This is a genomic window from Neobacillus vireti, from assembly GCF_036962465.1.
Lineage (GTDB): Bacteria > Bacillota > Bacilli > Bacillales > Cytobacillaceae > Neobacillus > Neobacillus vireti_B.
Genome location: NZ_JBALNF010000013.1, coordinates 107,248 through 154,413 on the forward strand (window position 1 = coordinate 107,248; position 47,166 = coordinate 154,413).

Here is a 47,166-nt window from a genome sequence, read left to right on the forward strand (position 1 = left end):
CCAGCCCCGTACTCCCGCAGGAGTCTTCGCCGCCTTCCGCTCCAATCAACGTGCTAAAATCTACAACATCCTTTAACACAGCCAAAAAAATAAAAAAATAACGAACTCTGGCTCGTGAAAGTCAACGTTCGTTATCTTTAACCCCTCTTATGGCAGAGAATATTAATTATTTACCTCAAAATTTAATTTCTTTAATCGATACTGTAAGCTCTGACGGCTTAATCCCAGCAACTTTGCCGTTTTGGAAATATTAAACTCATTTTTCTTGAGTACATGCTCAATATAGGTTTTTTCAAATAACTCCAGTTGCTCTTTTAATGGAACCGTAACGTCCCCCGTTTCTTTCATAAACGTATCAACTGTTGAAAGGGGCATCATTCGTTCTTTCATCTGCATTTTATTTCGATACTGGTATGGCAAATGGCGGTACATGATAAAGTCTTCACCATCCATCATGATATTCATGGCTGCTTCAATAATATGCTCGAGTTCCCGCACATTTCCATGCCAATCATAATCGTAGAACGATTGTTTGACCTCTTCCGATAAACCTTTTACTTGCATTTGAAATCGTTCATTATATTTTTCTATAAAATGCTCGACTAATAACGGAATATCTTCTTTACGATCTTTTAAAGGTGGAACAAAAATCGTTACTACGCCAAGCCGATAATATAAATCCTTTCGCATCCGATTATTTGCAACTGCATCAATCGGATCCTCATTCATATTAGCTATGACCCGGACATCTACAGGTGTGTCCTTTGTATCACCGATCCTTCTAATCATTTTTTCCTGAAGGACTCGGAGCAGTTTTGCTTGAAGGTTCATATTTAAGGAGTTAATTTCATCAAGAAGCAATGTTCCGCCGTTCGCTTGTTCGAATAACCCTGGGGTATCCATAGCCCCTGTGAATGCCCCGCGTTTTGTGCCGAACAGAAGACTCTCAATTAAGTTATCCGGCAAAGCCGCACAATTCTGCGAAATAAACGGCCCCGATAAGCGATCACTGGCATTGTGAATACTTTGGGCGAAAAGTTCTTTACCCGTGCCGGTGTCTCCAACAATCAATACATAGGATGAGGTTCTTGTCGCACGTCTAGCCGATTCTATTACTTCTTTTATAGCAGGACTGGTCCCGATAATATGATCAAAGGTGTATTTAGTAGTCCCTTTTCTCATGTTGCCCTTTATTAAGCGTTCGAGCTTCGTTACATCATTAGCAATTTCCACTGCTCCCTGTAGTTCTTGATTAGAAAAGATCGGAATTGTGTTGTTAATTGTGGTAATTTCTCGTCCTTTATTATTAAAATAGGTCTGCTTTACGTTACTCGTTTCTTTTCCCTCTTGGAGTGCTTTTACTAGTGTACTAGATTGGTCATCTTTAAATATAAACACGTCCAGAAGGTTTTTATCGATAACATCCTGAAGATCCATTGATTCCATTTGCATCATTTTTTTATTATAAATAATGGTTTTACCAGTCTCATCGACTGCATGGACTCCAACATCGATCTCGTCCAATATCCTCTTATACATCCTCGTTAAATAGATCAAATCATTCTTTGATTTTTCCATTTTTTCTAATCCCCTTGTTCTTCCTATATGTATCTATTAAAGCAAAGAAAACATCTTAACGCAAAATAATTTTGCTGTTTTATTGAAAAAATTAAATTTTGCGCAAAAATAATTGGCTCTTACTACCATAAAAAAGCTATTTAACTGCAAAATTCAAGTTGGCACGGAACTTGCAATATACTTTTACGAACAACAAAAGGGGGAAAAACAATGTATCCATACTCACATGAACCTTTCACTAATTTTACGGAAGAAAAAAATATACAGGCTTTTAAAGAAGCACTTGCCTTTGTCGAAAGCGAACTTGGAAAACACTACCCAGTTATCATTGACGGCGAATCTATCACAACTGAAGAAAAAATTCAATCAATCAATCCCGCCAATAAAGAAGAGGTTATTGGCAGTGTTTCAATGGCAAGTCAAGAACTAGCTGAAAAAGCGATGCAAGCAGCATTAGCAGCGTTTGAAACTTGGAAAACATGGAGCCCAGAACATCGTGCCAATATCCTTTTCCGTGCGGCTGCAATGCTTCGCCGCCGTAAACATGAATTCTCTAGCTATCTAGTAAAAGAAGCAGGGAAGCCATGGAAGGAAGCAGACGCAGATACTGCTGAAGCTATTGATTTTATCGAGTATTATGCCAGACAAATGTTAAGCATTAAAGAAGGTGTAGCTGTAAAAAGCCGGGCAGGAGAATATAATCAATTCAATTACATCCCGCTTGGTGTGGGAATCATCATTTCACCATTTAACTTCCCGCTTGCAATTATGGCAGGTACAACGGTTGCAGCAATTGTCTCTGGAAACACGGTTCTTTTAAAACCGGCTAATTCCACACCAATCGTGGCTGCAAAATTTGTAGAACTGATGCATGAAGCTGGACTGCCAAAAGGAGTTCTGAATTTTGTACCTGGCAGCGGTGCTCAAATTGGTGATTACTTAGTAGATCATCCGAAAACTCGATTTGTATCGTTTACAGGTTCGCGCGAAGTAGGCTGCCGTATATATGAACGTGCTGCAAAAGTAAATCCAGGACAAATTTGGTTAAAACGTGTGATTGCCGAGATGGGTGGTAAAGACACCGTTGTGGTCGATAATGAAGCGGATTTGGATCTTGCTGCAGCTTCAATCGTCTACTCAGCATTTGGGTACTCAGGTCAAAAATGTTCAGCTGGATCCCGTGCTGTTGTTCACCAGGATGTGTATGATGTTGTCCTTGAAAAGGCGGTTGCGCTAACAAAAACACTTACGATTGGTAATCCAGAATTACAAGAAACTTACATGGGACCAGTTATTGACGAAAGATCATTCAAAAAGATCATGAGCTATATTGAAATTGGAAAAGAAGAAGGCAGATTAATGACAGGCGGCGAAGGGGATGACTCCAAGGGTTATTTTATTCAACCAACCATACTCGCTGACTTGGACGAGGATGCCCGCCTTATGAAGGAAGAGATTTTCGGACCAGTGGTAACTTTCTGTAAGGCGCGTGACTTTGATCATATGATGAAAATTGCCAACAACACTGATTATGGTTTAACAGGAGCGCTTATTTCAAATAACCGCGGGCACATTGAAAGGGCAAGACAAGAATTCCACGTAGGTAATCTCTATTTTAATCGTACATGTACGGGTGCTATTGTAGGCTATCAGCCATTTGGCGGATTCAATATGTCTGGAACCGATTCAAAAGCCGGCGGACCGGATTACTTGTTGCTTCACATGCAGGCAAAAACCACTTCAGAAATGCTCTAAATTGATAAAGCGAGGGCATCTCTTGATGCTCTCTACGAATAAAGGGGGAAACGAACATGACAGTTACAACTAAAACGACAGAAATTATTGAACAAACAAATAAATATGGGGCAAATAACTATCATCCACTGCCAATCGTGATTGCAAAAGCAGAAGGTGTTTGGGTGGAAAGTCCAGAAGGCAATCGCTATATGGATATGCTTAGTGCTTATTCAGCTGTGAATCAAGGGCACCGCCATCCGAAAATTATTCAGGCGTTGAAAGATCAAGCAGATAAAGTTACGCTGACATCTCGTGCCTTTCATAATGACCAGCTTGGTCCATGGTATGAAAAAATTTGTAAACTAACAAATAAAGATATGGCACTTCCAATGAATACAGGTGCGGAAGCAGTTGAAACCGCTCTTAAAGCAGCACGCCGCTGGGGTTATGATGTAAAAGGTATTGCTGAAAACCAAGCTGAAATCATTGCCTGCATAGGGAATTTCCATGGCAGGACTATGGGAGCTGTGTCGCTATCATCAGATCCAGAGTACAAACGTGGATTTGGTCCAATGCTTCCAGGTATTAAATTAGTTCCATATGGTGATTTAGAGGCATTAAAGGAAGCCATCACACCGAATACAGCGGCATTTTTAATCGAGCCTATACAGGGGGAAGCGGGAATCCTATTACCTCCTGAAGGATTCTTAAAACAAGCTTCTGAATTGTGTAAAGAAAATAATGTATTATTTATAGCTGACGAGATTCAAGTTGGTTTAGCTCGTACGGGAAAAATGTTTGCCTGTGACTGGGAAGATGTTGAGCCAGATATGCTGATTTTAGGAAAAGCCCTCGGAGGCGGAGTATTCCCAATCTCATGTGTTGTTGCAAACTCTGACGTTTTGGGTGTATTTAATCCAGGTTCTCACGGTTCCACATTTGGAGGAAACCCGCTTGCTTGCGCCGTTTCACTTGCTGCCTTAGAGGTTATTGAGGACGAACATCTAACAGAACGTTCACTTGATTTAGGAAAGTATTTCCTTGACCAATTAAAAGCGATTAGCAATCCAATCATTAAAGAAATCCGTGGAAAAGGCTTGTTTATTGGAGTGGAATTAACCGAAGAAGCAAGACCCTATTGCGAACAATTAAAAGAAGCAGGGTTATTATGTAAAGAAACCCATGATACTGTTATTCGCTTTGCACCGCCACTCATTATTACGAAAGAAGAAATTGATTGGGCTATTGAAAAAATTCAAACGGTTTTATCCTAAAAATATAACTCTAGTATAATAAGGGGTGGCATAGATGCCTGCGAATCAATTGGTTGATGAAATGTCAAAGGAACAACAGAAGGAACAAGAGTCGTTAAATTTATTTTATTCTACACAAACAGTGATCCGAAAAGCATTAAATAAGTTAGGGTATACAAACGAAATGTATGAGCTTTTAAAGGATCCGCTTCGTTTATTGACGGTTCGAATTCCTGTCAGAATGGATGATGGTACGGTTAAAGTTTTTACAGGCTACCGTTCACAGCATAATGATGCTGTAGGACCAACAAAGGGCGGCGTCCGCTTTCATCCAGAGGTGGATGAAGAAGAGGTTAAGGCATTATCGATTTGGATGAGTCTAAAGTGCGGTATTACCGATCTTCCATATGGCGGTGGTAAAGGTGGAATTATTTGCGATCCAAGGCAAATGTCTTTTAGAGAGCTAGAGAGACTCAGCCGTGGATATGTACGGGCGGTCAGCCAAATTGTTGGGCCTTCGAAAGATATTCCTGCACCGGACGTCTATACTAATTCGCAAATCATGGCATGGATGATGGATGAATACAGCCGTTTACGCGAGTTTGATTCACCAGGCTTTATTACCGGAAAACCCTTAGTCCTTGGAGGTTCAAAAGGCCGTGAAACAGCCACAGCAGCTGGCGTAACGATCTGTATCGAAGAAGCTTTAAAGAAAAAAGGTAAGGAATTAAAAGGTGCTCGTGTGGTCATTCAAGGCTTTGGGAATGCTGGTAGTTACCTAGCTAAATTTATGCATGATGCAGGTGCAAAGGTGATAGCTGTTTCTGACGTATATGGCGGTATTTACGATCCAAATGGTCTTGACATTGATTACTTGCTTGATAGAAGAGACAGCTTTGGGACATTCTCGCAATTATTTACCGAAACCATTACCAATCAAGAACTGTTGGAGATAGATTGTGACATTCTTGTTCCTGCGGCTATTTCCAACCAGATTACAGCGCAAAATGCTGCCAATATTAAGGCTTCGATAGTGGTGGAAGCTGCTAATGGGCCAACCACACTAGAGGCAACTACAATCTTAACGGAACGCGGCGTCTTGCTAGTTCCCGATATATTGGCAAGTGCGGGAGGTGTAACCGTTTCTTATTTTGAATGGGTTCAGAACAATCAAGGCTATTACTGGTCTGAGGAAGAAGTAGCTGAAAAACTAGTAAAGGTAATGACTAAATCCTTCGAAACGATCTATGAAACGGCCAAGGCACATCAAGTAGATATGCGCTTAGCAGCCTATATGGTGGGAATTAGAAAAGTAGCAGAGGCGTCCAGCTTCCGTGGCTGGGTATAGAAAAATATTTCGTTTGTCAATACGAAATTTAAAATATGAGGAGTGAACAACTTGCCAAGGATTGAAGAAACTGTTTACAGTCCATGTTCTGGTACCGTTGAAAAAGTATTAACTGAAAAAGACAGCCATGTATATGAATGGGAGAAATTGTTTTTAATTAGAGCTCACAACGGTAAAATTGAAGAAATTTCGATTGGCATTAGCGGACATATCACTTCGTTAAATGTGAAGGACGGCCAAAAAGTGGATGCTGAAACTGCCTTGGCAGTAATAAAGGATGATTTAATTATTACGGGTAGTGATTGATCGAGGAATCCTCTTTCCATTGGCTGGAAAGAGGATTTTTGCATATAATATGCAAAATTTTTATCAAAAATGCCAAAAAAATTGGCAGATCAGGTCAAAAAATGTTCACATATTAGCGTTTTTATATTTGGCACAAAAATTGCAATATAATGATTGGAAAAGTGAAAAAATTAAAAAGATTTTGTCGTTGAAAAGGATGGGGCGGCTAAGATCTTTATCAACAGAAAGTGAATTTCTGTTGAATGTTTCCTTTTCTAGATGGAATGGGATGGAGAATATTGTAAGCGTATTCTCGGTTAGATAAAAGGGGGAAACTTAATGAATTTACAAGAAAACAAGACCACACATGAATTAAAACGAACGATGAAGTCGAGGCATTTGTTCATGATTTCTTTAGGAGGCGTTATTGGTTCAGGACTTTTCTTGGGTTCTGGCTATACGATTAGTCAGGCCGGTCCAATGGGTGCGATTCTTTCCTACGTTGTCGGCGGCTTTATTATGTTCTTAACGATGCTTTGCTTAGGGGAATTATCGGTCGCAATGCCGGTTTCCGGCTCATTTCAAACCTATACCACAAAGTTTATTGGCCCTGGCACAGGATTTGCACTAGGCTGGCTGTATTGGCTAGGCTGGTCCGTAACTGTTGCATTGGAATTACTTTCTGCCGGTCAGCTCATGCAGAGATGGTTCCCTGATTCACCTGTTTGGATATGGTGTGCCATTTTTGCCATCATTCTCTTTTCCCTTAACGCACTTTCCGCCCGTGCATTTGGCGAAACTGAATTTTGGTTTTCGAGTATTAAAATTTTCGCAATCTTAGCATTCATTGTTCTGGGCGGTGCTGCTATGTTTGGATTGATTAGCCTGAAGGGTGGACAATCCGCGCCATTTTTCTCCAATTTCACGGCCCATGGATTGTTACCACATGGATTTACCGCCCTTTTAATTACGATGATAACCGTTAACTTTTCGTTTCAAGGAACGGAACTTATTGGGATTGCTGCAGGAGAAAGCGAAGAGCCCGAGAAAACGATTCCGAGATCGATTAAACAAACCGTTTGGCGTACATTGTTTTTCTTTGTCCTAGCCATCTTTGTTTTAGCAAGCTTAATCCCTATGAAACAAGCAGGGGTTGTCGAAAGCCCATTTGTCGTCGTATTTGACAGTATCGGTATTCCATATGCAGCCGACATTATGAACTTTGTTATCTTAACTGCGCTACTTTCAGTTGCTAACTCTGGCCTTTATGCGGCAACAAGGATGTTGTATGCGATGTCAAAAGAAAAGATGGCAAGTGATAGGCTGGCTAAAGTCAATAAACAAGGGGTTCCCTTTAACGCGCTTGTTTTAACCATTGGAATTGCACTATTATCATTATTATCAGGCTTTTTCGCCGAAGAAACTGTTTTTGTTTGGCTGTTATCGGTGGCTGGACTGGGTGCCCAGGTTGGCTGGATTTCGATTACGGCTTCACAAATAGCCTTCCGCAGGAAATTTATTCGTGAAGGTGGAAACGTTCAGGATTTAAAGTTTAGGACACCACTGTTCCCGATCTTGCCAATAATAGGGTTAACCTTAAATTGTCTGGTTTTGGCAAGTTTAGCGTTTGATTCTGAACAGCGTTTAGCCCTATATTTAGGCGTTCCTTTTGTCGTAGCATGTTATATAATCTACCATTTTAAAATCAAAAAGAACCGCGAATTGGAACGGGGAGCTGTACAGGAATTAAATCTAAATGAAAATAAAAAAATGATTATTTAAATTAAAACAAAAGCGTTTGGAGCCCTCCAAACGCTTTTGTTTTGGCATAAAGTAACGGAAATAAAGAATACTATGATGGAGGTGATATTTATGAAAGATTGGAATGAACAGTCAGCCCCCAATAATAATTTAGCTCCGAAGACGTTAAAAACAGGTGAATTTGTCGGGAAAGAACCAGATCATGAATTTTCCGAGGAATTATCTGATGGCGGCGAGCGCGATCAATTCATACAAAGACAGAAAAAGAATTTAAAAATGAAATAACGATTGGACAAGTGGCGAACATATCGTCACTTTTATTTTTTAGGCTGTGTCAGAGACATTGTTGAATTTTAACATAATAATTGGAGTGGAAGGCGGCGAGGACTCCTGCACGCACGCCGAGAGCAAAGCCGCTAGGTGCAGGAAATCCTTTAGATTATCACAGCCATATAAAAAAACGGTAAAACCTACTTTACAATGAAGCAAAAAAGCTATAGAATTTCTATGTACCTAAAAATTCTAGGTAGGTGAAAAAATGTTTAATCGTGAATTAGTAAAGGGCAGCACTTCCCTAATCCTTCTTCAATTATTAAATGAGCGCGATATGTATGGCTATGAATTAGTAAAAGAGTTAGAACAACGCAGTGACAATGGCCTAAGCGTAAAGGAAGGCACTTTATATCCTGCGCTTCATAAACTTGAAAAACAAGAATACATTGAATGCTACTGGGTGGAACAGGAAAAGGGACCAGCACGTAAGTACTATCGGATTACCGATGGGGGAAGAGACCTGTTAAGCGAAAAAACGCGTGAATGGCAGGATTTCGTTAAAGTAATGAACAAGGTAATAGGGAGATCAAAACATGGAACGGCCGAAGAGTGATTTTCTCAGACAATTAGATAAAGGACTTGGCAGCCATCAAGATAGGCAGAGTATTCTCTTAGAATATGAGGCCCATATTGATGAAATTCTGCTGGAAACTTCCGATTGTTCAACAGAAGAGCAAGTGATGGACCGACTTGTTTCAAGGCTTGGAAGCCCTTCGGAAATTGCCGCAATGTGGCAGGAAGAGTTGTCTGTTACTCCAAGTAATATGAAGTGGCTTTTTATCTTACTAAACATTGTCTTTTTTGGCGGCGGAAGTATAATAACACTCGCCCATAATCTTTATGAATGGAGTTGGTTAACGGCTCTTTGGGGTCATTTAACATCCATTCCAACTTTAATTGCCTTTTTATACCTGTTTTTTTGGGCATTGCTCGGTTACGAAATTGGCAAGGGCTTTGGACATGGAGGACGAAGACTTTTAAGAAAAACCTTCTTATTAGCATTGATTCCCAATATCGTACTGATGATTTTGACAGTATTTGAAATTATTCCGCATTCCTGGTTCGCTCCGCTTCTAACAAAAACCTTTATTATTGCTTGTATCATTTTCACGATAATTCTTTATCCGGTAAGCTTGCTCGGATACCGGTGGGGAAGGAATGCTTCGATATAAGCAGTTTTTTTTGCTTATATACCTAGTAAAACTATATATATAGAATTTCTATACTAAGGTGAGGGATAGACAATGGAAATAAACGTAAACAAAAAAGATTGGCTGTTTTTATTTTTATGCTTGCTGCTTGGGGTTTTAGCGGAAGAATCTTTTTTCAGGGGTTTAATTGGAATTTCTTATCTTATCTTTATCATGGCGTTTTATGCGGTGTTTTTTTGGAAATACAGACGTTTTTCCTTTTCCCATCAGCGCTTAGGCTATCTGGTTTTAATCTGTATTTGGTTATTAGCCGCGGGTTATGTATTGAATGAAAACATCCTTTTTTACATTTTGAATATCGTGGGGATACCAACATTGGTTATCTTTCATCTTGTGCTAGTAACCAGCCCAAAACATTTCCGTTGGAACCAGCCGACATTTATTCTTTATATCTTCAAAAAACTTATAGACGCTATAAAATATAATGCGGCCTTTACGGCATCATTTGGAAAATCTGCAAAGAACGGTGTTGACGATCATAAGCTGTTAATTTGGAAAAAGATCTTGATTGGGATTGTCATTTCTTTACCTGTTCTAGCGGTCGTATTGCAGCTGTTGATGACCGCTGATAGCCAGTTTGCGCTGATTGTTGGGGGGATTCCTGATCTGTTTCAAGTGGTAGATGCAGAAGGGGTCATGAGACTAGTTGTTGTTCTTATTTGTATGGGTGCTTTCTTTGGGTTGATGCAGGTGATGGTAAAAAAACAAATGGAAGCTATAAACCAGCAGGATTGGCAGGCATCGGTTAAGCTTGATACGATTATTTCGGTAACCGTTCTGGTCTTAATTAATCTGGTTTATATCCTATTTACGATCGTTCAATTTCGTTATTTCTTCAGCGGCAGCCTGCAAGGGGATTATACTTACGCAGAATATGCGAGAAAAGGTTTTTTTGAACTGCTTTTTGTGACGTTAATCAATTTATCAATCACCATCGCGGTTCTATCGTTTGGGGAAAGCGGGAAAAATGGAATCAGAAGAATGCGGCAGATTTTGCTGACCATTCTTGTTCTTTCGAGCGCGGTTTTGCTCAGCTCCGCTTTCCTACGATTAGGAATGTATGAGGAAGCCTATGGGTTTACCTTCACCAGGGTTTTAGTTCATTCCTTTATGATCTTTCTTGTTGTTATCTTTACCTATACATTGGTCAAGATTTGGGTGGAAAAACTGTCCCTGTTTCACTTTTATTTTATCACGGCATTGATTTACTACACGACTATAAACATAATGGATTTAGATCGAATTGTGGTAAAGGAAAATATCAACCGGTTTGAAGAAACCAGTAAAATTGATGCTTACTATCTCAGTAGTTTATCGTCAACCGGGGTGCTCGGATTAGTAGAACTATATGAACGCGATGAACCCATCCCTAAATTAGAAAAGATTTTACGTGACAAACATATCGAATTCCAAGCGGAGAGTCATACTTGGCAATCTTTTAATCTAAAAAGAAAGCGAGCTTCGGAAAAATTAAACGAACTTCTAATTAAGTAGTTTTTTGTTTCGTGGCATGCATAAAATATGCATGCTTTTTTTATTCACCGGATTTTGAATTGAGAATATTAGGAAAAATAGGTTACAATGTATAAAGGGAAATTAAGGAAAAAGCAAATTTATAAGGGATGGGGGATGAAATGAAACGGTTATTCCGTATAGTAATTAGGATTATGCTAATACTAGTAAGTTTTCTTGTTGTCTTTAATTTACCCTCTTTATTAGGAATCGGGGAAGACAGGGTTCAAATCCATATACATACATTTTGGAGCTATGTTCAATATGATTTTTATAGTCTTATCAGGATACATGATCCAAGATATTGGGAGTTCCTCCATACGGTAGATATAATGAAAAGCTATCGTTATACGATGACCATTTTAATGCTGAGTTTCATAATAGTCATCATTTCAGCCGTGTGCATGGCCATTGTTGTCATGCTTTCACCGCCTAAAATGAGGAACGTGTTAAAAAATATCATCAATTTTTTTGAGGGTGTACCGGATTTACTGATTATTTTTTTATTTATGTTTTTTGTAATAACCCTTTATAAAACAACCGGTTTGAAATTTTTACAACTTTATGGAGTCTTTGGGAATAAACCATATTTTGTGCCGACTATGACAGTCTCGTTTTTGCCCTTATTTTTAATGCTGCAATTTTTAATCAAGATCATTACCGATGAACAAAATGAGCCCTATGTGGAATATGCAAAAGCGAAGGGGATAGGGCAGGTCAGGGTACTGCTGGTACATATCATGAGGAACATTTTTCCGCTTGCCATTGTTCAATTAAGAACCATTGTCTGGGTGTTATTATCCAATATTTATTTAGTAGAAATGATCTTAAATATCAACGGGTTTAATCAACAATTATTAAAAGTAGTTTCTTTAGGTGGGAATATCACGACTCTTGTTATCTTTTTGCTTATGTTAACGAGTCCATTGCTGGTTATTGAGACAGTGGGCTGGTACTTATCGACAAAGATGAAAGGAAAGGAGGAAGCAAATCTATGAAAATGTTTCGAAAAACTATTATTGGCTTCAGCTTTTTGTTCGTCCTATTAATGCTTAGTCTTTTATACCCTTATTATGGTCCAAAGGATTTTAATCATCAGGTAATTGTTACAAACGAGCAGGGTGATGTTGTTGGACGTGCACCGTTTCCTCCTTCAGCAAAACATCTGCTGGGAACTGATCGAAATGGTGAAGATATACATTGGCTATTAGTATACGGGGCAAAGTTTACGCTTATCACAGCATTGGGCGTAGCCTTCATTAGGGTTCTGGTCGGCGGGGTTTTAGGCCTGATTCTCTCATTTTGGGTCCCTTTTTTAAAAAGCTATATACAGGATCTGTTTATAATTTTCCGTTACATTCCATCTGTCCTTTTAGGCTTTATTTTAATGCTGCCGATAGCTGGGGATTTTAATGTTGTTGCGATTTCTTCTATAGTCACCTATCAAATTATCATTCTCGTTTTTATTGGCATCCCTTCGGTAACGCTGTTTGCTTCAGATGTTACGGATGATCTGTTAAAAACGACCTATATACAAAGTTCCTATTTAATGGGGGCAGGCAAACTGCATATCATTAGGCGACAATTATGGCCGCATATCCGTTCGTATGGTATCTTGTTTACCGTTCAGCAGATTATCAGTACACTGCACATTACGATGCAGCTTGGCCTATTTGGGATGTTTTTAGGAGGCCGTAACCGGGCAGGGGTTATGGGGTATGATGAACCGCCAAAGCCAGCGACGTTATCGAATGAATGGGCAGGTTTAATTGGTCAAAACTTCAGTGAATTTATCCGGGCACCATGGGCGATTTTAGCTCCGATCATTAGCTACTTTGTGGTGATCGGGGTCGTAAATATGATTAAAAAGGAATTAGAGGAAAATTTAAATGGACGGGACGTACTGAAAAAGTATCGGAAAAGGAAAAAAGTAAAACAGGTTTCAGTCGAACCTTCATTAGGTAATGACTTTGAATTTGTTGGGCGGAGGAAGGTGGAAGGATAGCTGTTCATTTAGCCTTGCCTTTATGAACAAATGGAAACATAAAAAAGCAGGGTCCCTATTTCGACCCTGCCTGATATATTAATCTCCATTAAACATATCAAAAATTCCCCGTGCAAGACTGCCTTCATCTTTAGCACCGCCGCGTGATGGGGCAGCAGCAAATACTCTGCTTGCCAGCCTGCTAAATGGCAGGGATTGAATCCATACAGAACCTGGTCCTCGTAACGTTGCAAAGAACAAGCCTTCACCGCCGAACAAGGCTGTCTTAACTCCTTTTACAAACTGGATATCATAGTGTACATTACTGGTCATCGCGACTAAACAACCGGTATCTACTTTAAGTGACTGGCCTGGGAGGAGCTCTTTACGAACGATTGTACCTCCAGCGTGAACAAAACACATGCCGTCGCCTTCTAGTTTTTGCATGATGAAGCCTTCACCGCCGAAAAAGCCTACGCCGATTTTTCGTTGAAACTCAATCCCTACTTGAACCCCTTTAGCAGCTGCTAGAAAGGCATCCTTTTGACAAATAATTTTGCCGCCTAGTTCACTTAAATCCATGGGAATAATTTTACCAGGGTAGGGGGATGCAAATGAAACATGCTTTTTACCAACGCCAGTATTAGTAAAGGTTGTCATAAACAGACTCTCGCCTGTAATAATCCGTTTGCCGGCACTAAACAATTTGCCCATTAGACCGCTGCCCGCGCCGCCGGACCCGTCCCCAAATATCGTCTCCATATGTATGTCGTCTTCCATCATCATAAAGCTGCCCGCTTCCGCCACAACTGTCTCTTGCGGATCAAGTTCGACCTCGACAAACTGCATATCATCGCCATATAGCTTAAAATCGATTTGGTGGTTATTCATTCTGATCCCTCCACATGTAAATAAAATAAAAGCCTATTTTAATTATAAGAAATTTAGGAAAAAAGTGCTAATTTTAAATTTAACAAAACAGGGAGCATTATAACCTTTTCGCGCTATTCCCCATGATAAGTCAACACGGAAAAGCTTATGCTCTGCGTGTTTCCTTTATCACAGTCGAAGCGTTCCAGTCTATACGCCGCTAACCGTGCGATTCCGCTTTTCCATAAAAAAAGACGCCTGTATATACAGGCGTCTTTGCGTATTGAGGCGAAAAACCACACTCCACATAGTGTGCTCCAGAAAGGAATGTTTCTCGGCTTACACAACTCAGCTCATCGCTTAATCATTATAACACGATAATAATCGGAAAAACAAGCAAAACTTTTTAGGTAAACTACTTGAATATTACTCTGTATTCCTCTATATTCAAATAATCAGATATACTAAAATAAGACGATAAGAAGGGTTATTATGTTTATTGACAAGAGGTTCCAACATTATTCAGCAGGAAGTTTTCAAAAGGATTTGCTTTCAGGTTTAATTGTTGGTGTGATTGCTATTCCTTTAGGGATGGCGTTTGCCATTGCTTCAGGGGTTAAGCCGGAATATGGAATCTATACGACTATCGTAGCTGGGATTCTAATCTCTCTTCTTGGCGGTTCAAAATACCAAATCGGTGGACCAACTGGAGCGTTTATCCCGATTTTATTTGGAATCGTCATGTCATATGGTTATGAAAATCTTCTTATCGCAGGATTTATGGCGGGGATTATTTTAACACTAATGGGGATATTCCGCTTAGGCTCATTAATAAAATGGATCCCTAGACCCGTAACAATCGGGTTTACAGCAGGAATTGCGGTTACGATTTTCACTGGACAAATTGCTAGTTTTCTAGGATTAACAGGAATCAAAAAGCATGAAGAATTTATTCTCAACCTAAAGGAAATCTTTATTCACTTAGATTCAATGAATCTATTTAGTTTGCTTACGGCAGGGATTTGTTTATTGATGGTATTAGTAACGCCCAAAATCGCGCCAAAAATTCCCGGTCCGTTAATTGGACTATTGGTTTCAACATTTGTGGCTGCATTATTTTATCCTGGTCAAGTAGCAACAATTGGTACAGCATATGGGGAAATTCCTAGTACTTTACCACATATACATGTACCTGAATTAAATCTGGATACAATCACAAAGCTGCTAAAGCCGGCGTTTGTGATTGCGATGCTCGGAGGAATCGAATCCCTCCTCTCTGCTGTTGTAGCAGACGGAATGACCAATAGCCGACATAACAGTAATAAGGAATTGATAGGTCAAGGGATAGCAAACATGATTACCCCGCTTTTTGGCGGTATTCCAGCCACAGGGGCATTAGCACGGACTGCGACAAATATCAAAAATGGAGCAGTTTCCCCGTTCTCTGGAATTATCCATGGCATCGTGGTCCTACTCGTTTTATTATTCGCTGCCCCAAAGGCATCTTATATACCGCTTGCGAGTATGGCACCCATTTTAATGGTGGTTGCTTGGAATATGAGCGAACGAAAGGTATTTGCACACATTGCGAAAACAAGATCAACGGATTCAATTGTGCTTTTGGTTACCTTTTTCCTGACTGTATTTGTGAACTTAACAACGGCCGTTGAAATTGGGTTAGTGATGTCTGCGATCCTGTTTGTAAAACGAATGAGTGATGTAACTACAACGGCGAAGGCGCTGCCTAATCCACAGAATCGACAAGGAAAAGTTGAAACATCCATGGTGACAGATACCCATGATTGCCCGCAAATTAGTATCTTTAATGTAGAAGGCCCATTATTCTTTGGGGCAGCTCAAACATTTGAGAAGACTATTATGGAAACCATTAACTATCGCCCTAAAATCCTTCTCTTGCGGATGAGCAAGGTGCCGCTAATGGATACAACCGGGGAAGCAATCCTAGCAAGTATTGTGAAACATTTTGCTAAAAATGGTATAGTGTTGGTATCAGGATTGAATGCGCAGCCGGAAAGTGTTCTGAAAAAGACAGGTTTATTTGATTTAATCGGGCAGGACCATTTTTTTGAACATACAGGGGATGCCATTCAATATGGATTATCACAGATAAATGAAAATAAATGCCTTGGCTGCAAGCATTTTGCTTTTAGAGAATGTAAACAACTGTCAGCGAAAGAGGTTGTGGAAAATCGGGCAAAATTAACAGCCACCTTTTAGATAAGAGGAAGTGATGACTTGAATTTAGAAATGCAGCAATTTAAAGCGGAATTTTTTAAGGCACTTGCCCATCCATTAAGAATTCGTATCTTGGAGCTGCTGGCAGAAGGGGATAAGAATGTCAATGAAATTCAAACCCTTGTTGGCAGCGAAGGTTCTGCTGTCTCACAACAGCTGACCATACTACGAGCGAAAAATATTGTTTCAGGTACAAAGGAAGGAAATAAGGTCATTTATACTTTGAAGGATCCTATGATTATTGAACTTCTGGCCGTTGCCCGCCAAATTTTTAATAATCATTTGGTAGATACGATTACGATCCTCGATAAGTTTAAGGAAGAGGAAGAAGAAGTTTTGCCACAGCCGAAGATTTAATATCTTCGGCTTTTTATATGGAATTAGACGTAGATTTTTTATAAAAAATACAAAAATTTAAATTATTGGTTTTAAAATTGTAATATCTTAGTTGGATGAATTGGTTAAATTTGTATTACTATGAAGTTGATACCAATATAGTAATATAGGAAGGTGACCCAAAATGTATGACTTGGTTTTACTGCATCCCCCGACGGTCTATGATTTTCGTAAAGAAATGCTGTTTACTGGCCCAATTTCTGATGTGGTTCCATCATCACCCGTGTTTGAAATGTATCCCATCGGTTTAACGAGTATTGGTGATTATCTTGAACGGTTTGGTTTAAAGGTGAAAATTATCAATATTGCTAACCGGATGCTGCTCAATCCAAATTTCGATGTAGAAAAAAAGATCAAAAAAATTAAGACGAAAGCATTCGGTATCGACCTCCATTGGCTCCCGCATGCACATGGAAGTGTCGAGCTGGCAAAAGTCATTAAAAAATTTCATCCGAGAACGCCTGTCTTATTTGGCGGACTTTCAAGTACTTATTTTCACAAAGAACTGATTAAGTATCCATGTATCGATTTTGTTGTCCGCGGTGATACTACAGAAAAATTAGTCCTTATGTTGTTGAATACACTGGAGAAAAAAAGTTCAGAGGATTATGCTGATATTCCAAATCTAACCTGGAAAAAGGGAGATTCCTATTTTTATAATGAAATGAGTTATGTGCCGGATAGTTTAGATGAATTTAATCTGCCTGGATATCGCTATATCATTCGCTCTGTTTTCAAATATTTTAATCTCCTTGATCCCTTGCCATACAAAGGCTGGCTTCAGTATCCAAATACAGCGATCTTAACATCTAAGGGCTGTACCTATAATTGTTTAATATGCGGCGGATCGAAAGATGCTTATGAGTTGAACTGCAATCGAAAAAAACTCGTCATGCGCTCACCAAAGAAAATGCTCGAAGATATTGCCTTAATTCAACGTTTTACCAGAGCACCTATTTTTTTATTAAATGATATTCGGCAGGGTGGGAAGGAATACGTGGATGAGTTTCTCACCGGCTTAGAGCAGATGGAACTTAAGAATGAAATCGTCTTTGAATTATTTAACTATGCTGATGAAGAATTTTTTAAACGTTTAAACAAAGCAATCCCTAAATACAGTATTGAATTGACACTTGAATCAGCCGATGAGGAGATTCGTAAATATAACGGAAAGCTTCCATGTACAAATTCAAAGGTAATCGAAATGCTTCAATTTGCTTTGCAACAAAATTGTGCCAAAATAGATTTGTTCTTTATGACAGGGATCCCTAATCAAGATTATGAAAGTGCGATGCGTAATGTGGACTTTTGTGAAATTATTCACAAAGAATGTGGTGAGGATACAAGACTTTCTTATTTTGTCGCACCTTTATCACCATTTCTTGATCCTGGTAGTCCGGCATTTGAAAATCCCGAAAAATATGGTTATAAAAAGTTTTGCCATACACTTGAGGATTTCCGAAGTGCGATGAAACAGCCTTCCTGGAAACATATGCTCAGTTATGAAACAAATAAAATGACAAGGGAGGATATCGTCCGATCGACCTATGATTCAGCTTTAAAATTAAATGAATTTAAATACAAACACAACATCATTACAAAAGATGTCCATGATGAAGTAGCATTAAAGATACATAAGTCTGTGGAATTTTTAAAGCGTTTGGAGGAACTGGTCCTTCTGCCTGAAGAGGAACAAAAACTTGAAATGGCCAGGATTAAGGAAGAAGTAAATCACATTAATCGTCATAGCATTTGTGGACAGAATGAGTTGAAATGGGAGGTTAAAAAGTTGTTTGCCGACATTCCATCGTTAACCTATATCGGCCTCGAGTTATTGGTGAAGGATAGGGTTAAATGGGTTAAATGCCGCCTTGGTAAAATTGATCGGCAGGTTGTATTGACACCCACTACAAGAAAACAGCAATAAGATAGTAGTAGATAAGAAGCTTAAAGGTAATACAATGGACATCCGTCTAACTATTTTTCTTCAAAATACGACAAAACTTGTTTATTTCGGCTTATAGAAAGGTAGAATGAACAAGATAGAAATAGAGATTTGCAGAACCTTGTAAAACTGTGTCATAAAGCCCTTTCTTGACATATTTTAATAGAAATGATAAATTTTAGACAGCCGTTGAACACGAGATTAGATTTATGTTACAGCTTGTTCAAAGTTTTAACTGATGTTTGGATGAGGAAATGAAAGTAAAGCTATCACGTTGTACTTTGGTGAATTTTACACATGGCTTAATTGTAAGCCAATAGGAGGATTTTTTTACATGAAAAACGGTAAAGTAAAATGGTTTAACTCAGAAAAAGGTTTTGGATTCATTGAAGCAGAAGACGGAAACGACGTATTCGTTCACTATTCTGCCATTCAAACAGAAGGTTTCAAAACTTTAGAAGAAGGTCAAGAAGTTTCTTTCGAAGTTGTTGAAGGAGCTCGTGGACCACAAGCTGCTAACGTAACAAAGAAGTAATTCTACCAAAAACTACAATCTCAACAGCCTGAGACATTTGTCCAGGCTGTTTTTTATTGTTCAAATACAAGTGATTTCCAAGCTCATTACAATTGGTATTTTGCTATAATAGGAGTATTCGAATATGCAAGAGGTGACCTAAATGAAATTTATTCACACTGCTGATTGGCATCTAGGTAAATTAGTACACGGTGTCTATATGACGGAAAATCAACGTGCTGCACTTGAACAATTTGTTTCGATCGTGGAAGAAGAGAAGCCAGATGCGGTTGTCATTGCCGGTGACCTTTATGACAGGTCTGTACCGCCGACGGATGCGGTTGAGTTATTAGATGAAATTCTTTTTAAAATTAATGTTGAGCTAAAAACACCTGTTGTAGCCATTGCTGGAAACCATGACAGTGCAGAGCGTCTCTCCTTCGGCAGTTCATGGTATAAACATAGTCAATTTTACTTGACCGGTAAACTTTCAACGAACTTCAAGCCCTTTCAGGTTAATGGAGTTAATTTTTACCTTGTTCCTTATGCAGAGCCGGGCGTTGTTCGCCAGCTCCTTGATGATGATTCTATTCATTCGCATCAAGAGGCGATGAAGGCTCTGATTGGAAAAATAGAAGAGACCTTGAACCCGAATGAACCAAACGTTTTAGTGGGACATGCCTTTGTTCTGGGCGGCCAAACTTCAGATTCTGAACGGATACTATCTGTTGGCGGTTCAGGCTGTGTTGGAGCAGAATTATTCGCTCCCTTTTCCTATACAGCCCTTGGACATCTCCATAGTCCGGATGCCATCAACCACGAGAACGTGAAGTATTCAGGTTCTCTCTTAAAGTATTCGTTTTCTGAAGCAAAGCAAAGAAAGTCAATATCCATCATTGAAATGGACGAAAAAGGAAATTTCACGCATCGATATCGCTCACTAACACCAAAACATGATATGCGAGAGATTGAAGGACATATTGAAGAATTACTTGACCCTAACTTTTATGGAAATGAGCAAGTGGATGATTATCTAAAAATTACTCTGCTGGATCAAGGGGCCTTGCTCGATCCGATAAATAAATTGCGTCAGGTTTATCCAAATGTTCTTCATTTAGAAAAAAAGATAGAGCTGACAGACAGTAAGAAAAAACAATCCTACATCGCCCTAAAAAGCGAGAAAAAGTCTGAGATTGATCTGTTCGAACAATTTTATACAGACATGACAACCTCTGAATTTACAACGAAAAAAAGAGCCGTAATGACCGAAATCATTGAAAAAGTATTACGAGAGGAGGGGAATAGATGAAACCTTTGAAATTAACGATGCAGGCATTCGGTCCATATGCAGGCAAAGAGGAAATTGATTTTAACCAGCTTGGAAATCGGACCATGTTTGTCATCTCTGGAAAAACTGGCGCAGGAAAAACGACCATTTTTGACGCAATTAGTTACGCCATTTACGGAAAAGCAAGCGGGGAAGACCGAAATGGACCCGAACTCCGCAGCCAATTCGCAACGGATGAGCTGTTAACAGAGGTTTCTCTGGACTTTTCTCTGCGTAACAAAGTCTATTCCATTACCCGTTCACCTCAGCAGCTAAAAAAGAAAGACAGAGGCGATGGCTTTACCACGATTGGCGCGAAAGCGGAATTATATACGTGGGATGCAGAAGGAGAACGAACATTACTCGCATCGAAAACAAGTGATGTCGAGGAAAAAATTAAAGAAATCATGCTGATTGATGCCAATCAATTTCGGCAAATCCTAATGATTCCACAAGGAGAATTCCGCAAGCTATTAACGTCAGACAGTAAGGATAAAGAAGTGATTCTGCAGCGTCTGTTTCACACTCAGCTTTATAAATTAATAGAAGAAAAGCTGAAAGAGGAAGCAAGTGAATTGAAAAAGACAGTGGAAGAAACGGAGAAATCTCGAAATGAAGCCCTGCGCCGAATCCATCCATTTACAAATGATGAGCTCGCTCAAGCACTAGAAACGGACCCAGAAAATCACACCATCATCATGCCGCTTTTACAAGCAGAAATTGTCGGCATGGTCGATAAACTTGAACAATTAGCTAGTCAATTAACAGACAAGGTACAAGCCCAAGACAAATTAAAGGAACAGCTTTACGAAGCAGAGGCAATCCTGAAACAGCTTCAAACAAAAGAGGAGTTAAAAGGGAAAATGACTCGTTTACTCGCTCAAGAAGACGAGTACACAGAGAAAGAGATCCAAGTTCAGCGGGCGCAAAAAGCTGCACTATTAGCGAAACAAGAGGAATTATGCCACCGGTTAAAACGGGAGGCAGACCAGCTTCAGGGAAATATAAATGTGATTACTGCCGAGATTGAAAAACTAAATGGACTTTCTAAGCAATCTGAACAGCAGCTGAAAAGAGAGCAGGAGCGTGAGGGTGAGCGTCAGTCTGTACTCGACGAAGTGAATCGATTGGTAAGTATGAAGGAAGATGTTTACTCTTTTTCGGCATTGCTCAATGAGACAAAACAGAAGGATGCCGAGCTCAGGGAAGCAAAGGAAAAGATAGTCAATCATGAACAGAGACTTCAGCAATTAGATGAACGAATCAGTACGTTAAAGGCCCAAAAAGAAGAAATCGAAAGAGGAAAGTTACTATTTTTAGAAAATGAAAGCAAGTTGGAAAAACTTAACGTTGATCTTGCCAGGCTCGAAAAACTAGAAACATTGCTGGCACGTCATCAAAAGGCAGAACAAAACCTAGTTACCACTACCGGCCGATTCGAAAATACATTGGCTCGTTATCAAGATGCTAAAGCCATTGTCGAAGAGTTGGAGAAAAAATGGATCCATGGTCAGGCAGCCATTCTAGCTGCTAACCTCCGTATTGGTGAAGCATGTCCTGTTTGTGGCTCTTTGGATCATCCAGTACCGGCGATTGAACAAGAAAATGAGATTCCAACGGAAGAAGATTTAAAGTCTGCAAAGGAACAAGCTATAAAATGGGAAAATGAAAAATCAAAAGTAGAAGCGAATTTTTATCAGTATCGTTCGGAAGAAAGTGCACAGAAAGAGGCTGTTCAAGACCTACTTAACGAAATATGCCTGCATCGTCCAGATTTTACTGTTGAAGAGTTGACTAATGTAAAAATGGAGGTGTCAGCGGCTAAAATTCAGCTAGTTCAACTTCAACACAAGCTGCAAGAACAGATGAAGCTCCTTGATCGCCTCAGGTCAGAAATGGAGATAAAAGAGTCAGAAAGAACAGCTTTACAGTCCGAAATTCAGCAGCTGTCAGCATTGGTGAATGATTTAACGGTTCAGTTTACTGAAAAGAAAACCGATCTTACTAGAATGATGAAAGTGATTCCGGAAAATCTTCGTTCAGAAGTGGAATATGAGAGGATGTTTGCATCCTTGCGAAATCGTTATGACAGGTTAGTGAAACAGCTGGAAGAAGCACAGAAAAGCCTCCAAGTAGTGAAGGAAAAGCTCTCTAGTGAAACGGCTAGATTACAAGATGCAATGAAGCATCATGCTGATAAGCAGCAGGAGCTCGAAACGGAGCGCGGGATCTTTGTTGCCAAATTATCAGAACAGGGCTTTGAAAAATATGGGCTTTATGCTGCTGCTAAAAAATCAGAAGGAGAAATTCAGAACCTTCAAGATGAGATCCGCAGTTACCGCGAAGAGTTACGCTCAGTATCTGACCGCTTAAAGGAACTGACTGAGCTCCTTGCTGATGTGAAAACGCCGGATGTTGAGGGAATTAAGCTGGAGTTAGCAAAATTCTCTGCCGAAATTGATAGGCTTACTCAAGAGAGAACCGATTTATATGTTAAAAAGCGGGATAATGAGGAAATTTATCAGCGTGTTGAGCGCCTAAATAACGAGGTAAAGGCGCTGGAGGAACGGTTTAGTATTATTGGTGACCTTTCTGATATTTCAAGAGGACAGAATCATTTACGGATTACATTTGAACGATATGTTCTGGCTGCTTTCTTGGATGATATTTTACACGAAGCCAATGTCCGATTGCGAAAGATGACCTCTGGGCGCTATCTGTTACAGCGGAAGACAGATCGGTCGAAAGGGAACGCCCAGAGCGGTTTGGAATTGCTTGTGTTTGACCAATATACCGGTCAAGAGCGTCATGTTAAAACATTGTCTGGTGGCGAGAGCTTTAAGGCCTCCTTGTCGTTGGCATTGGGACTAGCTGATGTTGTGCAAAATTATGCCGGCGGCGTTTCGCTGGAGACGATGTTTATTGATGAAGGATTTGGTACGCTTGATCCTGAATCACTTGACCAAGCAATTGAAGCCTTAATGGATATTCAAAGCAGCGGCCGTTTGGTTGGAATCATCTCACACGTACCCGAATTAAAAGAGCGAATAGACGTCAGATTAGAAGTTATTGCCGGTCAAACGGGCAGCCGGACGGAGTTTATGTTTACGAATTAATTTGAAAAAGCAGTGGGTGTCCTTTGAAGGGAAATCCACTGCTTTATTGTTGTTGGATTCTAATTATGCCCGCGGATCGGGAAACATGGTTGGAACGGTTAAAATAAAAGGTAATTGTGCCCGCGCATCAGGGAAAATAAGTAGAACGGTTAAAATAAAGAGTAATTATTCCCACGCATCGAGAAAAATAGTAGGAACGGTCAAAATAAAGTTTGATTGTGCCCGCGGATAGGGAAACATGGTTGGAACAGTCAAAATAAAAGGTAATTGTGCCCTATAACTCAGAAAAATAACTTAAACAGTAACAAACGCAACAAACACTAAACTAACTATTTAGTTCCTGTACAAGTGCCCGCCCTGCCTGGCGGCCAGTGAAAAGACACCCCCCGACAAATGTCCCTTCAAGTGAGCGGTAACCGTGGATCCCTCCGCCGCCAAAGCCTGATACCTCGCCGGCAGCATATAATCCAGGCACCGGGCTGCCTGAAGCATCAAGCACTCTTCCCGATAAATCTGTTTGCAGTCCGCCCAGCGTTTTGCGACTGACAATATTTAAACGGACAGCAATGAGCGGGCCCATTTTTGGATCAAGAATCTTATGCGGTGGTGCTACACGAATTAGTTTATCCCCTAAATAATTTCGAGCCCCGCGCATAGCAGTAATTTGCAGATCTTTTGTAAATTTATGATCGATTTCCCTGTCACGTGCTTCAATTTGCCGTCTTACTACATCAATATGGAGGAGCTGATCACCTGTCAGCTTATTCATCCCCGTTACCAATTCTTCCAGCGTTTTCGCTATTACAAAATCCTCCCCCTTATCCATGAAGGCTTTAACTGGTGCAGTGGGACCTGGAAGGACGCGGGCCAGTACCTTTTTAATGCTCTTTTCTGTCAAATCTGGGTTCTGTTCCGACCCGGAAAGGGCAAACTCTTTTTCAATAATTTTCTGAGTTAAAATAAACCACGAATAATCGTACCCTGATTTCATGATCGCTTCAAGGGTTCCCAACGTATCAAAGCCTGGGAAATTTGGTGCAGAAAAGCGGTTTCCTTGGGCGTCAAGCCAGAGGGAAGAGGGACCAGGGAGGATCCGAATTCCATGGTTGGGCCATACTGGATTCCAGTTTTTTATGCCTTCTGTATAATGCCACATTCGGTCTCGATTTACAATTCGGCCGCCGGCTTTTTCGGTTATGGCGAGCATCCTGCCATCAACATGTTCTGGCACGCCGGAAATCATATGTTTTGGTGCTTCACCTAACCGGGAAGGCCAATTTTTGCGAATCAGCTCATGGTTTCCGCCGATGCCGCCGCTTGTTACCATAACTGCTTTGGCATAGAACTCAAAATCTCCGATAACCTCCCGGGAGCTCGCTTCCCCACGAGCGGCGGAACTAGCGATTAGAACATCACCCCGGACCCCAGTTACCGTTCCATTATCTTTTATTAATTCATTCACACGGTGGCGGGGGCGATAGTTAACAAGCCCTTTCGCCATTGCTTGACGGACTCGTTCCTCAAACGGCTTAACAATACCGGGACCTGTACCCCAAACGATATGGAAACGGGGAACAGAGTTACCATGACCTTCTGCTGTATAACCCCCACGCTCAGCCCAGCCAACCACCGGAAAGAAACGGACCCCCATTTCATAGAGCCATTTACGTTTTTCACCAGCGGCAAAATCAACATAGGCTTCTGCCCACTTTTTGCCCCAATAATCTTCATCGTCCGCACGGTCAAAGCCGGCCGATCCCAGCCAGTCCTGCCAGGCAAGTTCACGTGAATCCTTTATCCCCAACCTTCTTTGTTCGGGTGTGTCTACTAAAAATAGACCGCCGAATGACCACCATGCCTGGCCGCCAAAAGAGGCTTCCGGTTCTTGATCTAAAAGAAGTACCTTTTTTCCGGCATCAGCTAGTTCCGCAACGGTCACCAAGCCGGCCAGTCCTGCCCCCACTACGATTACATCGTATGGCAATTTCATCCCCCATTTCACCATCTTCTCTTGTTTTCAGAATAGTCAATATTATTATATTATAGCATGTATAGCCCACTAAAGCTGTCACTTTCTTATCTGAACAAAGGGCGTTTTTTCCTCTAATAGAATAAATCTTCCGGTCATACCGAATAATAAATTCAAACATGGTTAGGGGGTTTTTAGATGAAAAAAATGACAATCCTCTTGTGGAGTCTATTCATAACGCTCTGTCCACTCAATACACGTGCCGAAGATCTGCCTAGGTTGTCTTCCGATTGTCTTGAAGAGATGAAAAATCGTGATGTGTTATATAATAAAGCCATCATGAGAGATATCATAACCGAATTAGGATTAGATATTGATTCACAAAACTATTTAGAGGTCTCGGACAAGGATTTAGATGCTGCCCATTTAATTTACGGCGGAAAGGAAGTTGATGAAAATTATCAATCCTTACATACTCAATTTATTGTCGCTTCTCGCGGAAAACCGACCCTTTTTGTGAAACCCTCTGAAGCCTATTTGCTTTATAAGCAGCCCGATAATACAAACGTAGCCGTGCATTTAAAGCTCTCGGACCTTAAGTGGGTGGTTGTAGGGAAGAAAAAGCAGGAAGGAAACATCGTTCATTACAAGCTTTTAAAGTGTGAAAAAGAATACCTAAAGAAAAAACGAGAGTTTTCTAACCAATAAAGTTATTAGCGCTAAAACAAAATTCTCCTTAAAAAATAGTCCGGACGTATGTAAGTAAACGTTAACATGGGTAACATAGGATAAAAACAATGAGGCAAGCCATCGGAGGGAAAAGTATTGTCTGACTTTTGTCCAATTTTATGGCCAGAAGAGCCAACTCCCGAAGCATATAAAAATTGTGGTGAATGTGGCCTGGATCAGCATGGATCAAGGCTAATCTGGGGAGAAGGAAATCCGAATGCACCTATTATGATTCTTCTTGATAATCCGGGGGCACGTGAAGACCGGGAAGGGAACCCATTTGTATGCGGGACAAGACAAACACTTCAAAGTGCCGCACAAGAGGCAGGTCTAACAGAAGAAGATTTGTATGTAACATATGTCTTAAAAAGAAAACCAGTCAGGACTTATGATAAAGAAGAGGTCCGGAAAACATGTATGATGCATCTAAAACAACAGCTCTCGGTCAAAATGCCTGAGTTTATTTTTTGTCTTGGAAATGTAGCGGTTCAGTCCTTTTTTCAAGATTCTGAGGTGAATGTAAAGCAATTGCATGGAAAATTACATAACGTCCATGGTTATCATACTACTGCTAGTTATCATCCTTTAGCAGTAAGACGACGCCCTAATCTATGGCCAATTTTTATCAAGGATTGGAAGTTCTTGGCGGATAACTATAGAAAACTACAATAAAATAGAGTTATTTTCCCGCAATTAACCAATCATAAACCCTTACCTTAAAACCCAAAATAAGATAGTTCACTCATTCAAAGCAAAGGGGTTGTTGGGGTTGAGATGGCATAAAACAATTCTTTCCATGATTCAGCAGAGGCAGGATAAAAGGATCGCATTAGCAGTAGATACGTCAACAAATGAAGCGCCAGTTATTCTTATTAATAACATAGTCAAACTGTTTGAACAATTAAAACCAGACACGTTGTTAGTTCAAGCAGATTTTAAAATTAGAAGTATTTCCCCTGTTCAGAGCGATTCCATTAAATATCATACACATGGGAAATCTTCCTATACATTAGTTTTAGAGTGGGCAAAAGAAGAGAATATTGATACACTATTTTATATTACCGATGTTACCGGCTTTTTTTCAGAAGATATGGAAAAGGTTGATTTTGAATTATTTTGGCTTGTACCTGGCGATTTCCTGCCGCGCGTCCCATTTGGTAAAGCCATTAAAGTCGCCTGAAATAGGGATCCCTCACCATGTGGGGGATTTTTAAGTTAGGAGAGGATACCATATGATTAAAGAACTGGATTTACATCATCAAGAAATACTAACGGACGTCTTTGAACTGCAAAGAGCATCGTACATAATAGAGGCACAATTAATTCGTTTCTTTGATATTCCCCCTTTATTAGAAACGAAGAAGGAACTAAAAGAATGTGGCGAAACCTTTTTGGGCTATTTCGAAGGTGATAGCCTTGCTGGTGCAATTTCTTACACGATTGAGGAGAATGAACTGACCATTTGCCGGATGGTTGTTCACCCGAGCCATTTCCGGAAAGGAATTGCCCAAAAGCTGATAACGAGAGTGGAAGAACAGAATCCGGACATAACCGTTCTATCCGTATCAACTGGAAAGGATAATCTACCAGCTAAAAATTTATATTTAAAAAATGGTTTCAACCATGTATCTGATCTTGAGGTTATACCAGGTTTATTTATTAGCCATTTTAAAAAGGAAAAACACCATCCCGACTGATGGTGTTTTTCCACTATATTCTATTAACCCATTATTATTTGCAAAACCATCCAAATATTTAAGCCAAGGATGATAATGGCAAAGAGGGAAGAAAGGACAGTAGTAATTTTCTTATTGGTTAGTACACCCATTAAATCTTTCTTTTGCGTGAAATAAATCAAGGCAATAATCGGGAAGGGTAATACAATACTTAGAATGACCTGGCTTATAATGAGAGTCTGGGTTGGATCGACTCCGAGTGCTACAATAATGACAGTTGGAAGCATGGTTACCAACCGGCGTATCCATAACGGAATGCTAAAACCTACAAATCCCTGCATAATTACTTGACCCGCCATTGTTCCGACAACTGAACTTGAAAGACCAGAAGCAAGCAATGAGATAAGGAAAACACTAGCAGATGCTGCACCTAACAACGGTGTTAGGGTATGGTAGGCAGTCGTTAAGTCAGCAATATGGCTTTGACCTGTTGTATTAAAAACAGAGGCTGCCATATACATCATCGCCAGATTAACGAAGCCTGCCAATGTCATCGCAATGATAATTTCTTTTGTACTAAATTTTTGAATCTTTATTTTTTCTGTATCATTTCTTGGCACGATTCGGTTCTGGGTTAAGCTTGAATGTAAGTAGATTGCGTGCGGCATAACGGTTGCCCCAATCACCCCAACGGCTAGCATAATACTTTCATTATTACCGAGCCATGGGACCACACTATGGTAAGCAATTTTTGAAAAATCAGGCTGTGAAAGTATGGTTTCCACTAAATAGCATAAACCAATTAGCATAGCGAAAGCAGCGATAAATTTCTCTAACGGCCGGAAACCGAACTTTTCAAGCATTAAGATTAAATAGGTTACTACCCCTGTGATAATAGTGGCATAGATCATTGGAATACCGGCAAGTAAATTTAGTGCTAGTGTTGCCCCTAGAAATTCAGCAAGATCCGTTGCCATCGCGGCAAATTCCGAGACAATCCACATAATCATTGTGAGCCATTTTGGCATTCGATCACGGCATATTTCAGGTAAACTCCTGCCAGTAGCAATGCCAAGCTTGGCTGACATATTCTGCAAAAGCATCGCCATCAGGTTCGCTAAGACAATAACCCAAAGCATTTTATAACCAAAACGGGCGCCACTCTGTATATTAGTTGCAAAGTTTCCCGGATCTACATAAGCAATTGAAGCAATAAAAGCTGGTCCAAGGAAGGGCAATAAGGCCCGTATGCCTTTTACTTTTCCATTTATGGCATCTCTAGCGGCAGAAATGGTTTTTAATTCTGCGGCTCGAGCCTTATCAACTGCAAGGGAATCTGACTGACTCATAAGACACCAACCTTTCTCCATTTGTTTTTCATAGGCGCAAGGTTTGTTCGCTAATCAACAAATGTTGCACTCGTGCAAATTCTTTAGTTTTATTATAATAAATTTCACAATATTTGTGTATATTTTTGCCTATTTTTACAGTGTTTTTTTAAAATAAAAAAACCAGAATGCTCTGGTTTAGTTTGCTGGAGGATTTTTTTGTAAAAAACTGATCAATTCTGACAGGTTTTTTGATAGATGAACAATCCCTGTTTGGTTGAAGAGAATATAGGCAACGGATTTACTAATCTCAAGCTCAGGATACGCTTTTTGGGCAATTTCCTGAGTAGGTAAACTCAAGATGTTTTTTACATGCGCGGTGACCTTTTGATTTTTTTCAATCGGAATTTGTTCTTCATTTTCTCCTATGACTAATAGAGAATAAGTCCGTTCGTCTTGAGCAAGTAAATTCGGATAAGGAAAAGCTTGTGCAGACTGTGTTACGATTGCTATTTTGTGCTGTGAATGGGCTTGTTTTGGTTCGCTTGCCTTTGTGTCCTTGCTTTGACAGCCAGCTAATAGGATGAAAGAAGTAAGCATTGTTATCATTAATTTTTTCAATTGTCTTCGTCCTTTGTTGTTTAAATGTAGTATCCTCAACATAGCATATCCTCCTTACCAATGGACATGAATAATGTGGAGGATTCGTGAAAGAAGAGGCATTTTGTTTAAAAAAGTTCGCTTGTACAAATGCCTATTTAAGGCTACAGTAGAATGGTAGAACGATTAAGAAGGTGTTAATCTTGGAAAAACGTTATTTTACGATTGGGATGGCCGGCCATATTGATCACGGGAAAACGTCCTTAACAAAAGCATTAACTAATGTGGATACGGACCGGTTAAAGGAAGAAAAGGAACGGCAAATCTCCATTGAATTGGGCTTTGCGCCCCTTTATGAAGACCAAGAAATCCAAATTTCTGTTATCGATGTTCCGGGACATGAACGGTTTATCCGTCAAATGATAGCAGGCGTAGCCGGGATTGATTTAGTCGTCCTAGTGGTGGCAGCAGATGAAGGGGTCATGCCGCAAACGAAGGAGCATCTCGATATTTTAAAATTTTTAGGCGTGAAAAATGGAATCGTAGCCATTTCAAAAATGGATCGAGTGGATGAAGAATTCATTGAACTGGTGAAAGATGATATTTTAGGAGAGCTTACTGGGACCGTGTTTGAGGATGCCCCCTTTGTTCTGGTTGATAGTTTATCCAAAAAAGGAATCCCTGAAATCAAAGAATTAATTATTGATACGTTAAAGGGTCTAGAGATGCGTGATGCGAAAGGAGCCTTTCGTCTGCCGATTGATCAGGTTTTTACAGTAAAAGGGCAAGGAACGGTTGTGCGCGGAACGGTATATGAGGGTACGGTCGAAGAGGGACAAGTTTTAAAAATAATGCCAAAAGGTCTTGAAGTAAGAGCAAGGCAAGTTCAGGTCCACCATCATCCTGCAAAAAAGGCCTATGCAGGTCAAAGGGCAGCGATTAACTTATCAAATGTGTCGAGGGAAGAACTACAACGTGGCGATGTTTTAGTGTCATCGGAACATTTCATTGTATCGAAAACAATAGATGTCGCGATTCGAGTTGTTGAGGACCTTGAACATATTGTTAAGCAGCGGATGCCCATAAAGCTTCATATTGGAACAGCGGAGGTAATGGGGAGGATTGTGTTTTTCGATCGAAATGAAATTAAAGAGGAAAATGGAGATATCCTTTGTCAGCTCCGATTGGAAGAGGAGATTTTGACCAAGCGCGGGGATCGTTTCATTTTACGGCGTCCAAGTCCTCAGGAAACCATTGGCGGCGGCTGGGTAATCGACCCGCGAGCGAATAAATATCGGTTTGGGAACCAGACAATCGAAGAGCTGGAAAAGAAGAAAGCAGGCACGCCTAGAGAACGAATTACCGCCGCACTCTTGGACGCGAAAAGCCTTCCCTTAACGGAACTGATTAAGCGGACTGCCCTGGATGATTCAACATTAAGAGAGCATTTGGCTCATCCCGAATTTGTCTTCTATAATGGGAAGGAGTATACACTAAAACTCCTAATCGATTCAATTGAAGAAGACATGTTTGATGTCTTGCAAGAGTTCCATCACAGCCATTCAATGAAGGCGGGAATGAATAAAGCGGAACTTCTACAATCGCTGCAAAAAAGATTTCCTAAATCTCTGCTTGATTTTGTTGTGGAAAATGGAATTACGGGTGGGGCGTTTAAGAGAAAAGAACAATTTGTTTCTCTTGCAGGATTTGTACCATATGTGCCGAAAAGCTGGGCAAAACGGACAGAAAATCTCCTCCTTGATCTTAAAAAGGATGGGCTTAAGGTACGCTATTTAAAAGATTATTTTTCTGCTGCAGGTATTCCCGAATCAATTGAATATGACTTAAGAAAATTCCTTGAAGACCAACATTTACTGGTGCAGCTTGATGACCAATTTGCGTACCATGGGGACGTTTTCAAAGAAGCGGTTGAAAAACTGCAAAAGGGGACCAGTGACGAGTTTGAGGTGGGAGCGGCAAAGGATGTCCTCGACCTATCTAGAAAATACATGATTCCATTTTTAGAAAGATTGGACGCCAAGGGACTCACCAAGCGTGTCGAAAATAAACGTGTTTGGAAAAAATAATCAGAAAAAAGCCTCCTTCCCTAATGGGTTGGAGGCTTTTTTCAGGATAGAAACTCGGTTGGATTTAAGCCAAGCTCCCGGCAAATGTCGGCAACCATTTGCTGTTCATTTTGATCAAAATTGCCGTCCGCATAGCCGATGGCAATACAATAACGGGCCACTAATCGAGCTATTTCAGGTTTTGTCCTCATTTTTCCAAGGGCACGAAAAGCCTCGGCACGACCCATCATTCGGTCATTTTCCATCCGCGATACAAATAGGTTGAATTTTTGAATAACTTTGTTAGTATCAAAAACGCGTAATTCCTCACTTTGATGGACGAATTCAATCATTTTTTGCCGCTCAGCTGGATCTAAATAACCATCTGCCATGGCTACTAACGCACAGGCAGCTGTGACAGCATCAAGAAGGTCCTGACTTTTATATCGATTGAACAATTCTTGAGCCCTTCTTTTTTGATTATTTGCCCATTCCACATAATCTGTTTGGGAAGGGGACCACGCATTACCGCAATGGTTACAAGTAAACTTTAATTGGTTTTTTCCAATAAATCCGCCAAGCAACCCAACCGGTCCAAGGATTAATCCGCCGATGGCGGCCTTGCCTAAACCAAATCCCTTTTTTCCTGTTGTCACACTGGTCGAATGGCAGCGTGGACACATAATTTCATCTCCGCCGTAAGCCGAATGACCGGAAATTGGGGATGCTGCTTGGGTCGATTGCGGATACCCATAGGCTGGCTGCTGTTGCGTCGAGTCGGGCTGAAGATGAACACGCTGTTGGTTTGCATTTAAATTGTTCCGGTTTTGCTGGTAGGGATCATAGTTCGGCTGATTTTGATAATATGGATTTGTGTTAGAAGGTTGAGATCTCAAATCTTGCTGGTAATTTGGCTGCTGAACCTGTGAGTCTTGAGGCGGGTCATCAACCGTAACTCCAAAGTTTCGGCATAAGGCAGCTAATCCACCTTGAAAACCACTGGCAATGGCATTAAATTTCCACTCTCCGTTATGGCGGTAGAGCTCTGCTGCAACAATCGCTGTCTCGACGGTAAAATCTTTTCCTAGGTTAAACCGTAATATTTCCTCATTGGTAAGTTCGTTAAAAATTCGAACATAAGAATCTGAGATTTGTCCAAAATTTTGCCGTTTTACTTGTGCATCATGGATCGTAATCGTAAAGGCAATTCGGTGGATAGTGTCTGGAACCTTCACCAAATCAATTTTAATTTGTTCATCATCACGTACGCCTGAACCTATTCGATTATCACCACTATAAATAATGGAACCATTTCCGCCAGAAGGATTATTGTAAAAAACAAAATCTTGGTCGCTGTTTACTTTCCCCGCAGGGCCTAATAAAAAGGCTGAAGCATCCAAGTCAAAATTAGAGCCAAGCTGGCTAATATTCCAGCCTAATCCAACAACCACATTTTTCAGACCGGGGTATGATTTCGTTAAATCAACTTTTTGCCCCTTGCTAAGAGTAACACCCACAATTTTCACTCCTTCATCATATCTTCTATGTAGATTATACTAGGTAATTCAAAAAGGGAAAAATTTCTAGTCCACCTGATTAGATCGTTTCTTTTGTATATACGAATGACTCATTGAAAAGTTTCAAGCTGAGAAGAGAAAACACACTGTTCACGGTCGAACAGTGTGCTTTCTTTTTAAAGGTTATGATTGATACTTTGATTATTATTTTTCATAAACGGCCACCAGTTTGCCTGACCAAACGTTTTTACCATTACCGGTACAAACAACGGAAGAATCACCAAGGAATACAAGGCCAATCCTATCAAGAGAATTGTCGCGATTTCTACTAATGAAAGGACGCCAGACGGCATCATAGCTGCAAATGTACCTCCTAAGATAACCGCTGCGGAAATTATGACACTGCCCATCTTTTTCATGGAAAGAAGGATTGCTTGTTGGACAGGCATATCACGGTATTCATTGAATCGGTCCATTAAGAAGATGCTGTAGTCAATGCCTAGTGCTACAAGAATTACAAAGGCAAAGAACGGAACAGCCCAGCTTATTCCGGTGTAACCAAGAATGTTGACAAAGATAGACTCTGAAATAGCCATAGCTGTGTAATAGGTAAGGACCAAGGAACCGATTAGATATAGCGGCATGATCAGTGAGCGAAGCAGAATAATGAGAATAATACTAATTCCTGCAAGCATCAATATTACAGTCCGTGCATAATCCGCTTTTGAAATCGTATCAAGGTCATGATGCATACTGGATACACCGCCAACTTCTATTTTAGCATTTTCAAGCTTCGTGTCTTTCACAGATCGTTTTACCGCTTGCTTGATGTCAGTCACGCTGTGAATAGCTTCATTAGAATAAGGGTTTTTATTAAAAATAACATCTATTGTCATGACCTTGCGATCTTGTGACATATAGGTATTTAACACTTTCTGAAAATCCTTGCCATTTAGGACATCTTGTGGGATATAGAAGCCGTTTTGTTTTTGTTTTGAAACATTAGAAAGATAGTCTTGTGCGGAATTAAGGCCGTTTGATACTTGGTTTAAGCCGTCTGCACTTTGGGTCAAACCATTTGATAGTTTCGTAATTTGTCCGTCAATATCTTGAAAACCAGTAAGAAGCTGCTTCTGCCCAGTTGCGAGTTCCTGTAAGCCGCCCGAGAATTTTGGCAAATTGGCGATCGCTGTTCCTTGACCTTTCTCCATTTGGGTAAGACCATCTTCAAGCTGCCCAATACCATTGATCAGCTGGCCCATTCCATCAATCAGAAGAGCTTGACCGGCAATCATTTTCGTTAAGTTTTGATTGGCGGTTGTAATGCCGTTTTGTGCACTGTTTAACCCAGCATTAAGAGTGTTAAGACTTGTAAGTAAAGATACCCTTGGGTCTTTCACATTGGCATCGGTAGCTGTTTTAACTCCAGCAACTGTCATTTTAATAGCTTGATAGCTTTGATTTTGCGCAATGTCGGCATATTGTTTTTCTAAATTAGCAAAGGCTTGGTCGGTATTGACAAGATTTTGATGAATAGCACTTAAGCCGCCGGCTATTTCATCATAATGTCCTTGAAGTGTGGCAAGACCAGAGCTTGCAGATTTATAACCTGCCAATAACTGTTTATAACCTGCTAAAAGCTGTTCTGATTGAAATTTTATTTTTGCTAACCCGTTACGTGCTTCTGTGGCCCCAATGGAACTATCCTTGAGCCCATTTTGTATTCTCGTCAGTCCATCTTGAAGGGAGCCCATTCCTGTCTTAAGTTGATTGGTTCCTGTGATTAGCTGACTAATTCCATTTGTTGCTTCCTGCATTTTGGGCTGATTAGCAGCCATTTGTTTCCCAGCCTCAGAAAGGCCAGAACTGATTTTCTTAATGCCGTCATTTCCTTTGCCCAGTCCATCACCAAGGCTTGCTGCTTGTTTAGAAATATAAAAATCATCGATTGGTGTGCCGGTCGGACGGGTGACCGAACGAACAGTTTCTACATGTTTAACTTTCAATATTTCCTGGCTGATTTTATCTGTCAGAGTAATATATTCAGAAGTATTGAGTTGATCATCATTTTTAATGACGATTTGCGTTGGCATAGATTCACCAGGACCAAAAGAGTCTGCAATTAGATTAAATCCTTTGATCGAAGGATAATCATCGCTTATTTCTTCTAGTGAATTAAACGATAGTTGATCTTGAAAAGTAAATAAAAATGGAACAGAAATAATAACAACAAGGATAAAAGCCAGTAAAGGCCGAGATAAAGCAAATTTACCCATGGTGCCCCAGATTTTACTGTCACTATGTTCAAGCTTGCCTTTTGATGGCCAGTAAAGCTTCTTTCCAAGAACAGCCATAAAAAATGGAACAACCGTTAGTAAGGCAAGTAAAAGGATGGCAACTCCAACAGCTACAGCTGCTGCTGACTTATAAAGCTGGAAGGTGGAGAGGCCAATTGAGGCAAACCCAATCATAACAGCAATTCCACTGAAGAAAACCGTTTTTCCAGCAGTCCGGTAGGTTTCTACAATCGCTTCAATTACATCATCTTTTTTCGCCATTTCTTCTTTAAAACGGCTTAATAGTAAGATACAATAGTCCGTTCCGATTCCAAAAAGGACGGCAACTAAGAAGGTTTGTGTAAAAGTGGATAATGGGAAATTCACATGGTCGACTAATAACCCAACAATGGATTGAGCTGTTAGATAACTGAATCCCACTGTAACCAACGGTATAATGGGAGCAACTACCGACCTAAATACAAGCAGAAGTACCGCTAAAATAAAAACAACGGTAATCCCTTCTGTTTTTTTCAAGCCTTCCTGAGAGTTGGTGACAAGATCTTCGCTGATGACCCAATTCCCGGTATAATAATGATCCAGCTTAACGCTGTTAATGGCTTGATACAGATCCTTTGAAATCTCTTTTGCTTCCCGTCCGTCAGCTGTTACCTTTACCGAAACAAGGATAGTTTTCCCGTCTTTTGAAACGAGCTGATCCTTTAACTCCTTTTGCTTGAAATGAGTAAGGATCTCGGTAATGCCCAGTTGACCTTTTTCTTTTTCAAGGGTATGAACCGCTTTTTCAGCATTCGCAAAGTCTTCCTTTGTCAGTTTCTTATTACTATGAAAGACAAGCGCAGTTTGTAAACTGCTGCCTGCATTTTCACTTGATTGGACATCTTTCAGAATCTTCGATGCAATCGTGGATGAATAGCCATCCGGAACCGATATTTGCCCCTTTTCACGGACGAGTGACTCCATATTAGGCGCTGCCATAAAGAGGGCAGCGATGACTGCGATCCATGCAATCAGAATAAACCACTTTCCTTTAATAATAGCTCTCACAGGCTATTCCTCCATTTCCTTTTTCTTGTTATCTAATATAGATGCTAATTTTTCGTAGGTATTAATAAAATTCTTTATCTCGACTTCGTCAAATTGAGTAATGATTGATGCTACTAACTGTTCAATTTTTTCCTGACAGGTCTGATATAGTATCTTTCCTGCATCCGTTAACGTTAAATAGACGACACGCCTGTCGTCCTGATCCCGGGTTCGCTCAATTAGTCCTCTTTCAGCCATCCGGTTGATAATCGCTGTAATCGCACTTTTATTTACTTCAAAAGCATCAGCCAATTCAGACGATGTGCATTCTTCAGACTGGGAAATATATCTTAATATGTAGTGCTGATCATTGGTTAACTCATCGCCAATCTGCCCCTTGATTAAGGATTCAGCTTTTTTATGAACACGAAAGGAAACAGATACATAGCGATCAATTAACTCTTGAATGGTAGGATTATTCATTCTTAGTTATCACCTCTTAAAAATTAGTTAAACTAGTTAACTATTCACGTGTTTAACTATAATAGAAAAGAAAATGCGCGTCAATTCAATCCTTTAAGGAAAAGTTAAGAAACTAAGATAATAATAGGCTTATTCAAATGAAAACCGTATAGGAAAAGGAGCCAGCACAAATGAAAAAATGGATTTTAATAGCGGTGGCTGCCGTAGTCGTTAGTTTCTCGGGCTATCAATGGTACGCAGTAAAAACAAGTGCCAAGACTACATCATCACAAGAACGAACGGCCGTAGTGAAAAAAGGAACATTAGCTGTCAATATCAGTGGGTCCGGAACTGTTCAAGCAATAACTAGTCAAGATATTATGTCAACCTTTAATAATGATGAAATTGATGAAGTATTGGTTGGGACTGGCGAAAAGGTAAATAAAGGTGATGAGCTGATTACATTTACGGATGGCAGTGACCCAATCACAGCACCTGCAGCCGGGAAAATAACGACATTATCTGTTTCTGCAGGAGATAGTGTTACTTCCGGACAAGTGGTCGCCCATGTAACGGACTACAGCGGCTTGCAAACAGCTGTGCAAATTGATGAACTTGATATTTCTAAAATCCAAAAAGGACAAACGGTCAATTTAAAAGTAAGTTCATTCCCTGAGGAGAAGTATACTGGAAAAGTTACCGATATTTCGAAAGAAGGTACTTCTTCAAATGGAATTTCTACCTTTACCGTTACGATAACGATTGATAAAATCACTAACCTTAAAGTAGGTATGAGCGTGGAGGCGAGCATATTAACAGAAAGTAAACCAAATGTCATATATGTTCCACTTGATGCAGTCCATTCGTCAAATGGTAAAAAATATGTCAATGTTGTTTCATCTGATGATTCCTCAAACATGACCAAGAAAACCGTCACAACCGGGATCGCCAATGAAGATTATGTAGAAATCGCAAAAGGACTTACAGAAGGAGAAACCGTTCAACTGCCAAAATTAGCTAAGGCAAGCACAACGACCTCTACAACACAAACAAATACACTGCAAAGCAGCCTTAGCGGCATGGGGGGAACCGGCGCAATGAGATCAATGTATCGCGGCACTGGTACAGGAAGGAGTGGACAATAATGGCAAAACCGATTATGCAAATTAGTAACCTAAAGAAAGCATACAGACTTGGCGGAGAAATCGTCCATGCATTAAATGATGTATCTATTGAAATTCAAAAAGGAGAATTTTTGGCGATTATTGGTCCATCAGGTTCGGGTAAATCAACATTAATGAATATGATCGGATGTCTGGACAAACCACAGTCGGGAAAATATCTCTTAGATGGTAAGAATATTTTTAAAATGGATGACAATGATTTGGCGACAATCCGAAATCAAAAAATCGGCTTTATTTTCCAAAACTTCAACCTGCTAACAAAATTAACGGCAATTGAAAATGTTGAGCTTCCGTTATTATATGCCGGGGTATCCACAAAAGAACGAAGGGAGAGGGCTATCCAAGCTTTGGATAAAGTGGGATTAAAGGAGAGGGCAGGTCATTTGCCAACACAACTGTCAGGCGGACAGCAGCAGCGGGTTGCTATTGCCAGAGCACTTGCAGGTAATCCATCCATCCTGCTAGCTGATGAACCAACTGGTGCCCTTGACAGTAAAACAAGTAAGGAAATTATGCAGATTATGAAACAACTAAATGAATTGGGCCATACCATTATCCTCATTACTCATGACCTTGACATTGCCAAACAAGCAAAACGAATGGTTAGTATCCAGGATGGTCAATTACAGGAAAATGGGGGTGAGCTCATTGGGCATCTTGCAATCCATTAAAATGGCTCTCAAAAGCATCAAAGGAAATAAACTAAGATCGATCCTTACCATGCTGGGAATGATAATTGGGGTCTCATCTGTCATCGTTTTAGTCTCCATTGCCCAAGGCTCTGCAAAAAATGTAACAAGTCAAATCAATCAATTAGGGACCAATCTATTAACGATTAATACGTTTAGTACTGATGTGGCTCTAACAGAGGACAAAATTAGCGAGATTAGTAAATTAGATGGTGTAAAAGCGGTATCACCCGTTGTAACTGGACGAGTCAACGTAAAAAAAGACCGGACAACTTCACAGGTGACCATGACAGGAACGAATGCTGCCTATTCAGAAGTGCGTGATACCAAAGTAAGTGCAGGACGTTTTATTACTGATTTGGATATTGAATATCGGCAAAAGGTTGCCGTCATTGGTTCATCTACGGCGACAACTTTCTTTGGAACAGAAGACCCTGTTGGTCAATATCTGCAAATTGAAGGAACATCATATAAAGTCGTCGGTGTTCTAGTTTCGAAAGGCAGCTCAATGGGCCAGGGCGGGGACAATACCGTAATCGTTCCACTTAGCACGGGCCAGCGTTTAATTGGAAGTACGACGATTAGCACAGTCTATTTAAAAGGTGAAAGTGAAGACCAGATGGATGCAGTCATGAATTTGGTTGAAACAAAAATGGCTTCCCTTTTCCCAGCTCAAACTGATTCCTATAGTGTGACAAATCAGCAGGATGTTATGGACACAATGAGCTCTGTATCGGACACCATGACGTTGATGCTCGGTGGTATTGCTAGTATTTCCTTGTTGGTCGGTGGAATTGGAATTATGAATATTATGCTCGTATCTGTTTCGGAACGAACAAAAGAAATTGGTATCCGTAAAGCGATTGGAGCCAAAAGGCGGGATGTCCTTGTCCAATTTTTAATTGAAGCGGTTGTATTGAGCGGAGTCGGCGGTCTAATCGGGATTATCTCGGGGATAGGAATCGGGAAATTAGTATCATCCTTATTTAGCTTAAGTGTCTCCTTCTCTTCTAACGTGATTCTATTTTCGTTCTTGTTCTCGTTAGTAGTTGGAGTCGTATTCGGTGTATTCCCAGCAAATAAAGCTTCCAAGTTAAATCCAATTCAAGCATTACGGTATGAATAACTGGGAAATTGAAGCGGTCGCTGCTGTTGCGTCCGCTTCGTTTCCTATATACTAGAATGACTGCAAGTAATGTTAAGGAGAGATAGAAATGCGTTTATTGGTGGTAGAGGATAACCTTTCATTATTAGAATCGATTGTTCAACTTTTATCCGATGAATTTGAGGTTGATCAAGCTTCAAACGGCGAGGATGCTTTATTCTTAGCGATGCAAAACATCCATGATGTCATTGTTTTGGATGTGATGATACCTGAAATCGATGGTTTCGAAGTGCTGCAGACGATCCGCAAGGAAGGATTAAAAATCCCCGTCTTATTCTTGACAGCAAGAGACTCTTTAGAAGACCGTGTAAAAGGACTTGATTTTGGCGGTGATGATTACTTAGTAAAACCGTTTCAAGCTGCTGAATTAAAAGCGCGAATCAGGGCGTTATTAAGAAGAAGCGGCAGTTTAACGACGGATCAAACCATTAAATATCGAGGCATTGAGTTATTAGGCAAGGAACGCGATATTTTAGTAGATGGAGAATCCATTAAACTTACAGCAAAGCAATATGAGCTTTTGGAATATTTGATTCAAAATAAGGGAGTTATTTTAACAAAAGAACAAATATATGATCGTGTATGGGGATTCGACTCCGATACCACGGTTGCGATTGTAGAGGTGTTCATGCACCATCTTCGTAAAAAATTAGAGCCGTTCGGCTACCATGCTGATATTAAAACCATCCGTGGTGTGGGCTACATGCTGAACGAAGAATAGGGGCCGCCTATGTTTCGTCAAACACATATTAGACTTACTTTTATTAATTCAATTGTCTTTATTGTTTTAATTAGTATCCTAGGGAGCATTATTTATTTCTATACAAATAATAAACTTTACCAGGATGTTAACCAATCCTTAATGGATTCTGTTGAACACTACCAGCAGCCAATTGGGCAAATGGCTAAACAAGATGGAAAACCTGAAGGGGATGGGGATGATCATACTGAACCGAAATTTATGCGAAGAGATCCACGAATTATTACGTTAGTCTGGGATGAAAAGGGTAAGCTGTTGGCAGGGCAAGACCGTGGTGCAGCACTATTTGAGGACAATGAAAAGCTGATTCGTCCCAAGAAATACGGCACCTTAGAGGACGTCGATGTAGAGAATTTTACTTTTCGCTATTTGGCATTCAAGGCTCAAGTTCCAGAATTAGGGGACATTACAGTCCAAGTAATTCGAAATGTGAATTCAGAAAATGAACTCCTTGACAGGCTTCTGTTAATCCTGTTAGTTGGCTGCGGTGTAGGGATTCTCTGTGCGGTGGCTTCAGGTTATTTCCTTGCTGGCAGAGCATTGGTACCTATTAAAAAATCATGGCAAAAGCAGCAAGAATTTGTTTCTGATGCCTCACATGAGCTGCGAACGCCATTAGCAGTTATTCAGGCCAAGACAGATATCCTGTTTCGCTCGCCAACGTCAACCATTCAGGAAAAAATAATAGATATATCCACGATTTCAAAGGAATCAAGGCGGCTTTCCAAATTAGTAACCAATTTACTGACACTGGCTCGGTCGGATTCCGATCAAATTGAAATGAAAAAATCAGAATTTCGATTGGATGAACTTTTAAAAGAGATTGTTCAACAGTACGAAGAGTTTGCGATGTATCAAGAGAAAACCCTTCGCTTAGAAGCTGCTGAACCTATTACGTTTTTTGCCGATAAAGAAAGGATTCATCAATTAATTGTCATTCTCTTGGACAACGCCATAAAGTATACAAAAGAGGGAGGAGAAATCTCGCTTTCCTGCACTCAGAGCCATTCCTCTATCTATCTAAAAGTAAACGATACAGGAATCGGAATCCCTGAAAAAGACATTCCAAAGATATTTGACCGTTTTTATCAAAGTGATAAAGCTCGGACGGAAGCTGACGGCGCTGGACTCGGCCTGTCGATTGCTAAATGGATTATCGAAAAACATCATGGCAAGACAAAGGTTCAGAGCGTATTAGGTGAGGGAACAAAAATTGAAATGATCTTTCCAAAGTCCCAAAAATAATTTTTGGGGCTTGTTTAAATCTTAAGAAAAACTTAAGGAAACCGATTCATAATTTATGTGTGCTTACTAAAGCTTCAGGATATTTGAAGGGAGAAAAACAGGTGAAGAATACTAGAAAAGCTCATTTATGGATTGGTTTAATTGCGTCTATTTTTATCTTTATGGAGTCGATTACTGGTCTATTGATGAATGAACCATGGTTAATCGGACAAACATCAATGGAAGGCGGCAGAGGCAATTTTCAACCAGGTCAAATGAATCAAAGCCATTTTAATAACGGTCAAACCAATCAGGGACAAGCTAGACAAGGAATGACGCAGAATTCTGGACAAACTTCCGGTCAACCACAAGGGCAAAATGGTAATCAAAACCAAAATTTCAATCAAAATGGCCAATTTCAAGCACGCGGTAATTTTAGCAGAAACGGGAACTTTCCAGCTGGAATGGCAATGAACAGAGATGGAATGGGACAAACCTCAATAATGGGAATCATCCGTGGTCTCCATGAAGGCCGTATTGGCAATACCAATATAAAATGGCTAATCGATTTGATTGCACTTGCCATGATCGCATTAACAGGTACGGGAATTTATTTATCAATTAAGGTCTTAGGGGCGGAAGCGAAACGAAAAAAACGCCAAGCAGATACTTTTAGTGATCTTTAATAAAATAAATGCACACGAGTCTGACTCGTGTGCTTCTTTGTCTTACTCCACAATGATTTTCCCTTTAAACATTTGCATACCACAGCTAAATGTATATTCACCTGTTTTATCTGAAGTGAATGACAATTTTGTTGTCCCCGTCTTCAATTTTATATTGTTAATGTTTAAATCCGGTATCATAAAGGTAGATAAGCAGTTACTGCTGTCTAAAGGATTAGTAATTTCAAGTTCCACCGGAACACCTTTTTTAACCCGAATCACATTAGGGGAATAGCCTTTATCCGTTACAAGCATTTGGACTTTTGGAGCAGAATCTCCGGAGACATCTACTTCTGTTTTAGCTGTATCAGTTGTTTGTGACGTTTGAGTTTGAGCAGCTGCGCTTTTACTGGGAATATTTACAATGTCACTACTGTACATAAACAAGAACAAAGAAACGAGGACAATGCCTCCACCGATTATTGCAAAAGGTGAAAGTTCATCCGTGTTAATCGTAAATTTGCTGTTTGTCGTCACATGGATATAAACAATCACAAAGCCAATGATGACAACATAAAATCCTAATAGGATACCAAGCAATATCGTTGGGTTAATATACTGGAGGAACAGTCCAAGAATAGCGCCATTTATTCCGCCTATTAAACCAGAAATTGCTCCCATCAAAATGGCTAAGATCCCCACAGGATGCCCGGCTAAGAAACCAACGACGAAACCAATAATCATGCTGATTCCTACTGTCAAGAAGGTCTCACCGGAAACCAGGCCAATGATGCTTCCGGCAAGTAACCCAGTGATCACAGCAATTACCATACTTACCAGGATTCCCGGAGTATTGTTCAGTTTGCTTTTATTTCGATAAACTAGATAAATGGAATAGCCTGAGCCGATGGCCACAAATGCGGCTGAAATAATCGAAAATATGTTCATGCTTTGTCTCCTCTTATGCGCCTTAAAAATTAAACAACATAAGAGTATTATAAATGTAAAAAATAGATTGTAATTTGTATTTTCTGTGATTTATATGAACGTTTTATGACTCTTATCAAGATTCACCGTCGCTTTTGTCTTTATCCAAAGTGTTTTTATAAATTCTTTTTAAGACTTCATTTTGAAGTTTCATATATTCGAGTAATATTTCTTTTTCTGCTTCTTCTTGCGCTATTTCGTCCTTTTCTTTTGTCATCCTTGTACCCCTTTTTGTCCTAATTTTAGCTCAAAGAGCATAGTAAATCATAATTTATTTGACTTTTATTATAGAGAAATATATAATTTTTTCAAAAATACTATTTGAAACGTTGACGGGGATTAGTAAATTGATGCGGTCTTACCAAGAGAGGAAACCATTGGTGTGAGGTTTCTTAAGACAAACAATTGAACCTGCCTCACGAGTTCTGTATCGGATTATTACTTGAAGATACATGCGGATAAAATCCGTTATCATGCGAGAGAGTTTAAAGCTTTTGCTTTATGAATTTAGGGTGGTACCGCCAGGCCTTGGTCCCTTTTTTAGGATCAGGGTCTTTTTGTATTCAAAAAGCGGATAAAAGCTGAATCATTCTTTCGATATAAAAATAATAATGGGGTGTCAAAATGGCAAAGGAATTTGTAAAAGATGTAACCAGCATGGACGAGGATTTCGCCCAGTGGTACACAGATGTTGTTACAAAAGCAGATTTAATTGATTATTCAAGTGTTCGCGGTTCGATGATTATCCGACCATATGGATATGCATTATGGGATAATATTAAAAACGAGCTGGACCGACGCATTAAAGAAACAGGGCATGAAAATGTTTATATGCCATTATTTATTCCAGAGAGCCTGCTTCAAAAGGAAAAAGACCATGTTGAAGGTTTTGCTCCTGAAGTGGCCTGGGTTACTCATGGCGGTTCTGAGCCATTAACAGAACGCTTAGTCGTCCGCCCAACATCAGAAGTATTATTCTGTGAGCATTACAGTAATATCATTCACTCATACCGTGACCTGCCAAAACTATATAATCAATGGGCTAACGTAGTTCGTTGGGAAAAAACAACCCGTCCATTTTTACGGACTTTAGAGTTCTTATGGCAGGAAGGACATACTGCCCATGCAACGGATGAAGATGCAATGGAAGAAACGATTAAGATGTTAAATGTCTATGCGGCAATTTGTGAAGAGATTCTTGCCATTCCAGTAGTTAAGGGCCAAAAAACCGAGAAAGAGAAGTTTGCTGGTGCGAAAGCTACCTTTACGATTGAAAGCTTAATGCATGATGGAAAAGCATTACAATCCGGAACTTCCCATCACTTTGGTACAGGGTTTGCTGAAGCGTTTAACATTCAGTATACAGACAAAGAAGGAAAGCTGCAGTATGTTCATCAAACATCATGGGGCTTTACAACCAGAATCATCGGTGCATTAATCATGGTTCACGGCGACGACCGCGGTTTAGTAATCCCTCCAAAAGCTGCGCCAACTCAAGTGATGATTGTTCCTATTGCACAGCATAAAGAAGGCGTGCTAGATTTTGCTTATGATTTGAAAAAATCTCTAGCTTCGGTAGCCCGCGTTGATATTGATGCCAGCGATAAAAAACCAGGCTGGAAGTTCAATGAGTACGAAATGAAAGGGATCCCTGTCCGTCTTGAAGTCGGACCTAAGGATATTGAAAATAAACAGGTTGTCTTGGTTCGAAGAGATACCTTAGAGAAGGTTGTTGTTTCTTTAGACGAGTTAGAAACAAAGCTAGTTGAATTATTAGATGATATTCAATCAAACCTTTACAATAAGGCATTAAATCACCGTGAAGAGAGAACTTCGGTTGCGACAACTCTTGGGGAGTTAAAGGATAGTCTTGAAGCAAAACCAGGGTTTATCAAAGCTATGTGGTGCGGTGATTTAGCCTGTGAGGAGCAGATTAAAGAAGAAACAGGTGCAACTTCCCGCTGTATTCCTTTTGAACAGGAAAAAGTGGCTGATAAATGTGTTTGCTGTGGTAAAGAAACAGACAAATTGGTTTATTGGGCTAAGGCATACTAATAATATGAAGGCTCTTCCATCTTGGAAGAGTCTTTTTTATATTATGGACAAACAGACGTAAAAAAGGAAAACTGCAGACATTTAGCGAATTTTAATCATTTAGAAGGGGGAAAGTCATATATGAAACCAATCTTAATAGATTTTCCGGAAGAAATCTTTACGGAGAGACTATATATTCGAAAGCCGTTGCCCGGAGATGGAAAAATGGTATTTGAAGCCATGCAGTCATCATTAAATGAGCTAAAGCCATGGATGCCTTGGGCCAATCGAGAGCAAACCGAGCAAGAGGTAGAGGCCAATATGCGTGATGCCCATGCGAAATTTTTAACCAGAGAGGACCTAAGACTACATATTTTCGACCGGGAAACAGGTGAGTTTATCGGTGCTACTGGGTTGCATCGAATGAATTGGGATATACCAAAATTCGAAATCGGCTACTGGATTGATACGAGACAAAGCGGAAAGGGTTATATTACGGAGGCAGCTCAAGCAATCACAGAATTTGCCTTTCTCGAATTAAACGCAAAACGCGTAGAAATCCGGTGTGATCGTAAAAATACCAAAAGCCGAGCAATTCCTGAGAAATTAGGTTTTACATTAGAAGGGATATTAAAAAATGACGGAATCTCTGCCGATCAGCAAGAACTCCGCGATACTTGTATCTATGCTAAAATCAAATAATGAAAAAAACTCGACGCCGTCGAGTTTTTTTACTAGAATCCGATTATATATCTTTGTAAATAAAATTTTGTTATTGCCAAATATTCACGTGAGTAGGACTTTATTACAGCTGACCAAGGAGTCTCAGCAGAAAGGCCCTCTACACGTAAACCTTGGTAATTAGCAATTGAAAGAGCACGATATAAATGGAAAGTGTTGGTTACTACTAGGCCTAATTCAGCATTAGAAGGAATGTATGCCTTCGAGAACTCAATATTTTCATATGTATCGGTAGAGTGCTCTTCTAATAGTATACGAGAGTCGTTAATACCTTGATTTACTAACTCTCTTTTAATTGCCTCCGCCTCAGTTATATCTTCGCCTGGACCCTGGCCCCCTGAAGCAATCACAAGAGTATTAGTATTTTCTTTTAAATATTTGGCTGCAGCATTGATCCTACAGGCCAAAACCTTAGATGGTTCTTTACCTTTAACCCTTGCCCCGAGAACAATCAAATAATCTGCATTTTTTGGCGCTTTAATATGGCTATATTGGATAATCTTTACTTGTAATATGCCGACATAAATCAGCCCTACAACTGCCAAGAGACCTAGAAGCCTTATCATTCTTTTGTTTCGCCTCATCTTCTCAATTCCCACTTTTATTTAGGCTGTGTTAATC

The 47,166-nt window shown here is 40.1% G+C and carries 41 protein-coding genes and 1 other annotated feature; of the genes, 30 read left to right on the forward strand and 11 right to left on the reverse strand.

What is annotated here, in order from left to right; translation table 11 throughout:
- Positions 1–162 precede the first annotated feature (162 nt).
- A complete protein-coding gene (locus V7077_RS05385) occupies positions 163–1,539 on the reverse strand; it encodes a sigma-54 interaction domain-containing protein (RefSeq protein WP_420489614.1) in 1,377 nt (458 codons plus the stop codon).
- 249 nt (positions 1,540–1,788) lie between these two features.
- Here V7077_RS05385 and pruA point away from each other — a divergent pair, with 249 nt between their 5' ends.
- From pruA to V7077_RS05440, 11 genes are all read left to right on the forward strand, one after another.
- Complete coding sequence (gene pruA, locus V7077_RS05390; protein ID WP_335499119.1) at positions 1,789–3,333, forward strand: L-glutamate gamma-semialdehyde dehydrogenase; 1,545 nt, start codon at positions 1,789–1,791, stop codon at positions 3,331–3,333.
- A 56-nt stretch (positions 3,334–3,389) separates the two neighbouring features.
- A complete protein-coding gene (locus V7077_RS05395) occupies positions 3,390–4,589 on the forward strand; it encodes an ornithine--oxo-acid transaminase (RefSeq protein WP_335499121.1) in 1,200 nt (399 codons plus the stop codon).
- Between the two features lie 61 nt (positions 4,590–4,650).
- Entirely contained in the window at positions 4,651–5,916 is a 1,266-nt protein-coding gene (locus V7077_RS05400; protein ID WP_215046411.1) for a Glu/Leu/Phe/Val family dehydrogenase, read from the forward strand.
- Between the two features lie 51 nt (positions 5,917–5,967).
- The gene (locus V7077_RS05405) at positions 5,968–6,222 is read left to right on the forward strand and encodes a hypothetical protein (protein ID WP_335499123.1); all 255 of its coding nucleotides are present in this window, start codon (positions 5,968–5,970) and stop codon (positions 6,220–6,222) included.
- 318 nt (positions 6,223–6,540) lie between these two features.
- Positions 6,541–7,983, forward strand: a complete 1,443-nt coding sequence (locus V7077_RS05410) for an amino acid permease (protein WP_335499125.1) — start codon at positions 6,541–6,543, stop codon at positions 7,981–7,983.
- Positions 7,984–8,073: 90 nt separating this feature from the next.
- Positions 8,074–8,247, forward strand: a complete 174-nt coding sequence (locus tag V7077_RS05415) for a hypothetical protein (RefSeq protein WP_335499128.1) — start codon at positions 8,074–8,076, stop codon at positions 8,245–8,247.
- A gap of 253 nt (positions 8,248–8,500) precedes the next feature.
- Positions 8,501–8,848, forward strand: a complete 348-nt coding sequence (locus tag V7077_RS05420; RefSeq protein ID WP_335499130.1) for a PadR family transcriptional regulator — start codon at positions 8,501–8,503, stop codon at positions 8,846–8,848.
- Positions 8,829–9,467, forward strand: a complete 639-nt coding sequence (locus tag V7077_RS05425; RefSeq protein WP_335499133.1) for an HAAS signaling domain-containing protein — start codon at positions 8,829–8,831, stop codon at positions 9,465–9,467. The genes V7077_RS05420 and V7077_RS05425 overlap by 20 nt, the downstream gene beginning before the upstream one ends.
- Positions 9,468–9,539: 72 nt before the next feature.
- The gene (locus V7077_RS05430; RefSeq protein ID WP_335499135.1) at positions 9,540–11,000 is read left to right on the forward strand and encodes a DUF4153 domain-containing protein; all 1,461 of its coding nucleotides are present in this window, start codon (positions 9,540–9,542) and stop codon (positions 10,998–11,000) included.
- A gap of 140 nt (positions 11,001–11,140) precedes the next feature.
- On the forward strand, positions 11,141–12,016 hold the full coding sequence (locus V7077_RS05435; RefSeq protein ID WP_335499137.1) for an ABC transporter permease subunit: 876 nt from the start codon (positions 11,141–11,143) through the stop codon (positions 12,014–12,016).
- Positions 12,013–13,023: an ABC transporter permease subunit gene (locus V7077_RS05440; RefSeq protein WP_335499140.1), complete on the forward strand. Its 1,011-nt coding sequence runs from the start codon at positions 12,013–12,015 to the stop codon at positions 13,021–13,023. Before V7077_RS05435 ends, V7077_RS05440 begins: the two co-directional genes overlap by 4 nt.
- A gap of 78 nt (positions 13,024–13,101) precedes the next feature.
- Here the strand turns inward: V7077_RS05440 and V7077_RS05445 are convergent, their stop codons facing one another.
- Positions 13,102–13,893, reverse strand: coding sequence for a TIGR00266 family protein (locus V7077_RS05445; protein ID WP_335499143.1), 792 nt, complete (start codon positions 13,891–13,893; stop codon positions 13,102–13,104).
- Between the two features lie 471 nt (positions 13,894–14,364).
- On the opposite strand from V7077_RS05445, the gene V7077_RS05450 reads away from it, so the two are divergent.
- From V7077_RS05450 to V7077_RS05475, 6 genes are all read left to right on the forward strand, one after another.
- Complete coding sequence (locus tag V7077_RS05450) at positions 14,365–16,110, forward strand: SulP family inorganic anion transporter (protein ID WP_335499146.1); 1,746 nt, start codon at positions 14,365–14,367, stop codon at positions 16,108–16,110.
- Positions 16,111–16,128: 18 nt separating this feature from the next.
- Positions 16,129–16,485, forward strand: coding sequence for an ArsR/SmtB family transcription factor (locus V7077_RS05455; protein WP_215046265.1), 357 nt, complete (start codon positions 16,129–16,131; stop codon positions 16,483–16,485).
- Between the two features lie 163 nt (positions 16,486–16,648).
- Complete coding sequence (locus V7077_RS05460; RefSeq protein WP_335499149.1) at positions 16,649–18,451, forward strand: TIGR04190 family B12-binding domain/radical SAM domain protein; 1,803 nt, start codon at positions 16,649–16,651, stop codon at positions 18,449–18,451.
- Between the two features lie 352 nt (positions 18,452–18,803).
- Positions 18,804–19,004: a cold-shock protein gene (locus tag V7077_RS05465; RefSeq protein ID WP_007083969.1), complete on the forward strand. Its 201-nt coding sequence runs from the start codon at positions 18,804–18,806 to the stop codon at positions 19,002–19,004.
- A 142-nt stretch (positions 19,005–19,146) separates the two neighbouring features.
- A complete protein-coding gene (locus tag V7077_RS05470) occupies positions 19,147–20,292 on the forward strand; it encodes an exonuclease SbcCD subunit D (protein ID WP_335499151.1) in 1,146 nt (381 codons plus the stop codon).
- Positions 20,289–23,426, forward strand: a complete 3,138-nt coding sequence (locus tag V7077_RS05475) for an SMC family ATPase (protein ID WP_335499153.1) — start codon at positions 20,289–20,291, stop codon at positions 23,424–23,426. The genes V7077_RS05470 and V7077_RS05475 overlap by 4 nt, the downstream gene beginning before the upstream one ends.
- 325 nt (positions 23,427–23,751) lie before the next feature.
- Here the strand turns inward: V7077_RS05475 and V7077_RS05480 are convergent, their stop codons facing one another.
- Positions 23,752–25,410 (reverse strand): FAD-binding dehydrogenase, encoded by a 1,659-nt coding sequence (locus tag V7077_RS05480; protein WP_335499155.1) that lies wholly within the window; start codon positions 25,408–25,410, stop codon positions 23,752–23,754.
- Between the two features lie 183 nt (positions 25,411–25,593).
- On the opposite strand from V7077_RS05480, the gene V7077_RS05485 reads away from it, so the two are divergent.
- From V7077_RS05485 to V7077_RS05500, 4 genes are all read left to right on the forward strand, one after another.
- Complete coding sequence (locus V7077_RS05485; protein WP_335499158.1) at positions 25,594–26,103, forward strand: hypothetical protein; 510 nt, start codon at positions 25,594–25,596, stop codon at positions 26,101–26,103.
- Positions 26,104–26,220: 117 nt separating this feature from the next.
- On the forward strand, positions 26,221–26,796 hold the full coding sequence (locus V7077_RS05490) for a uracil-DNA glycosylase (protein ID WP_335499161.1): 576 nt from the start codon (positions 26,221–26,223) through the stop codon (positions 26,794–26,796).
- Positions 26,797–26,893: 97 nt separating this feature from the next.
- Entirely contained in the window at positions 26,894–27,304 is a 411-nt protein-coding gene (locus V7077_RS05495) for a hypothetical protein (protein WP_335499163.1), read from the forward strand.
- 52 nt (positions 27,305–27,356) lie between these two features.
- Entirely contained in the window at positions 27,357–27,821 is a 465-nt protein-coding gene (locus tag V7077_RS05500; RefSeq protein WP_335499166.1) for a GNAT family N-acetyltransferase, read from the forward strand.
- A gap of 23 nt (positions 27,822–27,844) precedes the next feature.
- On the opposite strand, the gene V7077_RS05505 is transcribed toward V7077_RS05500, so the two are convergent.
- Positions 27,845–29,149: an Nramp family divalent metal transporter gene (locus V7077_RS05505; protein WP_335499168.1), complete on the reverse strand. Its 1,305-nt coding sequence runs from the start codon at positions 29,147–29,149 to the stop codon at positions 27,845–27,847.
- 177 nt (positions 29,150–29,326) lie between these two features.
- Complete coding sequence (locus V7077_RS05510; RefSeq protein WP_335499170.1) at positions 29,327–29,791, reverse strand: hypothetical protein; 465 nt, start codon at positions 29,789–29,791, stop codon at positions 29,327–29,329.
- A 140-nt stretch (positions 29,792–29,931) separates the two neighbouring features.
- On the opposite strand from V7077_RS05510, the gene selB reads away from it, so the two are divergent.
- Complete coding sequence (selB, locus tag V7077_RS05515) at positions 29,932–31,815, forward strand: selenocysteine-specific translation elongation factor (RefSeq protein ID WP_335499172.1); 1,884 nt, start codon at positions 29,932–29,934, stop codon at positions 31,813–31,815.
- A gap of 41 nt (positions 31,816–31,856) precedes the next feature.
- Here the strand turns inward: selB and V7077_RS05520 are convergent, their stop codons facing one another.
- The 3 genes from V7077_RS05520 to V7077_RS05530 form a co-directional block, all read right to left on the reverse strand.
- Positions 31,857–33,311 carry a TerD family protein gene (locus V7077_RS05520; protein WP_335499174.1) on the reverse strand — a complete coding sequence of 485 codons (1,455 nt, stop codon included), beginning with the start codon at positions 33,309–33,311 and terminating at the stop codon, positions 31,857–31,859.
- Positions 33,312–33,487: 176 nt separating this feature from the next.
- The gene (locus V7077_RS05525) at positions 33,488–36,655 is read right to left on the reverse strand and encodes an MMPL family transporter (RefSeq protein WP_335499176.1); all 3,168 of its coding nucleotides are present in this window, start codon (positions 36,653–36,655) and stop codon (positions 33,488–33,490) included.
- Positions 36,656–36,658: 3 nt separating this feature from the next.
- Positions 36,659–37,117, reverse strand: a complete 459-nt coding sequence (locus V7077_RS05530; protein WP_335499178.1) for a MarR family winged helix-turn-helix transcriptional regulator — start codon at positions 37,115–37,117, stop codon at positions 36,659–36,661.
- A gap of 170 nt (positions 37,118–37,287) precedes the next feature.
- On the opposite strand from V7077_RS05530, the gene V7077_RS05535 reads away from it, so the two are divergent.
- From V7077_RS05535 to V7077_RS05560, 6 genes are all read left to right on the forward strand, one after another.
- The gene (locus V7077_RS05535; RefSeq protein WP_335499181.1) at positions 37,288–38,241 is read left to right on the forward strand and encodes an efflux RND transporter periplasmic adaptor subunit; all 954 of its coding nucleotides are present in this window, start codon (positions 37,288–37,290) and stop codon (positions 38,239–38,241) included.
- On the forward strand, positions 38,241–38,951 hold the full coding sequence (locus V7077_RS05540) for an ABC transporter ATP-binding protein (protein ID WP_335499184.1): 711 nt from the start codon (positions 38,241–38,243) through the stop codon (positions 38,949–38,951). The genes V7077_RS05535 and V7077_RS05540 overlap by 1 nt, the downstream gene beginning before the upstream one ends.
- Positions 38,929–40,095, forward strand: coding sequence for an ABC transporter permease (locus V7077_RS05545; RefSeq protein WP_420489612.1), 1,167 nt, complete (start codon positions 38,929–38,931; stop codon positions 40,093–40,095). The genes V7077_RS05540 and V7077_RS05545 overlap by 23 nt, the downstream gene beginning before the upstream one ends.
- 88 nt (positions 40,096–40,183) lie before the next feature.
- A complete protein-coding gene (locus tag V7077_RS05550) occupies positions 40,184–40,855 on the forward strand; it encodes a response regulator transcription factor (RefSeq protein WP_335499188.1) in 672 nt (223 codons plus the stop codon).
- A gap of 9 nt (positions 40,856–40,864) precedes the next feature.
- Positions 40,865–42,139 (forward strand): sensor histidine kinase, encoded by a 1,275-nt coding sequence (locus V7077_RS05555; RefSeq protein ID WP_335499190.1) that lies wholly within the window; start codon positions 40,865–40,867, stop codon positions 42,137–42,139.
- Between the two features lie 59 nt (positions 42,140–42,198).
- Positions 42,199–42,804 carry a PepSY-associated TM helix domain-containing protein gene (locus V7077_RS05560; RefSeq protein ID WP_335499192.1) on the forward strand — a complete coding sequence of 202 codons (606 nt, stop codon included), beginning with the start codon at positions 42,199–42,201 and terminating at the stop codon, positions 42,802–42,804.
- Between the two features lie 42 nt (positions 42,805–42,846).
- On the opposite strand, the gene V7077_RS05565 is transcribed toward V7077_RS05560, so the two are convergent.
- On the reverse strand, positions 42,847–43,731 hold the full coding sequence (locus V7077_RS05565) for a cupredoxin domain-containing protein (RefSeq protein WP_335499194.1): 885 nt from the start codon (positions 43,729–43,731) through the stop codon (positions 42,847–42,849).
- Positions 43,732–43,846: 115 nt separating this feature from the next.
- Positions 43,847–43,987 carry a hypothetical protein gene (locus V7077_RS05570; protein ID WP_335499196.1) on the reverse strand — a complete coding sequence of 47 codons (141 nt, stop codon included), beginning with the start codon at positions 43,985–43,987 and terminating at the stop codon, positions 43,847–43,849.
- 103 nt (positions 43,988–44,090) lie between these two features.
- Positions 44,091–44,310, forward strand: a binding site (T-box leader).
- An 84-nt stretch (positions 44,311–44,394) separates the two neighbouring features.
- Here V7077_RS05570 and proS point away from each other — a divergent pair.
- Both proS and V7077_RS05580 read left to right on the forward strand, forming a co-directional pair.
- Positions 44,395–45,825, forward strand: coding sequence for a proline--tRNA ligase (gene proS, locus V7077_RS05575; protein ID WP_335499198.1), 1,431 nt, complete (start codon positions 44,395–44,397; stop codon positions 45,823–45,825).
- Between the two features lie 120 nt (positions 45,826–45,945).
- Positions 45,946–46,506: a GNAT family N-acetyltransferase gene (locus V7077_RS05580; RefSeq protein WP_335499200.1), complete on the forward strand. Its 561-nt coding sequence runs from the start codon at positions 45,946–45,948 to the stop codon at positions 46,504–46,506.
- Positions 46,507–46,538: 32 nt separating this feature from the next.
- Here V7077_RS05580 and V7077_RS05585 read toward each other — a convergent pair whose 3' ends face one another.
- The gene (locus tag V7077_RS05585; protein ID WP_335499202.1) at positions 46,539–47,111 is read right to left on the reverse strand and encodes a YdcF family protein; all 573 of its coding nucleotides are present in this window, start codon (positions 47,109–47,111) and stop codon (positions 46,539–46,541) included.
- Positions 47,112–47,166 lie beyond the last annotated feature (55 nt).

What these genes read in the sequence shown, in the direction of transcription:
- V7077_RS05415 (WP_335499128.1), top strand. Translation starts at nt 8,074, where the DNA reads ATGAAAGATTGGAATGAACAGTCAGCCCCCAATAATAATTTAGCTCCG.
- V7077_RS05585 (WP_335499202.1), bottom strand. Translation starts at nt 47,111, where the DNA reads ATGATAAGGCTTCTAGGTCTCTTGGCAGTTGTAGGGCTGATTTATGTC.
- V7077_RS05535 (WP_335499181.1), top strand. Translation starts at nt 37,288, where the DNA reads ATGAAAAAATGGATTTTAATAGCGGTGGCTGCCGTAGTCGTTAGTTTC.
- V7077_RS05410 (WP_335499125.1), top strand. Translation starts at nt 6,541, where the DNA reads ATGAATTTACAAGAAAACAAGACCACACATGAATTAAAACGAACGATG.
- V7077_RS05475 (WP_335499153.1), top strand. Translation starts at nt 20,289, where the DNA reads ATGAAACCTTTGAAATTAACGATGCAGGCATTCGGTCCATATGCAGGC.
- V7077_RS05435 (WP_335499137.1), top strand. Translation starts at nt 11,141, where the DNA reads ATGAAACGGTTATTCCGTATAGTAATTAGGATTATGCTAATACTAGTA.
- V7077_RS05540 (WP_335499184.1), top strand. Translation starts at nt 38,241, where the DNA reads ATGGCAAAACCGATTATGCAAATTAGTAACCTAAAGAAAGCATACAGA.
- V7077_RS05505 (WP_335499168.1), bottom strand. Translation starts at nt 29,149, where the DNA reads ATGAGTCAGTCAGATTCCCTTGCAGTTGATAAGGCTCGAGCCGCAGAA.
- V7077_RS05385 (WP_420489614.1), bottom strand. Translation starts at nt 1,539, where the DNA reads ATGTATAAGAGGATATTGGACGAGATCGATGTTGGAGTCCATGCAGTC.
- V7077_RS05570 (WP_335499196.1), bottom strand. Translation starts at nt 43,987, where the DNA reads ATGACAAAAGAAAAGGACGAAATAGCGCAAGAAGAAGCAGAAAAAGAA.
- V7077_RS05425 (WP_335499133.1), top strand. Translation starts at nt 8,829, where the DNA reads ATGGAACGGCCGAAGAGTGATTTTCTCAGACAATTAGATAAAGGACTT.
- V7077_RS05445 (WP_335499143.1), bottom strand. Translation starts at nt 13,893, where the DNA reads ATGAATAACCACCAAATCGATTTTAAGCTATATGGCGATGATATGCAG.
- V7077_RS05465 (WP_007083969.1), top strand. Translation starts at nt 18,804, where the DNA reads ATGAAAAACGGTAAAGTAAAATGGTTTAACTCAGAAAAAGGTTTTGGA.
- V7077_RS05470 (WP_335499151.1), top strand. Translation starts at nt 19,147, where the DNA reads ATGAAATTTATTCACACTGCTGATTGGCATCTAGGTAAATTAGTACAC.
- V7077_RS05395 (WP_335499121.1), top strand. Translation starts at nt 3,390, where the DNA reads ATGACAGTTACAACTAAAACGACAGAAATTATTGAACAAACAAATAAA.
- V7077_RS05420 (WP_335499130.1), top strand. Translation starts at nt 8,501, where the DNA reads ATGTTTAATCGTGAATTAGTAAAGGGCAGCACTTCCCTAATCCTTCTT.
- V7077_RS05485 (WP_335499158.1), top strand. Translation starts at nt 25,594, where the DNA reads ATGAAAAAAATGACAATCCTCTTGTGGAGTCTATTCATAACGCTCTGT.
- V7077_RS05530 (WP_335499178.1), bottom strand. Translation starts at nt 37,117, where the DNA reads ATGAATAATCCTACCATTCAAGAGTTAATTGATCGCTATGTATCTGTT.
- V7077_RS05550 (WP_335499188.1), top strand. Translation starts at nt 40,184, where the DNA reads ATGCGTTTATTGGTGGTAGAGGATAACCTTTCATTATTAGAATCGATT.
- V7077_RS05500 (WP_335499166.1), top strand. Translation starts at nt 27,357, where the DNA reads ATGATTAAAGAACTGGATTTACATCATCAAGAAATACTAACGGACGTC.
- V7077_RS05565 (WP_335499194.1), bottom strand. Translation starts at nt 43,731, where the DNA reads ATGAACATATTTTCGATTATTTCAGCCGCATTTGTGGCCATCGGCTCA.
- V7077_RS05430 (WP_335499135.1), top strand. Translation starts at nt 9,540, where the DNA reads ATGGAAATAAACGTAAACAAAAAAGATTGGCTGTTTTTATTTTTATGC.
- V7077_RS05460 (WP_335499149.1), top strand. Translation starts at nt 16,649, where the DNA reads ATGTATGACTTGGTTTTACTGCATCCCCCGACGGTCTATGATTTTCGT.
- V7077_RS05580 (WP_335499200.1), top strand. Translation starts at nt 45,946, where the DNA reads ATGAAACCAATCTTAATAGATTTTCCGGAAGAAATCTTTACGGAGAGA.
- V7077_RS05440 (WP_335499140.1), top strand. Translation starts at nt 12,013, where the DNA reads ATGAAAATGTTTCGAAAAACTATTATTGGCTTCAGCTTTTTGTTCGTC.
- V7077_RS05400 (WP_215046411.1), top strand. Translation starts at nt 4,651, where the DNA reads ATGTCAAAGGAACAACAGAAGGAACAAGAGTCGTTAAATTTATTTTAT.
- V7077_RS05450 (WP_335499146.1), top strand. Translation starts at nt 14,365, where the DNA reads ATGTTTATTGACAAGAGGTTCCAACATTATTCAGCAGGAAGTTTTCAA.
- V7077_RS05510 (WP_335499170.1), bottom strand. Translation starts at nt 29,791, where the DNA reads ATGTTGAGGATACTACATTTAAACAACAAAGGACGAAGACAATTGAAA.
- proS (WP_335499198.1), top strand. Translation starts at nt 44,395, where the DNA reads ATGGCAAAGGAATTTGTAAAAGATGTAACCAGCATGGACGAGGATTTC.
- pruA (WP_335499119.1), top strand. Translation starts at nt 1,789, where the DNA reads ATGTATCCATACTCACATGAACCTTTCACTAATTTTACGGAAGAAAAA.
- V7077_RS05555 (WP_335499190.1), top strand. Translation starts at nt 40,865, where the DNA reads ATGTTTCGTCAAACACATATTAGACTTACTTTTATTAATTCAATTGTC.